Annotated in this window: 54 protein-coding genes and 1 riboswitch (1 of these 55 only partly in view); of the genes, 46 read left to right on the top strand and 8 right to left on the bottom strand. The window is 73.9% G+C overall.

Annotated elements, in window-relative coordinates; all coding sequences use genetic code 11:
- The 15 genes from ACIBBF_RS23565 to ACIBBF_RS23495 form a co-directional block, all read left to right on the top strand.
- On the top strand, positions 1-474 hold the 3' end of the coding sequence (locus ACIBBF_RS23565) for an AI-2E family transporter (protein ID WP_397418314.1). It extends 744 nt beyond the left edge of the window; the window shows 474 of its 1,218 coding nt (coding positions 745-1,218); its start codon lies beyond the left edge, outside the window; its stop codon occupies positions 472-474.
- Between the two features lie 4 nt (positions 475-478).
- Complete coding sequence (locus ACIBBF_RS23560) at positions 479-1,663, top strand: AI-2E family transporter (protein ID WP_397418312.1); 1,185 nt, start codon at positions 479-481, stop codon at positions 1,661-1,663.
- 12 nt (positions 1,664-1,675) lie between these two features.
- Positions 1,676-3,070: a replication-associated recombination protein A gene (locus ACIBBF_RS23555; RefSeq protein WP_397418342.1), complete on the top strand. Its 1,395-nt coding sequence runs from the start codon at positions 1,676-1,678 to the stop codon at positions 3,068-3,070.
- A gap of 230 nt (positions 3,071-3,300) precedes the next feature.
- A complete protein-coding gene (gene rpsD / locus ACIBBF_RS23550) occupies positions 3,301-3,927 on the top strand; it encodes a 30S ribosomal protein S4 (protein ID WP_119145706.1) in 627 nt (208 codons plus the stop codon).
- A gap of 260 nt (positions 3,928-4,187) precedes the next feature.
- Positions 4,188-4,604 (top strand): DUF948 domain-containing protein, encoded by a 417-nt coding sequence (locus tag ACIBBF_RS23545; protein WP_397418310.1) that lies wholly within the window; start codon positions 4,188-4,190, stop codon positions 4,602-4,604.
- Positions 4,601-4,855, top strand: a complete 255-nt coding sequence (locus tag ACIBBF_RS23540; protein WP_397418308.1) for a hypothetical protein — start codon at positions 4,601-4,603, stop codon at positions 4,853-4,855. Before ACIBBF_RS23545 ends, ACIBBF_RS23540 begins: the two co-directional genes overlap by 4 nt.
- A gap of 215 nt (positions 4,856-5,070) precedes the next feature.
- Entirely contained in the window at positions 5,071-7,764 is a 2,694-nt protein-coding gene (gene alaS / locus ACIBBF_RS23535) for an alanine--tRNA ligase (protein ID WP_397418306.1), read from the top strand.
- Positions 7,764-8,348 carry a Holliday junction resolvase RuvX gene (ruvX, locus tag ACIBBF_RS23530; RefSeq protein ID WP_397418304.1) on the top strand — a complete coding sequence of 195 codons (585 nt, stop codon included), beginning with the start codon at positions 7,764-7,766 and terminating at the stop codon, positions 8,346-8,348. The genes alaS and ruvX overlap by 1 nt, the downstream gene beginning before the upstream one ends.
- Before the next feature lie 153 nt (positions 8,349-8,501).
- Entirely contained in the window at positions 8,502-9,518 is a 1,017-nt protein-coding gene (mltG, locus tag ACIBBF_RS23525; protein WP_397418302.1) for an endolytic transglycosylase MltG, read from the top strand.
- A 198-nt stretch (positions 9,519-9,716) separates the two neighbouring features.
- Positions 9,717-10,886 (top strand): endolytic transglycosylase MltG, encoded by a 1,170-nt coding sequence (mltG, locus tag ACIBBF_RS23520; protein ID WP_397418300.1) that lies wholly within the window; start codon positions 9,717-9,719, stop codon positions 10,884-10,886.
- The gene (locus ACIBBF_RS23515) at positions 10,886-11,788 is read left to right on the top strand and encodes a shikimate dehydrogenase (RefSeq protein ID WP_397418298.1); all 903 of its coding nucleotides are present in this window, start codon (positions 10,886-10,888) and stop codon (positions 11,786-11,788) included. Before mltG (ACIBBF_RS23520) ends, ACIBBF_RS23515 begins: the two co-directional genes overlap by 1 nt.
- Before the next feature lie 315 nt (positions 11,789-12,103).
- Entirely contained in the window at positions 12,104-13,333 is a 1,230-nt protein-coding gene (aroC, locus tag ACIBBF_RS23510) for a chorismate synthase (RefSeq protein WP_397418296.1), read from the top strand.
- A gap of 32 nt (positions 13,334-13,365) precedes the next feature.
- Positions 13,366-13,941 (top strand): shikimate kinase, encoded by a 576-nt coding sequence (locus ACIBBF_RS23505; protein WP_397418340.1) that lies wholly within the window; start codon positions 13,366-13,368, stop codon positions 13,939-13,941.
- Positions 13,938-15,095, top strand: coding sequence for a 3-dehydroquinate synthase (aroB, locus tag ACIBBF_RS23500; protein ID WP_397418294.1), 1,158 nt, complete (start codon positions 13,938-13,940; stop codon positions 15,093-15,095). Before ACIBBF_RS23505 ends, aroB begins: the two co-directional genes overlap by 4 nt.
- 165 nt (positions 15,096-15,260) lie before the next feature.
- Positions 15,261-16,049: an excalibur calcium-binding domain-containing protein gene (locus ACIBBF_RS23495; RefSeq protein ID WP_397418292.1), complete on the top strand. Its 789-nt coding sequence runs from the start codon at positions 15,261-15,263 to the stop codon at positions 16,047-16,049.
- Between the two features lie 43 nt (positions 16,050-16,092).
- Here ACIBBF_RS23495 and ACIBBF_RS23490 read toward each other — a convergent pair whose 3' ends face one another.
- Positions 16,093-16,866, bottom strand: coding sequence for a glycerophosphodiester phosphodiesterase family protein (locus ACIBBF_RS23490; protein ID WP_397418290.1), 774 nt, complete (start codon positions 16,864-16,866; stop codon positions 16,093-16,095).
- 10 nt (positions 16,867-16,876) lie between these two features.
- A complete protein-coding gene (locus ACIBBF_RS23485) occupies positions 16,877-17,848 on the bottom strand; it encodes an alpha/beta hydrolase (protein ID WP_397418288.1) in 972 nt (323 codons plus the stop codon).
- 107 nt (positions 17,849-17,955) lie between these two features.
- On the opposite strand from ACIBBF_RS23485, the gene ACIBBF_RS23480 reads away from it, so the two are divergent.
- Positions 17,956-19,329, top strand: a complete 1,374-nt coding sequence (locus ACIBBF_RS23480) for an alpha-hydroxy-acid oxidizing protein (protein ID WP_397418286.1) — start codon at positions 17,956-17,958, stop codon at positions 19,327-19,329.
- A 117-nt stretch (positions 19,330-19,446) separates the two neighbouring features.
- A complete protein-coding gene (locus tag ACIBBF_RS23475) occupies positions 19,447-20,904 on the top strand; it encodes an MFS transporter (RefSeq protein WP_397418284.1) in 1,458 nt (485 codons plus the stop codon).
- 25 nt (positions 20,905-20,929) lie between these two features.
- Here ACIBBF_RS23475 and ACIBBF_RS23470 read toward each other — a convergent pair whose 3' ends face one another.
- From ACIBBF_RS23470 to ACIBBF_RS23455, 4 genes are all read right to left on the bottom strand, one after another.
- Positions 20,930-22,081 carry a sigma-70 family RNA polymerase sigma factor gene (locus tag ACIBBF_RS23470; protein WP_397418282.1) on the bottom strand — a complete coding sequence of 384 codons (1,152 nt, stop codon included), beginning with the start codon at positions 22,079-22,081 and terminating at the stop codon, positions 20,930-20,932.
- 79 nt (positions 22,082-22,160) lie between these two features.
- Entirely contained in the window at positions 22,161-22,517 is a 357-nt protein-coding gene (locus tag ACIBBF_RS23465) for an iron chaperone (RefSeq protein ID WP_397418279.1), read from the bottom strand.
- A gap of 71 nt (positions 22,518-22,588) precedes the next feature.
- A complete protein-coding gene (locus ACIBBF_RS23460) occupies positions 22,589-23,911 on the bottom strand; it encodes an MFS transporter (RefSeq protein ID WP_397418276.1) in 1,323 nt (440 codons plus the stop codon).
- The gene (locus tag ACIBBF_RS23455) at positions 23,908-24,951 is read right to left on the bottom strand and encodes an alcohol dehydrogenase catalytic domain-containing protein (protein ID WP_397418273.1); all 1,044 of its coding nucleotides are present in this window, start codon (positions 24,949-24,951) and stop codon (positions 23,908-23,910) included. The genes ACIBBF_RS23460 and ACIBBF_RS23455 overlap by 4 nt, the downstream gene beginning before the upstream one ends.
- A 120-nt stretch (positions 24,952-25,071) precedes the next feature.
- Between ACIBBF_RS23455 and soxR the strand changes: the two genes are divergently transcribed.
- The 22 genes from soxR to ACIBBF_RS23345 all read left to right on the top strand — a co-directional run bounded on the left by soxR (position 25,072) and on the right by ACIBBF_RS23345 (position 47,351).
- Positions 25,072-25,575 carry a redox-sensitive transcriptional activator SoxR gene (gene soxR / locus ACIBBF_RS23450; protein ID WP_397418270.1) on the top strand — a complete coding sequence of 168 codons (504 nt, stop codon included), beginning with the start codon at positions 25,072-25,074 and terminating at the stop codon, positions 25,573-25,575.
- A 144-nt stretch (positions 25,576-25,719) separates the two neighbouring features.
- Positions 25,720-26,307, top strand: coding sequence for a hypothetical protein (locus ACIBBF_RS23445; RefSeq protein WP_397418267.1), 588 nt, complete (start codon positions 25,720-25,722; stop codon positions 26,305-26,307).
- Between the two features lie 36 nt (positions 26,308-26,343).
- Positions 26,344-26,802 carry a type II 3-dehydroquinate dehydratase gene (locus tag ACIBBF_RS23440; RefSeq protein ID WP_397418265.1) on the top strand — a complete coding sequence of 153 codons (459 nt, stop codon included), beginning with the start codon at positions 26,344-26,346 and terminating at the stop codon, positions 26,800-26,802.
- A 77-nt stretch (positions 26,803-26,879) separates the two neighbouring features.
- Positions 26,880-27,623, top strand: a complete 744-nt coding sequence (locus ACIBBF_RS23435; protein WP_397418263.1) for a hypothetical protein — start codon at positions 26,880-26,882, stop codon at positions 27,621-27,623.
- Entirely contained in the window at positions 27,620-28,189 is a 570-nt protein-coding gene (locus tag ACIBBF_RS23430; RefSeq protein WP_397418261.1) for a hypothetical protein, read from the top strand. The genes ACIBBF_RS23435 and ACIBBF_RS23430 overlap by 4 nt, the downstream gene beginning before the upstream one ends.
- Positions 28,190-28,353: 164 nt before the next feature.
- Positions 28,354-28,917: an elongation factor P gene (gene efp, locus ACIBBF_RS23425; RefSeq protein WP_397418258.1), complete on the top strand. Its 564-nt coding sequence runs from the start codon at positions 28,354-28,356 to the stop codon at positions 28,915-28,917.
- 1 nt (position 28,918) lies between these two features.
- Positions 28,919-29,335 carry a transcription antitermination factor NusB gene (gene nusB / locus ACIBBF_RS23420; protein WP_397418255.1) on the top strand — a complete coding sequence of 139 codons (417 nt, stop codon included), beginning with the start codon at positions 28,919-28,921 and terminating at the stop codon, positions 29,333-29,335.
- 31 nt (positions 29,336-29,366) lie between these two features.
- Positions 29,367-30,569: an MFS transporter gene (locus ACIBBF_RS23415; protein WP_397418252.1), complete on the top strand. Its 1,203-nt coding sequence runs from the start codon at positions 29,367-29,369 to the stop codon at positions 30,567-30,569.
- 170 nt (positions 30,570-30,739) lie between these two features.
- Positions 30,740-31,411, top strand: a complete 672-nt coding sequence (gene pyrR / locus ACIBBF_RS23410) for a bifunctional pyr operon transcriptional regulator/uracil phosphoribosyltransferase PyrR (protein WP_397418338.1) — start codon at positions 30,740-30,742, stop codon at positions 31,409-31,411.
- Positions 31,408-32,421: an aspartate carbamoyltransferase catalytic subunit gene (locus tag ACIBBF_RS23405; protein WP_397418249.1), complete on the top strand. Its 1,014-nt coding sequence runs from the start codon at positions 31,408-31,410 to the stop codon at positions 32,419-32,421. The genes pyrR and ACIBBF_RS23405 overlap by 4 nt, the downstream gene beginning before the upstream one ends.
- On the top strand, positions 32,418-33,782 hold the full coding sequence (locus ACIBBF_RS23400; RefSeq protein WP_397418246.1) for a dihydroorotase: 1,365 nt from the start codon (positions 32,418-32,420) through the stop codon (positions 33,780-33,782). Before ACIBBF_RS23405 ends, ACIBBF_RS23400 begins: the two co-directional genes overlap by 4 nt.
- On the top strand, positions 33,779-34,405 hold the full coding sequence (locus ACIBBF_RS23395) for a hypothetical protein (protein WP_397418243.1): 627 nt from the start codon (positions 33,779-33,781) through the stop codon (positions 34,403-34,405). The genes ACIBBF_RS23400 and ACIBBF_RS23395 overlap by 4 nt, the downstream gene beginning before the upstream one ends.
- A complete protein-coding gene (carA, locus tag ACIBBF_RS23390) occupies positions 34,402-35,712 on the top strand; it encodes a glutamine-hydrolyzing carbamoyl-phosphate synthase small subunit (protein ID WP_397418240.1) in 1,311 nt (436 codons plus the stop codon). The genes ACIBBF_RS23395 and carA overlap by 4 nt, the downstream gene beginning before the upstream one ends.
- The gene (gene carB, locus ACIBBF_RS23385) at positions 35,712-39,101 is read left to right on the top strand and encodes a carbamoyl-phosphate synthase large subunit (RefSeq protein ID WP_397418237.1); all 3,390 of its coding nucleotides are present in this window, start codon (positions 35,712-35,714) and stop codon (positions 39,099-39,101) included. The genes carA and carB overlap by 1 nt, the downstream gene beginning before the upstream one ends.
- A complete protein-coding gene (gene pyrF, locus ACIBBF_RS23380; RefSeq protein ID WP_397418234.1) occupies positions 39,098-40,015 on the top strand; it encodes an orotidine-5'-phosphate decarboxylase in 918 nt (305 codons plus the stop codon). The genes carB and pyrF overlap by 4 nt, the downstream gene beginning before the upstream one ends.
- Before the next feature lie 367 nt (positions 40,016-40,382).
- Entirely contained in the window at positions 40,383-40,694 is a 312-nt protein-coding gene (gene mihF, locus ACIBBF_RS23375; protein WP_119145571.1) for an integration host factor, actinobacterial type, read from the top strand.
- A 31-nt stretch (positions 40,695-40,725) separates the two neighbouring features.
- Positions 40,726-41,295, top strand: a complete 570-nt coding sequence (gmk, locus tag ACIBBF_RS23370) for a guanylate kinase (protein WP_397418231.1) — start codon at positions 40,726-40,728, stop codon at positions 41,293-41,295.
- A 128-nt stretch (positions 41,296-41,423) separates the two neighbouring features.
- Entirely contained in the window at positions 41,424-41,759 is a 336-nt protein-coding gene (gene rpoZ, locus ACIBBF_RS23365; RefSeq protein WP_397418228.1) for a DNA-directed RNA polymerase subunit omega, read from the top strand.
- Positions 41,760-41,805: 46 nt separating this feature from the next.
- Positions 41,806-43,056 carry a bifunctional phosphopantothenoylcysteine decarboxylase/phosphopantothenate--cysteine ligase CoaBC gene (gene coaBC / locus ACIBBF_RS23360; protein WP_397418225.1) on the top strand — a complete coding sequence of 417 codons (1,251 nt, stop codon included), beginning with the start codon at positions 41,806-41,808 and terminating at the stop codon, positions 43,054-43,056.
- A gap of 108 nt (positions 43,057-43,164) precedes the next feature.
- The gene (gene metK, locus ACIBBF_RS23355) at positions 43,165-44,355 is read left to right on the top strand and encodes a methionine adenosyltransferase (protein WP_397418222.1); all 1,191 of its coding nucleotides are present in this window, start codon (positions 43,165-43,167) and stop codon (positions 44,353-44,355) included.
- Between the two features lie 99 nt (positions 44,356-44,454).
- On the top strand, positions 44,455-46,698 hold the full coding sequence (locus ACIBBF_RS23350) for a primosomal protein N' (protein WP_397418219.1): 2,244 nt from the start codon (positions 44,455-44,457) through the stop codon (positions 46,696-46,698).
- Complete coding sequence (locus ACIBBF_RS23345) at positions 46,695-47,351, top strand: HAD family hydrolase (RefSeq protein WP_397418216.1); 657 nt, start codon at positions 46,695-46,697, stop codon at positions 47,349-47,351. The genes ACIBBF_RS23350 and ACIBBF_RS23345 overlap by 4 nt, the downstream gene beginning before the upstream one ends.
- Before the next feature lie 6 nt (positions 47,352-47,357).
- On the opposite strand, the gene ACIBBF_RS23340 is transcribed toward ACIBBF_RS23345, so the two are convergent.
- On the bottom strand, positions 47,358-48,086 hold the full coding sequence (locus ACIBBF_RS23340; protein ID WP_397418213.1) for a hypothetical protein: 729 nt from the start codon (positions 48,084-48,086) through the stop codon (positions 47,358-47,360).
- Positions 48,087-48,328: 242 nt separating this feature from the next.
- On the opposite strand from ACIBBF_RS23340, the gene fmt reads away from it, so the two are divergent.
- Positions 48,329-49,342, top strand: coding sequence for a methionyl-tRNA formyltransferase (fmt, locus tag ACIBBF_RS23335; RefSeq protein ID WP_397418210.1), 1,014 nt, complete (start codon positions 48,329-48,331; stop codon positions 49,340-49,342).
- Entirely contained in the window at positions 49,339-50,916 is a 1,578-nt protein-coding gene (locus tag ACIBBF_RS23330; protein WP_397418207.1) for an RsmB/NOP family class I SAM-dependent RNA methyltransferase, read from the top strand. Before fmt ends, ACIBBF_RS23330 begins: the two co-directional genes overlap by 4 nt.
- A 47-nt stretch (positions 50,917-50,963) precedes the next feature.
- Here ACIBBF_RS23330 and ACIBBF_RS23325 read toward each other — a convergent pair whose 3' ends face one another.
- Entirely contained in the window at positions 50,964-51,392 is a 429-nt protein-coding gene (locus ACIBBF_RS23325; protein ID WP_397418204.1) for a DUF1761 domain-containing protein, read from the bottom strand.
- A 67-nt stretch (positions 51,393-51,459) separates the two neighbouring features.
- On the opposite strand from ACIBBF_RS23325, the gene rpe reads away from it, so the two are divergent.
- The 5 genes from rpe to ribH all read left to right on the top strand — a co-directional run bounded on the left by rpe (position 51,460) and on the right by ribH (position 56,295).
- On the top strand, positions 51,460-52,122 hold the full coding sequence (rpe, locus tag ACIBBF_RS23320) for a ribulose-phosphate 3-epimerase (protein ID WP_397418202.1): 663 nt from the start codon (positions 51,460-51,462) through the stop codon (positions 52,120-52,122).
- Between the two features lie 191 nt (positions 52,123-52,313).
- Positions 52,314-52,451, top strand: a riboswitch (FMN riboswitch).
- A 121-nt stretch (positions 52,452-52,572) separates the two neighbouring features.
- Positions 52,573-53,745 (top strand): bifunctional diaminohydroxyphosphoribosylaminopyrimidine deaminase/5-amino-6-(5-phosphoribosylamino)uracil reductase RibD, encoded by a 1,173-nt coding sequence (gene ribD, locus ACIBBF_RS23315; RefSeq protein WP_397418200.1) that lies wholly within the window; start codon positions 52,573-52,575, stop codon positions 53,743-53,745.
- Complete coding sequence (locus ACIBBF_RS23310) at positions 53,745-54,443, top strand: riboflavin synthase (protein WP_397418198.1); 699 nt, start codon at positions 53,745-53,747, stop codon at positions 54,441-54,443. Before ribD ends, ACIBBF_RS23310 begins: the two co-directional genes overlap by 1 nt.
- Entirely contained in the window at positions 54,440-55,816 is a 1,377-nt protein-coding gene (ribB, locus tag ACIBBF_RS23305; protein ID WP_397418196.1) for a 3,4-dihydroxy-2-butanone-4-phosphate synthase, read from the top strand. Before ACIBBF_RS23310 ends, ribB begins: the two co-directional genes overlap by 4 nt.
- On the top strand, positions 55,813-56,295 hold the full coding sequence (gene ribH, locus ACIBBF_RS23300) for a 6,7-dimethyl-8-ribityllumazine synthase (protein ID WP_397418194.1): 483 nt from the start codon (positions 55,813-55,815) through the stop codon (positions 56,293-56,295). The genes ribB and ribH overlap by 4 nt, the downstream gene beginning before the upstream one ends.
- The last annotated feature ends 321 nt before the right edge of the window (positions 56,296-56,616 follow it).

Genomic DNA, 56,616 nt, shown 5'->3' with positions numbered 1-56,616 from the left:
ATGTTCTTCGTCGCCCTTGCCGACGGCGTCATCGCCGGCATCTTCCTGTCCGTCGTGGGCGTGCCGCTGGCGCTGCCGCTGTCGGTCGTCGTGTTCCTCGGCGCCTTCGTGCCGATGATCGGCCCGGTCGCCGCCATCGTCGTCAGCGTGCTCGTCGCGCTGGCTGCCAAGGGCCCCGTGCTCGCGCTCGTGGTGCTCATCGGCATGGTCGTCGTCGCGCAGATCGACGCGAACGTGCTCCAGCCGCTGATCACCGGCAAGCAGGTGTCGCTGCACCCCGTCGTGATGGCTCTCGTCGTGGCCGCCGGGTCGGTCCTGGGCGGGCTGCTCGGTGCCGTCGTCGCCGTCCCGCTCACCGGCGTGGCCTGGGCGGTGTTCAGCACGCTCCGCGCGACCGCACCGGCGGCACCGGCGGCACCGGGCGAGGCCGCCGGGGCGGCACAGGGCGCGCCGTCCGCGGATGAGGCAGACTGACTCGGTGCCCGACCCTGCACCACGAACCGACGTCGCGCACCACGCGTCGCCGTACGACTCCGCACCGCCGCCCTGGCTGCGCACCGCCGCCGGGTGGTCGTGGCGCCTGATCCTGGTCGTCGCCGGGGTCGCCCTGGTGTTCTGGGCGGTCACGCAGGTGCTCATCGTCTTCGTGGCAGTGTTCCTGGCGCTGGTCTTCACCGCGGTGCTCAACCCGCTCACCGACCTCTACTCCCGGGTCATGCCTCGTGCCCTGGCGACCGCCGGCGCGATCCTGTCCGGCATCCTCGTCATCGGCGGGCTCCTGACCTACGTGGTCGTGTCGGTCGCAGGCCAGTGGGAACGGCTCGCGGGGGAGTTCAACACCGGCATCGACCAGATCGTCGACCTGATCGAGAACAACCCCTTCCCGGTCAACGTCGAGGTGGACACCCGCGACCAGTGGATCGACGACGCCGCCAACTGGATCCAGGAGAACTCCCAGACCCTCGTGAGCCGCGCCGCCGAGAGCGCCGGCTCGATCGTCGAGGGGGTCGCGGTGCTCGTGCTCGCGATCTTCTGCACCGTCTTCTTCCTGGCCTCGGGCGGCGCCATGTGGCGCTGGTTCGTCTCCCAGGTGCCCGCCCGCACCCGCACCCGGTGGCGCGACGCCGCGGGCGTCGGCTGGTACACCTTCTCCGGCTACACCCGCGGCACCGTGCTCGTGGCCATCAGCAACGGCATCCTCGCCGGCATCTTCCTGTCGATCCTCGGCGTGCCGCTCGCGGCACCCCTGGCCGTGCTCGTGTTCATCGGCACCTTCATCCCGCTGGTCGGCGCGCCGCTGGCGATGATCATCGCCGCCGTCGTGGCGCTCGCGGCGGACGGGCTGCTGACCGCGCTCATCGTCACGCTCGGCATCGCCGGGATCGGACAGCTCGAAGGGCACGTGCTGCAGCCGCTCATCATGGGCAAGCAGGTGTCCCTGCACCCCGTGGTGGTCGCCCTCGGCGTCACGAGCGGCACGGTCGTGGGCGGCATCCTCGGTGCGATCGTCGCCGTCCCGCTCATCGCGGTGGCCTGGGCGGTGTTCAGCACGCTGCGCAAGCCGCCGGACCCGATGCTCCCGGCGGACGAGGACGGCGCCGGCCCGGTGCAGGACGCCCCGCCCGGCGACCCCGAGCCACGGGATGTCGGTGGTCCTCCGTAGGCTGAGGGCATGGTGGATCTGTTCGACGCCGCGACGACCGACACCGCGGGCACCCCCGCGCCCCGGGCGTCGTCGCCCCTTGCCGTGCGGATGCGCCCGGCCTCGATCGACGAGATAGCCGGACAGGGGCACCTGCTGGAGCCGGGGTCGCCCCTGCGCAGGCTCATCGAACCCGGGGGGAACGGGCGCACGGCCCCGTCCTCGGTGATCCTCTGGGGGCCGCCCGGCACGGGCAAGACCACGCTGGCCTACCTCGTGGCCACCGTCTCGGGCCGCCGCTTCGTGGAGCTCAGCGCCGTCACTGCCGGCGTCAAGGACGTACGCCAGGTGGTCGAGGACGCGCGGCGCCGGCTGGCGACGGGCGGCGACGAGACGGTGCTGTTCGTCGACGAGGTGCACCGCTTCTCCAAGTCGCAGCAGGACGCGCTGCTGCCCAGCGTCGAGAACCGCTGGGTCACCCTCGTGGCGGCCACCACCGAGAACCCGAGCTTCTCCGTCAACTCGCCGCTGCTGTCCCGCTCCCTGCTGCTCACGCTCAAGCCGCTGGAGACCGAGCACGTCCGCGCGCTCGTCCGCCGCGCCGTGACCGACGAGCGCGGCCTGGGCGGGTCGGTCGAGCTCGACGACGAGGCCACCGAGCACCTCCTGCGCCTGGCCGGCGGCGACGCCCGCAAGGCGCTCACGATCCTGGAGGCGGCCGCCGGCGCCGTCCTGTCCGACGGCCCGGCGGACGGGGGTGCGCCCGGCGAGGGTGACGTCCCGCGCGTCGGCCTGGCCGACGTCGAGCGCGCCGTCGACGTGGCCGCCGTCCGCTACGACCGGGACGGCGACCAGCACTACGACGTCATCTCGGCCTTCATCAAGTCCATCCGCGGCTCGGACGTCGACGCCGCGCTGCACTACCTGGCCCGGATGGTCGCCGCAGGGGAGGACCCGCGGTTCATCGCCCGGCGCCTGGTCATCTCCGCCGCGGAGGACATCGGCATGGCCGACCCCTCCGCGCTGCAGACGGCGGTCGCCGCGGCCCAGGCCGTGCAGCTCATCGGCATGCCCGAGGGGCGCATCGTGCTCGCCGAGGCCGTGGTGCACCTGGCCACGGCGCCCAAGTCGAACGCCGCCTACCTCGGGGTCGACGCGGCGCTCGCGGACGTGCGCGCGGGCAAGGTGGGCACCGTGCCGCAGCACCTGCGCGACGCGCACTACGCCGGTGCCAAGAAGATGGGCCACGGCGAGGGCTACCGGTACGCCCACGACTGGCCGCACGGCGTGGCCCCGCAGCAGTACCTGCCGGACGTGCTGGCGGGCTCGCGCTACTACGACCCGAGCGACCGCGGCTACGAGCGGCAGGTGTCGGAGCGCCTCGAGCGGATCCGGGGGATCCTGGGCAGCGAGGACGAGCGGCGGTGACGACGCCCTCGGGACCAGCCCGGGGGACGGTGACGGGGCGCACGGCGGGCACAGGCGCTGACGTGCGGTAAGATTCTCGGGTTGCCTATGGCAGCCCCTGGGACCTCGGCCCCGTGATCGTGGCGTTCGCCGCGCTCCATCGGCTGGTCCCGCACCCGGTGCGGTTCCCCTGCGGGGGAGACCCGTGTCCGGGTGTGACCTCTTTCGTAACCCAAGGACAGGAAGACACAGTGACTTCTGTGACCCGTTCGCGCCGCCAGGTGCGACTGAGCCGCAAGCTGGGCCTCGCGCTCACGCCCAAGGCTGTCAAGCACTTCGAGAAGCGCCCCTACCCGCCGGGTGAGCACGGCCGTGCCCGTCGCCGCACCGAGTCGGACTACGCGGTGCGTCTGCGCGAGAAGCAGCGTCTGCGTGCGCAGTACATGCTCCGCGAGAAGCAGCTCCTCAAGGTGTACGAGAACGCCCGCAAGCAGGCCGGCCTGACCGGTGAGGTCATGGTCGAGGACCTGGAGACGCGTCTCGACTCGCTCGTGCTGCGCGCCGGTTTCGGCCGCACCATCCTGCAGGCCCGCCAGCACGTGACGCACCGTCACATCCTGGTGGACGGCAAGATCGTGGACCGCCCCTCGTTCCGCGTGAAGCCGGGCCAGACCATCCAGGTCAAGCCGAAGAGCCAGACCACGGTGCCGTTCCAGGTCGCCGCCGCCGGTGCCCACCGCGACGTGCTGCCGGCTCTGCCGGGCTACCTGGACGTGCAGCTCGAGAAGCTGTCGGCCACGCTGACCCGCCAGCCGAAGCGCGCCGAGGTCCCCGTGACCTGCGACGTGCAGATGGTCGTCGAGTACTACGCTCGCTGATCTCACCAGCACTCCCGGACGGCCCCGTCCGCGCCACGGCGCGGACGGGGCCGTCTGTTTTTCCGTGGCTGCCGCCCAACGTAGGGTCCGTCGGCCCATGGGCTCAGTGGGCGACGGGCCCTACGTTGGGCGGCAGCCGGCCCGGCACGCCGGGCTCAGGGGTGACGGGCGCGGGTGGGCGGGAGCGGGATAGGGTGATCGTCGACCCCCGGCAGACACCTGTGCCGGACATCTGCGGACCTTCAGGCAGGAGCTTGCGCATGACCCTCGGCGACCTCGGAGACGTGGCGGGACTGATCGCGGCGATCGCGTTCGTGCTCCTCGTGGGCTTCCTCGCCGTCCCGTTGTGGAAGCTGGGCAAGCTGCTGGACGAGGCGCGGGTGAGCGTCCGGGACGTCACGGAGCACTCGGTGCCGATCCTCGACGAGGCGGCGACCACCGTCGCGTCGGCCAACACCCAGCTCGTCCGCGTCGACACGATCACCACGTCGGCCGCCAACGTCAGCGAGAACGTGTCCGCGCTGACCGGCCTCTACGCGGCGACCCTGGGCAAGCCGCTGGTGAAGGTCGCCGCGTTCTCCTATGGCGTGCGCCAGGCGTTCGGCCGGGCCCGGGACCGGTCCGGGCGGCACACCGACGCGGGGCGGCCCGACGACGCGACCGGGGCGCGGGCATGATCCGCCGGCTGTTCTGGGTGGGCGTCGGCGTGGCGGTCACGGTGGTCGTCATCCGCAAGGGCCGCCAGGTCGTCGAGCGGTACACGCCCGCATCCGTCAGCGAGCGCGCCGCGGCCGCGGTGGACGACGCCGGCGCCCGCGTGACCACGATGGCCCGCACGTTCCGCTCGGAGTTCACCGCCGCCCGTGCCGAGCGGGAGGCCGAGCTGATGGCGTCCCTGCGGGGCGAGCTGCCGGACCAGGCCCGGTAACGAGCACGACAGGCCCTACAGGGCTGCGTGGCCAGGCATAACGACTCCACCAGCCGTGTTGTCCACAGGGCACGTCTTTCAGTTTCCGTCTGCCCCCCTCGCGGCGGCAGAATAGGAGTCACGCCCGGGCACCCCTGGTGACCGGCGCGCGCGGCAGCACACGCCGCAGCAGCACACCCCTCTCCGCACGACCGAGAAGAAGGACCACTGACCTCATGCGCACCGCCGAGATCCGCAAGCGTTGGCTCGACTACTTCGAAGCTCAGGGTCACGCGGTGGTGCCGTCGGCGTCGTTGATCTCCCCGGACCCGTCGACGCTGTTCACCATCGCGGGCATGGTGCCGTTCATCCCGTACATGACGGCCCAGCAGACCCCGCCGTGGACCCGCGCCACCAGCGTGCAGAAGTGCGTGCGCACCCTGGACATCGACGACGTGGGCAAGACGACGCGGCACGGCACGTTCTTCCAGATGAACGGCAACTTCTCGTTCGGCGACTACTTCAAGGCCGACGCCATCCGGTACGCCTGGGACTTCCTGACGGGCTCCCTGGAGGACGGCAAGCTGGGGATCGACCCCGACAAGCTGTGGGTCACCGTCTACCACGAGGACGACGAGGCCCGGCAGCTCTGGAAGGACATCGTCGGTCTGCCCGACGAGCGCATCCAGGGCCTCGGCAAGAAGGACAACTACTGGTCCACCGGCCAGCCCGGCCCGGCCGGCCCCTGCTCGGAGATCTTCTACGACCGGGGCGCCGCCTACGGCCCGGACGGCGGCCCGCTGGTCGACGAGGGGGGCGACCGCTTCGTCGAGATCTGGAACCTGGTGTTCATGCAGTACGCCATCGACGACGTGAAGTCCAAGGAGGACTTCCGCATCGTCGGTGAGCTCGCCAAGAAGAACATCGACACGGGCATGGGCCTGGAGCGTGTTGCCTTCCTGCTGCAGGGCAAGGACAACATGTACGAGATCGACGAGGTCTTCCCCGTCATCGAGGCCGCCGAGAAGCTGTCCGGCAAGAAGTACGGCGAGAACCACGACGACGACGTGCGGATGCGGGTCGTGGCCGACCACGTCCGCTCGGCCCTGATGATCATCGGCGACGGCGTGCGCCCCTCCAACGAGGGCCGCGGCTACGTGCTGCGTCGCCTGCTGCGCCGTTCCGTGCGCGCCATGCGCCTGCTGGGCGTGGACGGCGTCGCCCTGCCGTCGCTGCTGCCGGTGTCGAAGGACGCCATGGCTCCCTCCTACCCCGAGCTCCAGCAGAACTTCGAGCAGATCTCGGCCGTCGCCTACGCCGAGGAGGAGGCCTTCCGGCGCACGCTCGCCTCGGGCACCACCATCCTCGACAGCGCCGTGGCCGGCCTGAAGAAGCAGGGCGGCGACAACCTGGTCCTGCCCGGCGAGGCCGCCTTCCAGCTGCACGACACCTACGGGTTCCCGATCGACCTGACCCTGGAGATGGCCGCCGAGCAGGGCGTCCAGGTGGACGAGAAGGCCTTCCGCTCGCTCATGCAGGAGCAGCGCACCCGTGCCCGCGCCGACGCGCTGGCCAAGCGCACCGGTGGGGCCGACGTCGCCGCCTACGAGGCCCTGGAGAAGGAGCTCACCGCTCCCGTCGAGTTCCTCGGTTACACGCAGACCGACGCCACCGTGCGCGTCGTCGGCCTGCTCAGCGGTGGCGTGCCCGCCCCCGCCGTCACCGCCCCGGCCGAGATCGAGGTGGTCCTGGACCGCACGCCGTTCTACGCCGAGGCCGGTGGCCAGCTCGCCGACCACGGCACGATCGTGCTCGACAGCGGCGCCACCATCGAGGTGGACGACGTGCAGCGGCCCATCAAGGGCCTGAACGTGCACCGCGGCCGGCTGATCGAGGGCACGGCCGCCCTGGGCGACCCGGGTACGGCGCAGATCGACACGGCCCGCCGCAAGGCCATCAGCCGGGCCCACTCGGCCACGCACATGATCCACAAGGCGCTGCACGAGCTCGTGGGCCCGGACCGTACGCAGGCCGGCTCGGAGAACGCCCCGAGCCGCATCCGGTTCGACTTCCGCTCGCCGACCGCCGTCTCGGCCTCCGCCCTGACGGAGATCGAGGAGCGCGTCAACGTGCGCCTCGCCGACAACCTCGAGGTCACCGACGAGCTCATGCCGATCGCCAAGGCCCGCGAGGCCGGTGCGATGGCGCTGTTCGGCGAGAAGTACGGCGACGTCGTGCGCGTGGTCTCGATCGGTGGGGACTGGTCGCGCGAGCTGTGCGCCGGCACGCACGTCAAGCAGACCGGCCAGCTCGGCCGGGTCACCCTGCTGGGCGAGTCGTCCATCGGCTCCGGCGTCCGCCGCGTGGACGCCCTGGTGGGTGACGGCGCCTACGGCTTCCAGGCCAAGGAGCACGCCCTGGTGGGTCAGCTCAGCGGCCTGCTGAACACGCGCCCCGAGGACCTGCACGAGCGGGTCGGCTCGCTCGTGACGCGGCTCAAGGAAGCCGAGAAGGAGCTTGCCGCGCTGCGTCAGGGACAGCTCCTGGCCGTGGCCGGCAAGCTCGCCGCCGAGGCGCCGCGCGTGGGCGACGTGCGCGTCGTCACGCACGACGCCGGCGAGGCCCAGGCCGACGACCTCCGTGCCCTCGTGCTCGACGTGCGTGGCCGCCTCGGCGAGGCCGAGCCCGTCGTCGCTGCCGCCGGTGGTGTGTCGGGTGGCCGCCCGGTCGTGGTGGTCGTGACCAACGCCGCCGCCCGTGCGGCCGGTTACAAGGCCGGCGACCTGGTGCGCACCGCCGCCCAGACGCTGGGTGGCGGTGGCGGCGGCAAGCCGGACATGGCCCAGGGCGGCGGCACCGACCCGGCCAAGCTCGGCGAGGCCCTGGCCGGTATCGCCGAGGGCGTCCGTCTGGTCGCCGTCGGCGCCTGATGAGCGAGCAGGCAGGCTCCGAGCCCGGGCTCCCGCGCGGGGCCCGGCTCGGGGTCGACGTCGGCATGGCCCGGATCGGGCTGGCCGCCAGCGACCCCGACGGCCTGGTCGCCACCCCCGTGGAGACCGTGCCGCGGGTGCTGGCGGCACCCGGCAACGGGAGCGGCAAGGGCGGCGGCAAGGCACCGCGGAGCGCCGAGGGCACCACGGCGGACGTCGAGCGCATCGTGGCCGAGGCCGCCGAGCGCTTCGCTGCCGTCGTGTACGTGGGTCTGCCCCGGCACCTGTCCGGCAAGGAGGGCGCTGCGACGGCTGACGCCCGCGCCTTCGCGAAACGCCTGGTCACAGCCCTGGAGGCCGCGCACGAGCGGGCCGAGGTGCGTCTCGTGGACGAGCGGATGACCACGGTCTCCGCCCACCAGGCGCTCAGCGCGGCGGGCCGGAAAACCAAGCGGCACAGGTCCGTGATTGATCAGGCCGCAGCCGTTATCATTCTGCAATCCGCACTTGACGCGGAGCGGGCGAAGGGGGAGCGCGCCGGCGAGCTCGTCGAGGTGCGGACCGTGCACGACACGCACGACTGACCCCAGCACCCCCCGACGAAGGACAGTGAGCCTGAGGTGACGGACCTCTTCACGGCGCCCCCGCCGAGCCAGGCAGACCCCGCGTTCCCTGAACCGCGATCCGGCCGGCGTGCGCAGCGTCGGCGCAAGCGCCGGCGGGGACGTTCCGTCCTCGTGCTCCTCGTGGCCCTCGTGCTGGTGGGCGGGTCCGGCTACGCGGTGTGGACCAACCTCGACTCCTTGACGGGGCTGACCAGCCCGCTCGCCTCGAAGGACTTTCCGGGACCCGGCGGCGACCAGGTGGACGTCGAGATCCCCCAGGGGGCCACGGGTCAGGCGATGGGCGAGGCCCTGTACGAGGCCGGAGTGGTCGCGAGCGTGTCGGCCTTCTCGACGGCGTTCGAGGCCAACCCGGACTCGGTGCTGATCCGGCCCGGCACGCGGACGATGCTCGAGGAGATGTCGGCCGAGGACGCCGTGGCCCTCCTGGTCAAGAACGAGCTGGTGGACCTGCAGGTCACCATCCCCGAGGGGTACACGGTGGAGCAGGTCGTGGAGCGGGCCGTGCAGGTCACCGGGCTCCCGGCGGAGGACTTCGAGGCCGCGCTGGCCGACCCGGAGAAGATCGGGCTGCCGAAGCAGGCCCAGGGCAAGGCCGAGGGCTGGCTGTACCCGGACGCGTACATGGCCAAGCCGGACGCCACGGCCGCCGGGCTGCTGTCGCAGATGGTGGGCCGGACCGTGCGGATGCTCCAGGAGAAGAACGTCGACCGCAGCGACTGGCAGACGGTGCTGACGAAGGCGTCGCTGGTGGAGCGCGAGGGTCTGCTCGCCGAGGACAAGCCGAAGATCGCGCGGGCGATCGAGAACCGGCTCGCGGACGACATGGCGCTCCAGATCGACGCCTCGGTCGCGTACGGGGCGGGCAAGCCCGGCACCGAGCTGACCCGTGCTGACACGAACAACGCCAAGAACCGGTACAACACCTACCAGCACACGGGGCTGCCGCCCGGCCCCATCGCCAACCCCGGTGAGGTCGCGGTGGACGCCGTGCTGAACCCGGCCCCCGGCGACTGGAAGTTCTGGGTCACGGTCAACCTCGACACCGGCGAGACCAAGTTCGCCGAGGGTTTCGACGAGCACCAGCAGTACGTCGCCGAGCTGCGGGAGTGGGAGAAGGCCAACCAGTGACGTCGCAGGTCCGCCGGCATTCCGGGCGGACCGCGCGGGCGAATCCCGGGAGTTGGCCGGGAATGGTCCGCTCGGGGTAGCGTTCGCGGCACCCGGGCTGTGATGTGATCGTGACATCTTGTTGGCGTGTCATGGACCCCGATGGTGACCAGGCGCGGATCAACGAGTGATTCGCGCAGCACAGAGGACGGAGCGAGCGTGACCGAGGCCCTTCCCGGAGTGAGCTATGAGGGGCCACCGCGGCACGCCAGCGGCCAGCGTGGACGGCGCACCGAGCGTGACACCCGTCCGGGGGGCCGCGCGAGCCGGCGGGACCGGCGCCCGAAGCGGTCGCGCCGCTCGCTGATCATCGCCGTGGTGGCGGTGCTCGTGGTGCTCGGTGCCCTCGGCGCGTGGACCGTGAAGAACGACGGCTACCTCTTCGGCGTCCGCACGCCCCTGGCCGCCGCGGACTACGAGGGCACCGGCGGCGAACCGGTCGAGGTGGAGGTGCCCGAGGGGGCCAACGGGTACTCGATCGCGGCCGAGCTCGTCGAGCAGGACGTGGTGGCCAGCTCGGAGGCGTTCGTCCGGGCGTTCAACGCGAACCCGGACGCCGCGGCGATCCAGCCCGGCACGCACGAGCTGAAGCTGCACATGAGCGCGGAGTCCGCCGTCGCGCTGCTGGCGACGAACGCGGTGGTCCGGGGCGGCCTGACGGTCGTCGAGGGGCACACCGTGGCGCAGATCCGGGAGACGATGGTCGAGGCGGGCTGGCCCGAGCAGGACGTCAGGGCGGCACTGGACGACCCCCAGGCGCTGGGTCTGCCGGCCGAGGCCGGCGGGCACCTGGAGGGCTGGCTCGCGGCCAGCACCTACGACGCCAAGCCGGGTAGCGTGCCCGCCGCGGACGTGCTCAAGCAGATGGTGGCGCTCACCGTGAGCGAGCTCAAGGAGCTCGATGTGCCGCCTGCGCAATGGAACGACGTGATCATCAAGGCGTCGCTGGTGGAGCGCGAGGCGCCCGACGAGTACCGCGGCCAGGTCGCCCGCGTGATCGAGAACCGGCTCGCGGCGAACGAGCCGCTCGGCCTGGACGCCATCGACTCCTACGGGCGCAAGAAGCCGTCCCACCTGATCACCACCGAGGAGTTCCAGGACGAGTCGTTCCCGTACGCCTCGCGCGTGGTCCCGGGGCTGCCGCCGACGGCCATCGGTGCGCCGAGCAGGGCGTCGGTGGAAGCGGTGCTCCATCCGCCTGCCGGCCCGTGGCGCTGGTACGTCACCGTGAACCTGGACTCGCAGGAGACGAAGTTCACCGACGACTACGACGAGTTCCTGGAGTTCCGCGAGGAGTACCAGGCCTGGGCCGCGGAGAACGGGTACTGATGACGGACGACCTGACGGCCTCCGCCGGCGGGCGCCGCGCCGCCGTGCTCGGTCATCCCGTGGCGCACTCGCTGTCCCCGGTGCTGCACACCGCGGCCTACCGTGCGCTCGGCCTGGACGGCTGGGCGTACGGCCTCCACGACGTCACCGAGGAGGACCTGGCGGGCTTCCTCGACGGGCTCGACCAGGGCTGGGCCGGGCTGAGCCTGACCATGCCGCTCAAGCAGGTCGTGATCCCGCTGCTCGACCACGTGGAGCCGCTCGCGCAGGCCGTGGGCGCGGTCAACACGGTGCTCTTCTCGACCGTCCGCGGCACGGTGACCCGGACGGGCACCAACACGGACGTGCACGGCATCGTGGCGGCGCTGCGCGAGGGCCTCGGCGCGCGCCGCGTGGCGGACACCGTCGTCCTGGGCGGGGGAGCGACGGCCGCCTCCGCCGTCGCGGCACTGGCCGAGCTCGGCTGCGCCGCGCCGCAGGTGTTCGTGCGTTCCCTGGACCGGATCGGCCCGCTGCGCGAGGCCGTGGCCCGCATGGGCGTGGCGCCGTCGTTCGAGGTGTTCGACGACAAGACGACGACGTCCGCCCTGGCCGCCGCGGACGCCGTCGTCTCCACGACGCCGAAGTACGCGGCCGACACGTGGGCGCCCCTGCTCGCCGACCACGTCTCCGGCGCGGCGTCGGGCCCGTCCGCGGGCGGCCCCCGCGGTGTGCTGCTGGACGTGGTCTACGACCCGCGGCCCACCGTGCTCCAGACCGCGTGGACGGCGCTCGGCGCACCTGCGGTCGGGGGCGAGCGGATGCTGCTGCACCAGGCGGCCGAGCAGGTGCGCCTCATGACGGGCTGTCCGGCGCCGTTGGCAGCCATGGACGAGGCGCTCCGGGCGGCCCTCTCGCACTGACGGGTCCGTGCCGGCGTCTCGCCGATACCCACGGCCACGGCCACGGCCACGGCCACGGCCAGGGCAACGGCCACGGGCGATGGCAACCGGCGAGGCGAGGGCGTCGGGCATGATGCCCGGGGAGGCAGGCCGGCCGAGCCCAGTGGGCCCGCCCAGCCGTGTCACGCACCGTAGACGTTGTCTACTCTCCGTGACGCAGTTGCGCGGGCACCCTTTCCGCGGCGGCGACACGCCGGTGCCCGATCACGCCGGCCTCGGTGTGTCGCCCACCGGACCGGGGCGCCGGGTCCGTCATGCGCGTGAAACAATCCGACCATGCTGCGTTGGTTGACATCGGGTGAGTCGCACGGTCCGGCCCTGGTCGGGGTGATGGAGGGTCTGCCCGCGGGCGTGGAGCTGACCACGTCGGACATCCAGGGCGCCCTCGCGCGCCGCCGTCTCGGCTACGGCCGCGGTGCCCGGATGAAGTTCGAGCAGGACCAGGTGCGGGTGCTCGGCGGCCTGCGCCACGGGCTCACGCAGGGTGGTCCGCTCGCCATCGAGATCGCCAACACCGAGTGGCCCAAGTGGACCGACGTCATGTCGGCCGACCCGGTGCCCGCCGAGGCGCTCCTGGTCGACGCCGGCACCGGCGACGAGCGCGAGGTGGCCCGCAACCGCCCGCTGACCCGGCCGCGACCCGGGCACGCCGACCTGGTCGGCATGCGCAAGTACGGCTTCGAGGACGCGCGTCCGGTGCTGGAGCGCGCCTCCGCCCGCGAGACCGCGGCCCGGGTGGCGCTCGGCGTGGCCGCCGCGAAGTTCCTGGAGCAGGCGCTCGGCATCCGGCTCGTCTCGCACGTGGTCGCCATCGGCGAGGCCGAGGTGCCCGACGACGCCGCACTGCCGACCCCGGACGACGTCGCCGCGCTCGACGCCGACCCGGTGCGCTGCCTCGACGCGGCGTCCTCGAAGCTCATGGTCGAGGAGATCGACCTGGCGAAGAAGGACGGCGACACGCTCGGCGGCGTCGTCGAGGTGCTGGCCTACGGAGTGCCGTCGGGCCTCGGCACGTACGTGCAGGGCGACCGCCGTCTCGACGCGAAGCTGGCCGCCGCGCTCATGGGCATCCAGGCGATCAAGGGCGTCGAGGTCGGTGACGGCTTCCGCACCGCCCGCCGGCGGGGGAGCGCCGCCCACGACGAGATCGTGCGCGGCACGGCACCGGACGGGCAGCCGGGCATCCAGCGCACCACCAACCGCGCGGGCGGCATCGAGGGCGGCATGTCCAACGGCGAGATCGTCCGGGTGCGCGCCGCGATGAAACCCATCTCGACCGTGCCGCGCGCCCTGCCGACCGTCGACACCGCCACCGGCGAGCCCGTCACCGCCCACCACCAGCGGTCCGACGTGTGCGCGGTGCCGCCGGCCGCCGTCGTCGCTGAGGCCATGGTCGCGCTCACCCTGGCCGAGGCCGCCGTCGAGAAGTTCGGCGGCGACTCCGTGGCCGAGGTGCGCCGCAACCTCGACTCGTACGTGGCGGCCATCCCGGAGCTGCTGCGGTGAGCGGCGCGACCGGCACCAGGCCCGTCGTCGTCATGATCGGGCCGCCCGGTTCGGGCAAGTCGAAGGTGGGGCGCATCCTCGCGGCCGGCCTCGGCCTGACCGTGCGCGACACGGACGCCGACATCGAGGCCGGTGCGGGCAAGCCCGTCAGCGAGATTTTCGTCGACGACGGCGAACCCCGCTTCCGCGAGCTGGAGCGGGACGCCGTCCTGACCGCCCTCGCGGAGCACGACGGCGTGCTGTCCCTGGGCGGCGGCGCCGTGATGAACCCCGTGACCCAGGAGGCGCTGGTGGCGTACGCGGCCCAGGGTGGCCACGTCGTGTTCCTGGACGTGCCGCTGGCGATCGCCGCGCAACGAGTCGGCATGAACCAGGCCCGTCCGCTGCTGCTGGGCAACCCGCGCGCGCAGTGGCAGAAGCTGATGACCGAGCGACGGCCCACCTACGAGCGCCTCGCGACCCTGACGATCGTGTCGAGCGAGCGGCCCGGCGAGCACGTGGCGCGCGAGATCGTCGAGGCGCTGGGCCTGGACCTCGTCGACGGGGAGCTGTCCGACCCGAAGCACGGTCAGACCGAGAACAAGAGCACCGAGGAGAGCACCGCGTGAGCACCGACAGCGCTCCCGTACGGGTCACCGTGCAGGGAGACGCACCCTACGACGTCGTCATCGGACACCACCTGCTGGGCGAGCTGCCGGCGCTGGTCGGCAAGGCCGCGAAGGTCATGGTGATCCACCCGGCCGCGCTGTCCGCGACGGCCGACGCGATCTCGGAGGACCTCAAGGCCTCCGGCTACGAGGCGTTCGTGGCGGAGGTCCCGGACGCGGAGTCGGCCAAGACGCCGCAGGTCGCGGCCTTCCTCTGGGGTCTGCTCGGGCAGCTCGACTTCACGCGGTCGGACGCGATCGTGGGCGTCGGCGGGGGCGCCACGACGGACCTGGCCGGCTTCGTGGCGGCCACGTGGCTGCGCGGGATCCGGGTGGTGCAGGTGCCGACCACGCTGCTCGCGATGGTCGACGCCGCCGTGGGCGGCAAGACCGGCATCAACACCTCGGAGGGCAAGAACCTCGTGGGCGCGTTCCACCCGCCGGCCGGCGTGCTGTGCGACCTGGCGGCGCTCGGCTCCCTCGACAAGTGGGACCTCGTCGCGGGCCTGGCCGAGGTGGTCAAGACGGGCTTCATCGCGGACCCGGCGATCCTGGACCTGGTCGAGGCGCACGTCGACGAGCTGCGGAACTGGGCCGGCGCGGACGCCACCGAGGAGACCTGGGCCGTCGTGGCCGAGCTCGTGGAGCGCTCCGTCCGGGTCAAGGCCCGGGTGGTGGGCGAGGACCTCAAGGAGGCCGGCCTGCGCGAGATCCTGAACTACGGGCACACCCTGGGCCACGCCATCGAGCTCGCGGAGCGCTACCAGTGGCGGCACGGCGCGGCGGTCAGCGTGGGCATGGTCTTCGCGGCCGAGCTCGCCCGCATGGCCGGCAAGCTGCCCGACGACGTCGCCGACCGGCACCGGTCGATCCTGTCCGCGCTCGGGCTCCCGGTGCACTACCGCGGCGACCGGTGGGACCAGCTCCTGTCGGCCATGCGCCGTGACAAGAAGGCGCGCGGCGACCTGCTCCGCTTCGTCGTCCTGGACGACGTCGCCAAGCCGGTGCGCCTGGAGGGACCGGACCCGACGCTGCTGGCGGCCGCCTACGCGGAGGTCGCCAAGGAACCCCCGACGAAGGGCCCGGGCACCCCGGTCACCCTGACCCTGGGCTGACGCCTCGCCCGTGCGGGCCCGCTCGACCGGGTCCGCACCCGGGCGGGGGAACTCCGGGTGATCTTGCCCGACTTCGCGGGCATCGTCGCCGGTGGCAGGGCTAGCGTTCCCGATGCGGGGGCTGTCGCGCACGGGCGTGCGCGCCGACAGGAGGGAGCCCCCACCATGCGCAAGATCTACAACCTCCCGCCCGGCTGGCCGGCCCCGCCGGCGGGTTGGACGCCCGACGAGGACTGGCAGCCCAACCCGGAGTGGTCTGTCCCCGCCGGCTGGCAGCTCTGGGTCGAGGTACCCGACACGGCTCTGATCGGCACCGACGCCGTCGCTGTCGACGCCCCGGACGGTGAGGCGGGTGGGAGCCTGCGGCGTCGGCCGCTGCTGGTCGCCGCGGCCGTGGTCGCCCTCGTCCTGTCGTTCTTCGGCGGTGTCGGCGTCGGCGCTGGTCAGGACGGTGCCGCGGTCCAGGCCGCGGAAGAGTCCGCGTCCGCGGCGGTCGAGGACGCCGAGACCGACGTGGCTCGCATGCGGGCCGACGTCGAGGCGGAGGCCGCTGCCCTTGCCGAGGAGCGAGACGCGCTCGAGGCGGACCAGGCGAAGCTGGCCACGGGGCAGGACGACCTCGCGACCCGCGTGGCGGACGTGAAGGACAAGGAGGCCGCGCTCAAGGATCGCGAGGCTGCCGTCGAGACCGCGGAGACGCAGGTCGAGACCCGGGAGTCGGACGTCGCCGAACGGGAGGACGCGGTCGAAGCGGCGGAGGCCGCCGGGTTCGCGTCGGGCGGGGAGACCGCCACGACCGAGGAGGCCCCCGCCGAGGAGGACGACTCCGGCGGGTCGGTCTACTACGAGAACTGCGACGCCGCGCGGGCGGCGGGCGCGGCACCGGTGTATCGGGGCGATCCCGGGTACGCGTCGCACCTCGACCGCGACGGGGACGGCGTCGGCTGCGAGTGAGCCCGGGCGCGGGTCCCCCTCCGGACGGGCCCGGGCCTGCCGGTCAGCCCCACAGCCCCCGGCTCACCAGCACGTCCTTGAGCAGGTCCGCGCGGTCCGTGACGAGCCCGTCCACGCCCTCGTCGACGAGGCGGATCATCTCGGCGGTCTCGTTCACCGTCCAGACGTGGACCTTCTTGCCGAGCGCGTGCGCCGCCTCGATCGAGGCAAGGTCGACGACGGTCACCCGGCCCTCGCTGACGGGCACCTGGAGCGCGTCGACCTGGCGCAGGGCACGGCGCGCGAGCGGCCGGGCGCGGAGCCGGACGCCGGTGAGGAACGTCGCGATCTCCCTGCGGCCGGCCGACGTCGCCACGGGCCGGGACAGCTTGGCCAGCGTGGCGCGCCGTCGGGCCGGGTCGAAGGAGGTGACGCACACGCGGTCCCAGGACGCCGTGCGCTCCACGGCGCGAGCCACGGGCCCGACGCCGGAGGCGTGCTTGACGTCGATGTTGACCCGCAGGCCGGGCCAGCCGCCCAGCACGTCCTCCAGCAGGGGTACGGGTTCGACGCCGCCGATGCGCGCCTCGCTCACCTCCGACCACGGCAGCTCGGCGACCAGACCGGTGCCGTCCGTGGTGCGGTCCAGGGACTCGTCGTGCAGCGCCACGGCGACGCCGTCGACGGTGCCGTGGGCGTCCGTCTCGACGTAGCGGTAGCCCAGGTCGACGGCGGCACCGAAGGCGGCCAGCGAGTTCTCCAGGCCCTCGGTCCCGGCCGAGGCGTGCGCGAACCCGCGGTGGGCGAGGGCCTGGAACGGCCCCTCGAAGTAGGTCACTTGCTGCACCTCACGTGTCGGTCCTTCGGCTCTGCGCCCATTGGAGCATGCCGTCGAGGTAGGCCTCGCGCGGACCGCGTGCCGAGAGCGTGAGGTCGTGCACGCCGCCGGGGACCACGAGCTCGGTGACGTCCTCGCCCAGGCACGGCAGGAGGGCCGCCATCTGCTCGACGTCGAGCACGGTGTCCTGGGCGTCGAGCAGGGGGTTGTCGAGCGAGTCCGGGCCCGAGGAGTCGGAACGCGCCAGCAGCACCGGGCACGCGATCTCCAGGCCGGCCGCGACCCGCGCCTGTCCCCGCCGGACCGCGACGAACCAGCCGACGCGCCCGGGCACGCCCTCGGGCCGCTTGAGCGTGGTGTCGAACTGCCAGCGTCCCCCGTTGGCGGCCAGGAGGTGCTCCGCGTAGCGCGACGGGCCGTCGCTGATGACCGCGGTCGCCGCCAGACGACCCACGGTGTCCAGGAACCGGGTGCCCACCGTGCGCTGCCAGTACGGGGCGCGCAGGTCCAGGAACGGCGAGTCCAGCACCAGCAGGTCGGGTCCGGCGTCGGCGCCTGCGGCGTTGCGGTGCGCGTGCGCCCACAGGGCCGCGGTGAGCCCGCCGGTGGAGTGGGCGTGCACGACGAGCGGCAGTCCCGGTTCCAGCCCGCGCACGGTCCGCGCGGCGGTGGCGATGTCGGTCGCCTGCTCGCGCAGGTCCATCACGAAGTGCGGGATCTGGCCGGGCCGCAGCGACCGGCCCGCCGCCCGCAGGTCGACGGCGTAGAACGCGTAGCCTGCCGCGGCGAACACGCGCGCGAGGTGCTCCTGGAAGAAGTAGTCGTTGTAGCCGTGCACATGGAGGACGGCGGCGCGCGGTACCGGCAGGTCGGGCGGGTGGGGGTAGCGGACCAGGGTGGCCGGCCCGAGCGGGGCCTCCTGGAACGGTTCGCCGAGCAGGTGGTCGGTACGCCAGTCGAGCGTGTCGGGTGAACCAGGCACGTGCGGATCGTATGCCGCCGACGGCTGCCGGAGCGGGTCGCGACGCGCGGGTCAGCGGCGAGTCGCCGCCGGGGAGAGGCGGCGAACGCCGTGGCAAGATGTCCAACATGCCCAGAAATGGTGAGACCAACGTCGGTCGCACGGTGCAGTCCGCGATCTACCGAGACGGCGTCTACGGCCGCCGCCCCGTGGTGCCCACCCACCCTGAGGCCCTCGCCTCCGCCGCACGCCGCCGGATGACCCGCACCGGCTGGGCCTACGTCTCCGGTGGCGCCGGCGCGCAGCGTACCGTCGAGGCCAACCGCGAGGCCTTCGGCCGGTACCGCACCGTGCCGCGCCAGATGGTCGACGTCGGCGGGCGCTCCCTGGCCACCACCCTCCTCGGCCGTGAGCTGCCCGCACCCGTGCTGTTCGGGCCTGTCGGCGCGCTGGAGCTCGCCGTCCAGCACCAGCGCGGCCGCGGAGGGCGGGCCGCAGCACCGCGCAACGCGGAACCGGCTCTCGCCGCCGCTGCCCGGGGCCTGGGCCTGCCCGTCGTCATCTCGTCCCAGGCGTCCACCCCGATGGAGCACACCGCCGCCGTCCTGGGTGACAGCCCGCGCTGGTTCCAGCTCTACTGGTCGTCCGACGACACCGTGGTCGAGTCCTTCGTCGCCCGCGCCGAGGCCAGCGGCTGCGAGGCGATCGTCGTCACGCTCGACACCCATGTGCTCGGCTGGCGCACCCTCGACCTCGACCTCGGCTACCTCCCGTTCGCCCGCGCGGAAGGGATCGCGCAGTACCTCAGCGACCCCGCGTTCCGGCGTCTCGTCGAGGCCCGGGCCGCCGGGACCAGGCCGCCCGGCGTCGCGCCGACGGACGGCGCCCAGGACCCGGGCCGCCGGCTGCCCACCCCCTCCGCCGTCCGCTCCCTGCTGTCCATGGCCCGCCACCACCCCGGCCCCACCTGGCGCAACCTCACCCAGCCCTACCCGCGCGCCGCCGTCGAGACCTTCCTCGACGTCTTCTCCCGCTCCACCCTCACCTGGGCCGACCTCGCCTGGCTGCGCGCACGCACCACCCTGCCCGTCCTCGTCAAGGGCATCCAGCACCCCGACGACGCCCGTGCCGCCCTCGACCACGGCGCCGACGGCATCATCGTGTCCAACCACGGCGGCCGGCAGATCGACAACGCCGTCGCCTCGCTCGACATGCTCGCCCCCGTGGTCGACGCCGTCCGCGCCCACCAGGCACCCGGCAGCACCCCGGCCCCCGTCCTGTTCGACTCCGGCGTGCGCACCGGCGCCGACGTCTTCACCGCGCTGGCCCTCGGCGCCGATGCCGTGCTCCTCGGCCGCCCCTGGGTCTACGGCCTCGCGCTCGCCGGGGCCGAGGGCGTCCGCGCCGTCGCCGAGCACGTCCTCGCCGAGCTCGACCTGACGATGGCGCTCGCGGGTGTGTCGGCCGTCGACCAGATCGGGCGGCACAACCTCGCGCTCTGACCCTCTGACCCTCTGACCCGGCCGGACGCTCGGCCGCGGGCCAGGTCCGGGCCGGTCGGTATGAGATCGTGACCGGCCCAGCACCCGCCATTCACGCTGTCCGGGCAGACTGCGGCCATGACCGACGCCCCTCAGCGACCAGACAGCCCGGCCACCGGCCCCGGCGCCGCCGCCGTCCCGCTCCCGGCGACCGGCCTGGAGCTGCGGGAGGGGACGCGGATCCCGCGGCGGCAGGTGTTCTCCTGGGCGCTGTGGGACTGGGGTACCCAGCCGTTCAACACGGTGATCCTCACGTTCGTCTTCACGGCGCTGTACCTGACCACCGACTCGTTCCTGGACCCCGCCGTCGCGGCGCTGGGGGAGGACGACCCGGCCTACCAGCGCGGGCTGGCCGAGCTCACGAGCGGGCTGGGCACGTGGAACGCGCTGGCGGGCGTGGCGATCTTCGTCCTGGCACCGGTGCTGGGGCAGCGTGCCGACGCGACCGGCCGCCGCAAGGCCTGGCTCGCCGGTGCGACCGCCGGGATGGTGCTGTGCATGCTGGCGCTGTGGTTCGTCGAGGAGGACCCGGCCTACTTCGTGCTGGGCGCGGCCCTGATCGGCCTCGGCAGCGTGCTCAGCGAGATCGGCGGCGTGAACTACAACGCCATGCTGGTCTCGGTCGCCACGCCGCGCACGGTCGGCAAGGTGTCGGGGCTCGGCTGGGGCCTCGGCTACGTGGGCGGCATCCTCATGCTGGTGCTGGTCGTGGTCGCCAACGGCGCCGACTGGTGGGGCATGCCCACCGACAACGGGCTCGCCTTCCGCCTGATCGCCGTGGCCTGCGCGCTGTGGGCGCTGGCGTTCGCCTGGCCCGTCTTCGCCTTCGTGCCGGAGCGGCTGCCGACCGCGGGCCGGGAGAAGGTCGGCTTCTTCGCCAGCTACGCGGTGCTGTACCGCGACATCAAGGGGCTGTGGCACACCGCCCGGCAGACGTTCTGGTTCCTGCTGGCCAGCGCCGTGTTCCGGGACGGGCTCAGCGGCGTCTTCGCCTTCGGCGCCATCATCGGCAGCGTCAGCTTCGGCTTCTCGGCCGACGAGGTGATCGTGTTCGGCATCGCGGCCAACCTCGTGGCCGGGGTCAGCACGGTGCTCGTGGGCCGGGCCGACGACCGGTTCGGGGCCCGCTCGGTCATCCTGACCACGCTCGGCGTGATCGTCGCCGCGGGCCTGGCCGTCGTGTTCCTGCGCGACCTCGGCCCCGTCGTCTACTGGGTGGGCGGTCTGATCCTGTCCGCGTGCGTCGGGCCCGCGCAGGCGGCGTCCCGCTCCTACCTGGCCCGCGTGACGCCCGCCGGCCGGGAGTCGGAGATCTTCGGCCTGTACGCCACCACGGGCCGGGCCACCTCGTGGATGTCGAGCACGCTGTGGAGCATCACCATCGCCCTGACGGGCGCGACGATCTGGGGCACGCTCGGGATCATCGTGGTGGTGCTCGCCGGGCTGGTGCTGATGTGGTTCGTCAAGGAGGCGCCGGTCCCGGGCGTCTCGGGTGCCGGCGCGGGCACGTCCGGGGCGGTCGGGCAGGGGGCTTGAGCGGCGGGCGTCCGGTTCGCGCCGGCTACCGGGCGGTCCTGCGGCGCCCCTCGGTGCGCAGCCACTCGTGGAGCCGTGTCAGGTCGGCCAGCGGCCCCAGGTGACGTAGCTTCTCGGGGTTGATGACGCCGCGGATCGCCGCGAGCCGTGTGGTGGTGCCGGGAGCGCCCGGTGCGGCTGCCGCCTCCTCGGCCACCTCGAAGGACCAGGTCCCGACGAGGCCGCCGCCCAGCACGTCGTCCGCCACGATGAGCAGGCCGGGCTGCCCGCCCACCAGCGCACGCTCGAAGTGCAGGGGCGCACCGCGCCGCATGAAGCCGGCCAGCACCCGCGCGACCGGCACCTGGCCCACGACGGATCGTGCGATCGACATGCCCGGGGGCACGTTGCCGCCGCTGTCGCCCGTGAGCACCACGTCCTGCGCGAGCAGCTCCAGGAACGAGTCCACGGCGCCGTCCTCGCACGCCGCGAGGAACCGGGTCACGAGCTGCTCGGCATGCGTCTCCGTGGTCCTGCGGGCACCCGGTGCCCCGGACCCGTGCTGCGCCCCGGAAGCCTGCTGCGCTCCGGCACCGTGCCGTGCCACCGCGTCGTGCCCGGACCCGGGCTCCGTCGACCCTGCACCCGGTGCCGCGGCCTCGCGCCGGTTCGCGATCCGGCGCCGGGCGCGGGAGGCGAGCTGCCGTGCGGCCACCTCGCTCGTCCCGATGACGTCGGCGGCCTCGCTGTGCGGGAACCCGAGCACGTCGTGCAGCAGGAACGCCGCACGCTCGGTCGGGGTCAGCGTCTCCAGCAGCACGAGGAAGGCCGTCGAGAGGTCGTCGGCCAGCTCGGCGTGCCCGGCGGCGTCGGGCGGCGGCGTGGCCATGGCCACCGGCAGGTGGGCATCCACGGGACCGACCAGCGGTTCGGGCAGCCACTCGCCCACGTACGACTCGCGCCGCACGCGGGCCGAGCGCAGCACGTCGATGGCGATCCGCGTCGTCACGGTCGTCACGAACGCGTCGGGGTTGCGCACGCCGTCCGCCTGGGACAGCCGTGTCAGCGCCTCCTGCACCACGTCCTCGGCCTCCGCGACGCTCCCGAGCATCCGGTACGCCACCGAGAAGGCCAGGGGCCGCAGCCGGGCCAGGGCGGCGTCGTCGAGGTGCGCACCGGAGGCGTCGGGGGTCGTCATGGGGACATGCTCTCGCGTCATGCCCCGACGACGAGACACGTCCGCGGAACGTGACGGACCCGGCTGCCGGGTGCGGACGTCAGCGCGACCGCATGGCGTCGATCTCGTCGCGCCGGAACAGGACGAGGCGGTCCAGGACGTCGTCCGGCAGCGGACGGTCCGGGGTGAACCGCACGGTGCCCTTCGACGTCGAGAAACCGGCCAGGTCCGGAGCGAGGGCCTCGATCGCCGGCGGGCTGAACGGGTACAGGCCGATGTGGTTGGCGGTGGCGCGCGCCGAGATCAGCGGGCTGCCGCGGTAGCGCAGCGCGGCCATGCCGTAGCTGGTGCCCTCCTCGGCGTCCGGCACGAGCTCCAGCGCACGCGCCCGTACGTGCTCGACGGCGTCCCGGGCCGGTCCGTCGAGGCTCGCGATGTACTGCGTGAAGTCGTCCATGGGAACAGCCTGGGCCGGGCGGGCGCGCCCCGCCAGGCCGGACGGCCGGCCGGGCCGGGCGGCCCGGCCGGTCAGGAGGCCGCGGGTTCCGCCGCCACGTCGGCCGGGACGGTGGTGCGCCTGGCCAGCAGCACCGCACCAGCCGCCAGCAGGCCGGTGAGACCGAGCACCGCCGCATACGCCGGCAGCCCCGTCACGTCGTACAGCGCCCACAGGAGGGTGCCGGTCGCGGACGACGCCACCGCCGCGGCGACGGCGTCGGCCACCTGCAGCGCCGACGACGCGGAGCCCTGCTCGTGCGGGGGAGCGAGCTCCAGGGTGAGCACCGACAACGTGGGGTAGACCAGTCCCATGCCGCTGCCGGACAGCACCCAGAACGCCATCCCGACCCCGGCCGGCACGCCCGGGAGGACGAGCACCGCGGCACCCACCATCCCGAGCGCGAGCAGGCCGGCGCCGAGCCGGACGTAGCCGGTGTGGCTCAGGTGCAGCAGGTCGCGCCCGCGCACCCAGGACGCCGCGGACCAGCCGAGCGCGCCGACCGTCAGGATCAGCCCCGCCCCGCCCGGGCTGAGGTGCCGCTCGTGCACCAGGAGCAGCGGGAGCAGCACCTCCGCCCCGGTGAACGCCGCCGACACCAGTGCCCGCACCGCAACGACGGCGGGCAGCCCGCGACCGGCGCGCAGCACCGACGCGGCGAGGCGCAGGGCTGCCCGCAGCGGGCGCTCGGACGGCGTGGGGACGGCCTCTGCGTCCCCGTCGGGCATGTCGTCCTGGCCCGGGGCGTCGCCCCGCGCCGCCGTCAGCCCGGGGCGCATCAGGATCGCCGCCGGAACGGTGAGGACCGCGGCGCCGAGGAACACCCAGCGCCAGCCCACGTGCTCCACGACGAGGCCGGCCAGCCCGGGCCCGACGATCGCCGGCACCACCCAGGCGGCCGCGAACGCCGAGAAGACGGCGGGCCGGCGTTCAGGGGCGAAGACCCGGGCCACCAGGACGTACAGAGCCACGCCGAACAGCCCGCTCCCGACACCCTGGACGGCACGCCCGGCGATCAGCACACCCATCCCGGTCGCCGTCCCCGCGACCACCAGGCCGACGACGAACAGCGCCACGCCGGTCCACATCGCCGGCGACGGGCCGGTGCGGTCGCACCAGCGCCCGGCGGTGAGCATGCCGACCACGCTCGTGGCGAAGACGACCGCGAACGCGAACGTGTAGTGCCGCAGACCGTCCAGGTCCACGGCGATGGTCGGCATCGCGGTGGCCACGGCCAGCGCCTCGAAGGCGCCGAGCGAGCACAGCGCGACCATCCCGACCAGGACGAGGCGCTGCGCGCCGGGGCTCAGGGCACCGGGCGCGACGGCGCTCGTGGATGAGGGTGCGGCGGTCACACCAGCACCACCTTTCCGGTGGTGCGGCGCTCCTCGAGCTCGCGGTGGGCGCGCGCGGCCTGCGCGAACGGCACGCGGTGCGTGACCACGCGCCACCTGCCCGACGCCGCGTGGGCCAGGGCCCGCTCCTGGTACGGCCGCTGGTCGCCCATCGGGGGAGCGTCCGGCCCGACGGCGTAGCGCACCTCGAGCGCCGACTCGATCCGCTCGTCGTCCGGTGCCCACGCGGTGTACCGGTTGGCGGAGCCGGAGGCCCAGCCGTAGGCGACGAGGCGCCCGGCGCCGGCGGCGTCAGCCCCCTCCGCGCCGCTCAGCAGGGACGTGGCGGCCGTGCCGAGCGGGCCGCCCACGCCGTCGAGCACCAGCGTGGCGGGGGTCGCGCCGAGCGCGGTGCGCGCGGCGTCCGGCCAGTCCGGGGCGGAGTAGTCGACCAGCGCGAGACGCCCCGGGTCGCTCACCAGGTCCCGCAGCACGGCCAGCTTCGCCGGGCCGCCCGCGAGGGCGACCACGCGGGCGCCGTCGTGCAGCGCCTCCTGGACGAACAGCGTGCCGAGCCCGCCGGCGGCGCCCGTGACGACCACGACGTCGTCCGGCGTGACCGCCGCGACGTCCAGAGTGTAGGCGGCCATGCGGCCGGTCCCGATCATGGCGATCGCCGCAGCGGGGTCGAGCGGCGTGCCGTCGGGCGTCTCCGGCAGCGCGTGCAGCCGGTCCGCGCCGACGACGACGCGCCGCGCGTACCCGCCGCCGTCCGGCACCGGTCCCAGGTGCGCGGCGACCGGCCGTCCGGCCCACGCGGGGTCGACACCGTCGCCGAGCACGGACACCGTGCCCGCGATCTCCCTGCCCGGGACGGTCGGGAGGGTCGGCAGCGGCAGCGGCGGTCCCGCCTCGCCGCGCCGGATGCTGGTGTCGAGCAGGTGCACGCCGTGTGCCACCGCGTCGACGAGCACCTCACCGGGACCGGGTACGGGATCGGGGACCTGCTCGAGCACGAGGACCTCGGGCGGGCCGAACGAATGGTGTCTGATGGCGTCCATGCCATGATCCTCTAACCTGAACCATAGTTGAGGTCAACTGCGACCTCGGGCCGACGGCGACGACCACGGACGCCGCGGCAGGAACGCACCGCCACCGCTCGGACCGCAGGAGGTCACCTGATGGAAGCATCCCACCCCGCAGTGCCCTGGGACCGCGACGAGCTGACGGTCGGCGACCTCGCCGCCCGCAGCGGCGTGACCGTGTCGGCGCTGCACTTCTACGAGCGCAAGGGGCTGATCACCAGCCGCCGGACGTCGGGCAACCAGCGTCGCTACCGGCGCGAGACCCTGCGCCGGGTGGCGTTCATCCGGGTGTCCCAGCGGGTGGGGATCCCGCTCGCGGACATCGGCGCGGCGCTGGCGACCCTCCCCGGTGACCGCACGCCCACCGCGAAGGACTGGCGCCGCATCTCGCAGGCGTGGCACGACGACCTGGACGCCCGCATCGAGCAGCTCTCCCGGCTGCGTGACCATCTCACCGACTGCATCGGCTGCGGCTGCCTCTCGCTGCGACGCTGCGCCCTGACCAACCCGCACGACGAGCTCGCCGAGTCGGGCCCCGGGCCGCGGACGCTCCTGGTGGAGGGGCTGGAACCGGACGCCGATGTCGGTGGTCGCCGCTAGCGTGGGTGGCCGGCGGCGCAGGGTGCCGCCGGGGCGCCGCCGGCGCCGGGCCGGATCGACGCCGATCGACATCGAAATCGACATTGAAATCGACACCGAAATCGACACCGAAATCGACACCGAAATCGACACCGAAGGAGAGCCGTGGGCACGTACTACCAGTGGGTCGCCGACCTGGACGCGACCGAGGCCCACGCCCCGCTGCTGGGGCAGCGGGTCGTGGCCGACCTCGTCGCGCGCGGGGTGCTGCTGCCGGACCGGTCACCGAACGCAGCGCTCGGCGCCGACGGGTACCCGGCGGGCCCCGCGTGGGGACAGGCGGTGGTGGCCTCCGCCTCGGGGGAGCAGCCGTGGGGCCTCGAGGTTCGCGAGGGTCGCGCACTGCACGACGGGAGCCAGTTCTCCGTGGACGCCGTGACCTGCCCACGGTGCTCGGCCGTGCGGTCGTTCTACGGGCACCCGGACGTCGTCGGCCCGACGGGCATGGACGAGGACGGGCTGGACCAGTTCCACGAGGCGGCGAACGAGTGGGTCGAGGGCGGCGCGGCCGACCTGGAGTGCCGGGAGTGCGGCGCGGCGGAGCCGGTCGAGCGCTGGGGCGCCGACGGTGCGGCCCTCGCGTGCCTGGCGTTCGTCTTCTGGGAGTGGGACGAGCTCCGGCCCGAGACGCTGGGCTGGATCGCCGAGGCCACGGGCGGGCACCGGATCGTGACCGGGCCCGGCAAGGTGTGACGCCGTCCGGCCCCGTGGCGCACTAGGCTCGCGCGCATGGTCTCCGCACTTCCCCGTGTCCTTGTGCTCAACGGCCCGAATCTCGGCCGGCTCGGCGTCCGCGAGCCCGAGATCTACGGCCACGCGTCGATGTCCGACCTGAAGGTCGCCGCTGCGCAGTGGGGTGAGGACCTCGGGCTGGACGTCGAGGTGCGGCAGACGGACGGGGAGTCGGAGATCGTCGGCTGGCTCCACGAGGCGGTCGACGCGGGCGCGCACGTCGTGCTCAACCCGGCGGCGTTCACGCACTACTCCTACGCCCTGCGGGACGCCGCGGCCCAGGTCACGACGGCCGGCCTGCTGCTGGTCGAGGTGCACCTGTCCAACCCGGCCACACGCGAGTCGTTCCGGCACTACTCGGTGGTGGCCGGGATCGCCACGGGGACCGTGGCGGGGTTCGGGTTCGACTCGTACCGGCTGGCCCTGTCGGCGATCGCGAAGCGACTCGCCAACTAGTCAAGGCCTCAGCCTTGAGGGGTGATCATCAAGGCTGAGACCTTGATGAGAAGCAGTTGCGTCACTATCCTTGACCCGTGATCGTTCTGACCGTGGACCAGCGTGGCTCGACCCACGCGGAGGATCGCGTGCCCCAGGTGCTCGACGACCTGGCGCAGTGGTCCGAGGGCGGAGCCGGACTGGTCGTCCCGTTCAGCCGCACCGTCGGCGACGAGGTCCAGGGTGTCCTGGTCGGCTCCGACGACGGTGCGCGGCTCGCCGTCGACCTGACGCTCGGCCTCCTGCGGGACCAGGGCTGGAGCATCGGCATCGGCGTCGGTCCGGTGGAGCTGCCGCTGCCCGCGGAGTCCCGCAACGGGCGAGGCCCGGCGTTCTACCGGGCCCGCGACGCGGTGGAGCGTGCCAAGACGCGCACGCGGGGCACGTCGGTGGCCGTCGAGGGGCCGGACGACCCTACTGGTGCGAACCGGGCAAACGAGATTGAATCTCTCCTGCGTCTGCTGGGCGCCGTGCGGGCCCGGCGGACACCACAGGGCTGGGAGGCGGTCGACGTCCTCGCCGGGCTGGACGACCGGCCCGGACGGCAGAAGGCCGCCGCACAGGCGCTCGCGGTCAGCGAGCAGGCGGTGAGCCAGCGCGTCCGGACGGCGCTCTGGCAGGAGGAGGAGGCCGTGCGTCCCCTGGCGGCGCGGCTCCTGGCGGAGCTGGCCGGGCTGAGCGGCCCGGACATCGGTCCGGTCGGGAAGCCGGCGGAGGCGCGAGGCAGTGGCACGACGAACGACGACGTGCGCGACGAGCTGAGGGGAACCGGGACACCGTGACCTGGGAGATGATGGACGGCATCGACGGGTGGCGCTGGGCAGCGGCCGCCGCGGTCTGGCTGGTGACGCTCGCGCTGAGCGTCGTCGTGGGCTCGTGGGTGGTGCCCTGGGTGCTGCGCCGGGCGAGCCGCGGCGACCTCCCGTGGGCGAGGTACGAGCCGCCCGTGGTCCCCCAGGCGCTGGAGCCTGGCACGGCGGGGGAGCCCGGGGAGGGCGAGGAGGCCGAAGGTACCGCCGGTGCCGAGGGGGACACCGGCAAGGACGAGGCGTCCGCCGCCGAGGAAGCGGCGCCGACCGGCACCATGCACCCGGACGCGGTCGCGATCCTGCGTGGCGGTGCGTGGCTGGGTGTCCTGGAGCGCCTGGCGATCACCGGGTCCATCCTGGCTGGCTACCCGTACGGCATCGCGATCGTCGTGGCGATCAAGGGCCTCGGCCGGTACGCGGAGCTGCGCGACCAGCCCGTCGCGTCCGAGCGGTTCGTGGTGGGCACGCTCGCGTCCCTGATCTGGTCGGTAGCGACCGGCCTGCTGGGCCTCGCCGCGATCAACACGTTCGTGATCTGACGGCCTGGTCCGATGACCCGCCGGATCTGATGGTCCGTTAGACTTGACCGCTGCTGCTTGACACCCTTGATCGCACGGCTGGATCACCCGGCCCGGTCACCCCAGTCGCCGGCTCCCCGTCGGCATGCCCTGGGCAACCCTTTCCCCGACACAGGAAGACGAACGTGGCTACCTCCAACGACATCAAGAACGGCACCGTGCTCCGGATCGACGGAAACCTCTGGACGGTCATCGAGTTCCAGCACGTCAAGCCGGGCAAGGGTGGCGCGTTCGTCCGCACCAAGATGAAGAACGTGCTGTCCGGCAAGGTCGTCGACAAGACGTTCAACGCGGGCATCAAGGTCGAGACCGCGAACGTGGACCGCCGCGACTTCCAGTACCTGTACATGGACGGCGACGACTTCGTCTTCATGGACAACGACACGTACGACCAGATCAACGTGTCGGCCGCGACGGTCGGTGACGCGAAGGACTACATGCTCGAGGGCATGAACGTCATGCTGGCGTCCAACGACGGCACCCCGCTGTACATCGAGCTGCCGGCGTCGGTCGTCCTGGAGATCACCTACACCGAGCCGGGCCTGCAGGGCGACCGGTCCACGGGCGGCACCAAGCCGGCGACGCTGGAGACGGGTGCCGAGATCCAGGTCCCGCTGTTCCTCGAGCAGGGCGTCAAGGTCAAGGTCGACACGCGGACCGGCGACTACCTCGGCCGCGTCACCGACTGACGTGGGCGCACGCACCAAGGCGCGCAAGCGCGCCGCCGACATCCTCTTCGAGGCGGAGCAGCGGGGCATCGACCCGCTGAAGCTCCTCGCCGACCGCGTGGCGGTGCCCCGCACGGAGGCGGCCGTGCCGCAGTACACGGTCGAGATCGTGGAGGGCGTGGTCGCCCACCGCGAGCGCATCGACGAGGTGCTGGAGACGTACTCGCAGGGCTGGACCCTCGCACGCATGCCGGCCGTGGACCGTGCGCTGCTGCGGATCGGCTCGTGGGAGGTCCTCTTCAACGACGACGTGCCGGACGCCGTGGCGCTCGACGAGGCCGTCGACCTCGCCGGTGACCTGTCCACGGACGAGTCGCCGGCCTTCGTCAACGGCCTGCTCGGCCGGGTCAAGGACCTGAAGCCGACCCTGCTGGCGTGACGTCCGCGACGCGCACGACCGTGCGACACGCGTGAGTACCGGTCCCGGTACCGGACGGTTCGACGAGCGACGCCTGCTCGTCGCGCTGTTCGGTGCCGGGACCGCTGCGTTCGCCCAGCTCTACGCCCCGCAGTCCGTCCTGCCCGACGCCGCGCGCGAGCTCGCGACGTCGGCGTCGGCCACCGCGCTGCTCGTCTCCGCGGCGACGCTCGGCCTGGCGGTGGGGGTGCTGCCCTGGGCGGCGGTAGCGGACCGGGTCGGCCGGGTGCGCGCGATGACCGTCGCCATGCTGGGCGCGACGGTGGTCGGGCTCGCCGTCCCCTTCGCCCCGTCGTTCGGCCTGATCGTCGCGGGACGCTTCGTCGAGGGACTGCTGGTCGCTGGCGTCCCCGCGGTGGCCATAGTGTACCTGACCGAGATGCTCCCCGGCGCGGTGGTGCCCCGGGCCGCCGGGACCTACGTCGCGGGCACGTCGATGGGCGGTCTGCTGGGACGGCTGGTCTCCGGTGGCGTCGCCGAGCTCTTCGGCTGGCGCGCCGGGGTGGCCGCCGTCGCGGTGGCGTGCCTGGTCGCGACGGGTGTGTTCGTCTGGCTCGCGCCGCGTGACCGCGGCCCGCGGGCGCGGGGGAGCGGCGGGCCCGACGCCGCCGTCCCGGGGCACCCGGCGCCGGAGGCCGGACGGCTCCGCGCCCTGCTGAGCCCGCGCCTGCTCGTCCTGGACGCTCAGGGCCTGCTGCTGATGGGCGGGTTCGTCGCCGTCTACAACTACCTGGGCTTCCGGCTGGCCGCCGCGCCGTTCGGCCTGTCGCCCGGCGTGGTCAGCCTCGTGTTCCTCGCCTACCTGGCGGGAACGTGGTCCTCGGCACGGACCGGGCGGCTGGTGCTGCGGTACGGCCGCCGCCGTGTCCTCGTGGTCGCGGCCGGTGTGATGGCGCTCGGGGTGGTGGCCACGCTGTCGGGCCGGCTGCCGGTGGTCCTGACGGGGCTGGTCGTGCTCACCGCCGGGTTCTTCGGCGCGCACGCGGTGGCCAGCGGGTGGACCCCGGTCGCCGCCCCGCAGGCGCGCACCCAGGCGGCCGCCGTCTACAACCTGGCGTACTACGCGGGGTCGAGCCTGTTCGGCTGGCTGGGCGGGGTCGCCTTCGCGCTGGCGGGCTGGCCCGGCACGGTGGCCATGGTGCTGGTACTGGTCGCTCTCGCGGCGGGCCTGGCGGTGACGGTGCTCCGCGACTGACCCGCTCGCCGGCCGGCCGGCTCGCCGGGGTGTGAGCAACGCCCCTCCGGTCGGCCGGTGACCCGGCGTCCGGCGCCTGTCCGGCGGGTTAAGGTGGTGGCTGTCAGACTCCCTTTAAACCCGTCCCGTGAGGCGGAGAAGGAGGTCGCCAGATGAGCCCTGGCAGCCGCATGCCCGCATCCAGCGCAACCCCGAGCCCGACGACGGGCCCCGGCGTGGATCCCGGAACCACCAGCCCCGGCGCCGCCCCGGCGGACACCTCCACCGCGGCACGCACCGTGCTCGGCGAGGCCGACATCGCCCGCGCGCTGACCCGCATCGCCCACGAGATCGTGGAGCGCAACAAGGGCGCCGCCGATCTTCTGCTCCTCGGCATCCCGACGCGCGGCGTGCAGCTCGCGCGCCGCCTCGCGGAGCGACTGGCGCAGATCGAGCCGAGCTTCGACGGCGACCACGGCACCCTCGACGTGACGATGTACCGCGACGACCTGCGCCGCCAGCCCACGCGTGCCGTCGGGCAGACGGTGCTGCCGGGCCGGCTGGGCGGCACGATCGACGACAAGGTGGTGGTCCTGGTCGACGACGTGCTGTTCTCCGGCCGCACCATCCGCGCCGCGCTCGACGCCCTGAACGACCTGGGCCGCCCCCGTGTGGTGCAGCTAGCCGCCCTGGTGGACCGCGGCCACCGCGAGCTCCCGATCCGCGCGGACTACGTGGGCAAGAACCTGCCCACCTCCCGCAGCGAGCGGGTGCGGGTGCGCCTGTCCGACGTCGACGGCGGCACGGACTCGGTGCTGATCAGCCCGGCGGACGACACCACCGAGAACGGGGGCGCGCGGTGAAGCACCTGCTGACCACCCAGGGCCTGGCCAAGGACGACGCGATCCTGCTCCTGGACACCTCCGCGCAGATGGCGGCCACGCAGTCGCGCGAGAACAAGAAGCTGCCCACGCTGCGCGGGCGCACCGTGGTCAACCTGTTCTACGAGGACTCCACGCGCACGCGGATCTCGTTCGAGACGGCGGCCAAGCGCCTGTCGGCGGACGTCATCAACTTCTCGGCCAAGGGCTCCAGCGTGTCCAAGGGCGAGTCGCTCAAGGACACCGCGCTGACGCTGCACGCCATGGGCGCCGACGCCGTGGTGGTGCGCCACTCGGCCTCGGGCGCGGCGCACCAGCTCGCCCACGCGGGCTGGCTCGACGCCGGGGTGCTCAACGCAGGCGACGGCATGCACCAGCACCCCACGCAGGCGCTGCTGGACGCGTTCACGATCCGCCGTCACCTGGTGGGCAACGTGGGGCCCGACGGGCGCGGCACCGACACCTCGGTGGGCGCGGACCTGGCCGGCCTGCGCGTCGCGATCGTCGGCGACGTGCTGCACTCGCGCGTGGCCCGCTCGAACGTGTACCTGCTGCACACGCTCGGCGCCGAGGTCACCCTGGTGGCGCCGCCCACGCTCGTGCCGGTGGGCGTGGAGACCTGGCCGTGCCGGGTCTCGTACCACCTGGACGAGACGCTCGAGCAGTGGCAGCCGGATGCGGTCATGATGCTGCGGGTGCAGCGTGAGCGGATGTCCGGCGGGTCGGGGTCGTTCTTCCCGAGCCCCATGGAGTACAGCCGCAAGTTCGGGTTCGACGCCCGGCGGCTCGCCGTCCTGCCGGACCACGCGATCGTGATGCACCCCGGGCCGATGAACCGCGGCCTGGAGATCTCGGCGGCCGCCGCCGACCACCCCCGCTCCGTGATCGTGGAGCAGGTGGCCAACGGCGTCGCCGTGCGGATGGCGGCCCTGTACCTGCTGCTGTCCGGCAGCGACCCAGCTTCCAGCACCGACGAGAGGAACGCCCTGTGAGCACCCCTTCAACCACGACCTACGTCCTGCGTGGGGTGCGTCCCTACGGCACGGACCCGGTCGACGTCGTGCTCGCGGACGGCGTGGTCGCCGCGCTGGGTGCGCCGGGAACGGTCGAGGTGCCCGAGGGCGCGCACGAGGTCGCCGCTCAGGACCAGGTGCTCCTGCCCGGCCTCGTCGACCTGCACACCCACCTGCGCGAACCGGGCCGGGAGGACGCCGAGACGGTGTTCTCCGGTACCCGGGCCGCCGCGGCGGGCGGGTTCACCGCGGTGCACGCCATGGCCAACACGACCCCCACGCAGGACACCGCGGGCGTGGTCGAGCAGGTCTACCGGCTCGGCCAGGAGGCCGGCTGGGTGGACGTGCACCCCGTGGGTGCGGTCACGGTCGGCCTGGGCGGCGAGAAGCTGGCCGAGCTGGGCGCGATGGCCGACTCCGCGGCCCGCGTGCGGGTCTTCTCGGACGACGGCAAGTGCGTGCACGACCCGGTCCTCATGCGCCGCGCGCTGGAGTACGTCAAGGCGTTCGACGGCGTCGTGGCCCAGCACGCGCAGGAGCCGCGCCTGACCGAGGGCGCGCAGATGAACGAGGGTGTCGTCTCCGCGCAGATCGGCCTGACGGGCTGGCCCGCCGTGGCCGAGGAGTCGATCATCGCCCGCGACGTGCTGCTGGCCGAGCATGTGGGCTCGCGCCTGCACGTCTGCCACCTGTCGACGGCCGGCTCGGTCGAGATCGTCCGCTGGGCCAAGGGCCGCGGCATCGACGTCACCGCCGAGGTGACGCCGCACCACCTGGTGCTGACCGACGAGCTCGCCCGCGAGTACGACCCGGTGTACAAGGTCAACCCGCCGCTGCGCACGGCCGCCGACGTCGAGGCGGTGCGCCAGGGCCTGGCCGACGGCACGATCGACATCGTCGCCACCGACCACGCCCCGCACCCGGTCGAGGACAAGGACTGCGAGTGGGCCTCGGCGGCCTTCGGGATGACCGGCCTGGAGACCGCGCTGTCCGTGGTCCAGCAGACCATGGTCGACACCGGCCGGATGACCTGGGCCGACGTCGCCCGCGTGCTCTCGGAGAACCCGGCTCGCATCGGCCGGGTCGACGCGACGCAGGGCCGCCGGATCGCCGTCGGCGAGCCCGCCAACCTGACCGTCGTCGACCCTGACGCGACGCGGGTGATCGACGGCCACGCCCAGGTCACCGCCAGCAGCAACACCCCGTTCGCCGGGTCCGAGCTGCCGGGTCGCGTGGTCGCGACGTTCCTGCGGGGCCGCGCGACCGTCCTGGACGGCGCGGTCGTCGACCAGCCGGCCACGGGTGGCGCCGCCCAGACCCTCGAAGGAGCCACCCGATGAAGATCCTGGCCGTCCTCCTCCTGGTCGCCCTGGCGATCTTCCTGGTCCTGTACGTGACCCTGATCGGCCGACGACGGCTCGCGCAGCGCACCACCGCCGTCGTCCCGGTGCCGCCGCCGGTGCCCGGCGCGGACGGCGCCACCGGCCCGGGCGTGGGACCCGTGCGCCTCGGTCCGCTGGAGGCGGTCTACGTCTCCACGACGCTGCACGGCGACTGGCTCGCACGGGTGGGCGCGCACGGCCTGGGCGACCGCTCGAACGCCCTGGTGTCGGTGCACGACGGCGGCATCCTCATCGAGCGCGACGGGGCCCGCGACCTCTGGGTCCCCGTGAACGCGATCCGCAGCGCGACCCTGGCGCCCGGCATGGCGGGCAAGTACGTCGGCGCGGACGGCCTGGTCGTGGTGACCTGGGCGGTCCCCGAGGCGGACGGCGTCGCGCCGGCCCTGGTCGACACCGGCCTGCGCACGCGCCGCGCCACCGACCGCGGCGGCCTCGTGGACGCCGTCCGGCACCTGCTCGCGGCCCAGCAGCCGCCGGCCCAGCAGCCCACGGGCCAGCACGCCCAGCAGAACCAGACCCAGCACTCTCAGCACGACCCGTACCAGCAGGAGGCCCGGTGACCACCCCGACGACACCCGCAGCTCAGCACGCAGCCACCTCGGCAGCGCTCGTTCTCGAGGACGGCACGACCTACCGCGGCCGTGCGTACGGCGCCACCGGCACCACCTTCGGCGAGATCGTGTTCTCCACCGGCATGACCGGTTATCAGGAGACGCTCACCGACCCGTCCTACCACCGGCAGATCGTCGTCATGACCGCGCCCCACGTCGGGAACACCGGCGTGAACGACGAGGACCCGGAGTCGCACCGTGTCTGGGTCTCCGGCTACGTCGTGCGCGACCCTGCGCGCCGCGTCTCGAGCTGGCGCGCCCAGCGGTCCCTCGGCGACGAGCTCGCCGGGCAGGGCGTGGTCGGCATCTCTGACGTCGACACGCGCGCCCTGACGCGCCGCCTGCGCGAGGAGGGCGTGATGCGCGCCGGGATCTTCTCGGGCGAGGACCTGGTCCGGGGCGGGTACCCGCGCCCCGTCGAGGAGCTCGTCGCCGAGGTGCGGTCCGCCCCGCAGATGGCGGGCGCCGACCTGGCCCGGGAGGTCTCCACCACCCAGGCCTACACGGTGGAGCCCCGCGGGGTGCACGCCGGGCAGACGCCGCTGGCCACCGTCGTGGCCGTCGACCTCGGCATCAAGACGATGACGCCGGTGCGGCTGGCCGAGCGCGGCGTGCGCGTCGTCGTCGTGCCGCAGTCGGTGACCATCGCCGACATCGAGGCCGTCCTCGCCGACCTGCCCGACGGCGCGCCCCGCGGCGTCTTCTTCTCCAACGGTCCCGGGGACCCGGGTGCCGCCGGCCACGAGGTCGAGCTGCTGCGCGCGGTGCTGGACCGCCGCATCCCGTTCTTCGGCATCTGCTTCGGCAACCAGATCCTGGGCCGCGCCCTGGGCTACGGCACCTACAAGCTCGGCTACGGCCATCGCGGCATCAACCAGCCGGTGCTGGACCGCACCACCGCCAAGGTGGAGGTCACCGCGCACAACCACGGGTTCGCCGTCGACGCACCCGTGCTCGACGAGTCCGGCGCCCCCGCCGTCTCGCAGGCACCGTACGACGACAGCAGGACGGACGGCGGCCGCTACGGCCGCGTCGTCGTCTCCCACGTCGGGCTGAACGACCAGGTCGTGGAGGGGCTGACCTGCCTCGACCTGCCGGCCTTCTCCGTGCAGTACCACCCCGAGGCCGCCGCGGGTCCGCACGACGCCGCCTACCTGTTCGACCGCTTCGTCGGCCTGATGACGGACCCCTCCGCCTGGCCGCCCGCCCTCACGACCACCACCGCCACCGCGCACGACACCGAGGAGAACCACTGATGCCTCGCCGTAACGACATCTCCTCGGTCCTGGTGATCGGGTCCGGCCCCATCGTCATCGGCCAGGCCTGCGAGTTCGACTACTCCGGCACCCAGGCCTGCCGCGTGCTGAAGGAGGAGGGCCTGCGGGTCATCCTGGTCAACTCCAACCCGGCCACGATCATGACCGACCCGGAGTTCGCGGACGCCACCTACGTGGAGCCCATCACCACCGAGGTCCTCACCACGATCATCGCCAAGGAGCGCCCTGACGCGCTGCTGCCCACCCTCGGCGGGCAGACGGCGCTCAACGCGGCCATCGCCCTGGACGAGGCCGGCGTGCTCGCCAAGTACGACGTCGAGCTCATCGGCGCCAACATCCCCGCCATCCAGAAGGGTGAGGACCGCCAGCAGTTCAAGGACGTCGTCGAGAAGTGCGGCGGCGAGTCCGCCCGCTCCGAGATCGTGCACACGATCGACGAGGCCCTGGCGGCCGCCGGCGTGCTCGGCTACCCGATGGTCGTGCGCCCCTCCTTCACCATGGGCGGCCTCGGCTCCGGTCTCGCCTACGACGAGGAGGACCTGCGCCGCATCGTGGGCCAGGGCCTGCACTACTCGCCGACCACCGAGGTGCTCCTGGAGGAGTCCATCCTCGGCTGGAAGGAGTACGAGCTGGAGCTCATGCGCGACAAGGACGACAACGTCGTGGTCGTCTGCTCCATCGAGAACGTCGACCCCGTCGGCGTGCACACCGGTGACTCCGTCACCGTCGCCCCCGCGATGACGCTCACCGACCGCGAGTACCAGAAGCTGCGCGACATCGGCATCGCCGTCATCCGCGAGGTCGGCGTCGACACCGGCGGCTGCAACATCCAGTTCGCCGTCGACCCGGCCACCGGGCGCGTCATCGTCATCGAGATGAACCCGCGCGTCTCGCGCTCCTCGGCGCTGGCCTCCAAGGCGACCGGCTTCCCGATCGCCAAGATCGCCGCGAAGCTCGCCGTCGGCTACACGCTCGACGAGATCCCGAACGACATCACCAAGGTGACCCCCGCGAGCTTCGAGCCCACGCTCGACTACGTCGTGGTCAAGGTGCCGCGCTTCGCGTTCGAGAAGTTCCCCGCCGCCGACGACACCCTGACCACCACCATGAAGTCGGTGGGCGAGGCCATGGCGCTGGGCCGCAACTTCACTGAGGCCCTCGGCAAGGCGCTGCGCTCCATCGACAAGGGCGGCGTGACCTTCCACTGGGACGGCGACGCCCCCACGGGCGACGAGCTCGCCACGCTGCTGACGGAGATCGAGCGGCCCACGGAGCAGCGCATGGTCCAGGTGCAGCAGGCGCTGCGCTCGGTCGGGCAGCCCGGCGGCACCACGCTGGAGGCCGTGTTCGAGGCGACCAAGATCGACCCCTGGTTCCTCGACCAGATCCAGCTCATGAACGAGGTCGCGGCCGAGGTCGCGGCGTCTCCCACTCTGACCGAGGACGTGCTGCGGCTCGCCAAGCGGCACGGGCTGTCCGACGCCCAGGTCGCACGCCTGCGCGGCATGGGACCCGCCGGTGAGGCCACGGTCCGCGAGATCCGTCACGCGCTCGGCGTGCGTCCCGTCTACAAGACGGTCGACACCTGCGCCGCGGAGTTCGCCGCCAAGACCCCGTACCACTACTCCAGCTACGACTCGGAGACCGAGGTCGCCCCGCGCGAGCGCGAGGCCGTGATCATCCTCGGTTCCGGGCCCAACCGCATCGGCCAGGGCATCGAGTTCGACTACTCCTGCGTGCACGCCACCCTCGCGCTCGCGGAGAAGTACGAGACCGTCATGGTCAACTGCAACCCGGAGACGGTCTCCACGGACTACGACACGTCCGACCGCCTGTACTTCGAGCCGCTGACCTTCGAGGACGTCCTGGAGGTCTACCAGGCCGAGCTCGCCGCCGGACCGGTCAAGGGCATCATCGTGCAGCTCGGCGGCCAGACGCCGCTGGGCCTGGCCCGCCGCCTGGCGGAGGCCGGCCTGCCGATCCTCGGCACCAGCCCGGAGGCGATCGACGCCGCGGAGGACCGCGGCATCTTCGGCCAGGTCCTGCTGGACGCCGGCCTGCCGGCTCCCGCGTTCGGCACCGCCCGCTCGCTGGGACAGGCCCGCGAGGTCGCCGACAGCATCGGCTACCCGGTGCTCGTGCGCCCCTCCTACGTGCTGGGCGGCCGCGGCATGGAGATCGTGTACAGCGAGGAGCAGCTCACCGGGTACGTCGAGCGCGCGCTCGAGGCCGCGGCGGCCACGCACGCGGACTCCGGGGCGACCGGCACCCTGGCAGCGCCGCTGCTCATCGACCGCTTCCTCGACGACGCGATGGAGATCGACGTCGACGCGCTGTTCGACGGCGAGGAGATGTTCCTCGGCGGCGTCATGGAGCACATCGAGGAGGCCGGCATCCACTCCGGTGACTCGGCGTGCGTGCTGCCCCCGGTGTCGCTGAGCGAGACCGAGATCGCGCGCATCCGCCGCTCCACCGAGGCCATCGCGCGCGGCGTGGGCGTCAAGGGTCTGCTCAACGTCCAGTACGCGCTGGTGAGCGACGTGCTGTACGTGCTGGAGGCCAACCCCCGCGCGTCGCGCACGGTGCCGTTCGTGTCCAAGGCCACGGGCACCCCGCTGGCCAAGGCGGCCGCACGCGTCATGGTGGGGGAGTCCATCGCCGACCTGCGCGCCGAGGGCCTGCTCCCGGAGCACGACGGCGCCACCCTCGACCTGGGTGCGCCGCTCGCGGTCAAGGAGGCCGTGCTGCCGTTCAAGCGGTTCCGTACGCGCGAGGGTCTGGTCGTGGACTCCGTGCTCGGCCCGGAGATGCGCTCCACGGGCGAGGTCATGGGCTTCGACAAGGACTTCCCGCACGCGTTCGCCAAGTCGCAGGCCGCGGCGTTCGGCGGCCTGCCGACGTCGGGCACCGTGTTCGTGTCGGTGGCCGACAGCGACAAGCGGCACGTGGTCTTCCCGGTCAAGCGCCTGGTGGAGCTCGGCTTCAAGGTGCTGGCCACGGAGGGCACGGCCACCGTGCTGCGCCGCAACGGCATCGAGGCCACGGTGGTGCGCAAGCACACCGAGGGCCGCGGGCCGGACGGCGAGCTGACCGTCGTGGGACTGATCACCGAGGGGCAGATCGACCTCGTCGTGAACTCGCCGTCGGGCCAGGGCGCCCGGGCGGACGGCTACGAGATCCGGGCGGCCACGACGGCGGCCGACAAGCCGATCGCCACCACGGTGGACCAGCTCGCCGCGGCGGTGCAGGGCATCGAGGCGGTGCTCGCGGGCCCGTTCGAGGTGGCCAGCCTCCAGGAGCACACGGCGGCGACGGCGGCCCGGCTCGCGGGCGCTGCCGGCGCGGAGCGCGTGGCGGTGGGCGCGTGACGGCGACCGCGGTGGTGCCGTTCGGCGCCCGGCTCGCCGCGGCCATGGACGACCACGGGCCCCTGTGCGTCGGCATCGACCCCCACGCGTCGCTCCTGCGCGCGTGGGGCCTGCCGGACGACGTGACGGGCCTGCGGGAGTTCTCGCTGCGGGTCGTGGACGCGCTCGGCGGACGGGTCGCGGCGTTCAAGCCGCAGGCCGCGTTCTTCGAGCGGCACGGGTCGCGCGGGGTCGCGGTCCTGGAGGAGGTGATCGCCGCGGCGCGTGCGGCGGGCCCCGGTGCCGGCACGCTGACGATCGTGGACGCGAAGCGGGGCGACATCGGCTCTACCATGAGCGCGTACGCCGAGGCGTTCCTCGCGGACGGCTCACCCCTGGCCGGCGACGCCCTGACGGTGTCGCCCTACCTCGGGTTCGGCTCGCTCGACCCGGCCGTCGAGCTGGCGGCCGCGACGGGCCGCGGGCTGTTCGTCCTGTGCCTCACCTCCAACAAGGAGGGCTTCGAGGTCCAGCACGCGCGCACGTCGGTCTCTCCCGGCGCCGACGGCGGGTCGGGCGGCACGGACGGTTCCCCGCAGGGCGCCACGGTCGCGTCCCTGATGGCGGCGCGGGCGGCCGTGCTCAACGCGGGTGCCGAGCCGCTGGGGTCGGTGGGGCTCGTGGTGGGCGCCACGATCGGCGACGCCGTGGCGGCCACCGGCACCGACCTGGTGGCGGTCAACGGCCCGCTGCTGGCGCCCGGGGTGGGTGCGCAGGGCGCGGGGGAGCGTGAGCTCGCCACGACGTTCGGCGCCGCCCGGCGTGCCGTGCTCGCGTCGTCCTCGCGTGCGGTGCTCGCCGCGGGGCCGGACCCGGACGCCCTGGTGGCCGCCGCGGCGGCGGCGGCCGGTGAGGCCCGGGCCGCGCTGCGGTAGCAGCGCCTCCGGCGCCGAGGTGACACGCGTCGCGGCGTCCCCGAGGTACCGGAGGCGCTGGTGAGGGGTCCGCGAGACGTCGTGACGGTGGTTCACGCACCGCATTCGACCGCAGGACAAAACGCCCTCGATCCATCTGGATCGAGGGCGTTTTCACGTGGAATGTACTAATTGCCGCAAAGCCGGGGTGCATGAGTTTTCACGAAGTGCCGTTCTGCGATTGCCGACCACTGAGGCGGTGGCTACTTTCGATGCAGCAGTTCACACCAGACCGGTTGCGGACCAGGTCACGGACTTGGGCATCCGGCCCGAGCGAGGACCGGCGTCCGAGCCAGGAGACCGGTCGAGACACGAGTAGGTGACTTGCGTGGCACTACCTCCCCTCACACCCGAGCAGCGTGCGGCAGCACTCGAGAAGGCCGCCGAGGCGCGACGCGCACGGGCCGAGATCAAGAACAAGCTCAAGTACTCGCAGGGCTCCCTCAAGGAGGTCATCGAGCAGGGCCGGCAGGACGACGTCGTGGGCAAGCTCAAGGTCGTCTCGTTGCTCGAGTCGCTCCCCGGGGTCGGTAAGGTTAAGGCCAGGGCGATCATGGAAGAGATCGGGATCGCCGAGACCCGCCGCGTCCGAGGTCTCGGACCGCACCAGACGGCGGCGCTCATCGAGAGGTTTGGCTGAGATCAGTACGACACAACCCGCACGGCTGACCGTGCTCGCAGGTCCCACCGCGGTGGGCAAGGGCACGGTCTCCGCCGACGTGCGGGACCGCTATCCGCAGGTCTGGCTCTCCGTGTCGGCGACCACCCGGTCGCCGCGCCCGGGCGAGGTGGACGGAGTGCACTACCTGTTCGTGTCGCCGGAGGAGTTCGACCGCATGGTCGAGGCCGGCGAGATGCTCGAGTGGGCCGTGGTGCACGGTCGTAACCGGTACGGGACGCCGCGCAGGCCGGTCGAGCAGAAGCTCGCGGCCGGGGTCCCCGTCCTCCTGGAGATCGACCTCCAGGGCGCGCGCCAGGTGCGTGACGCGGTGACGGCCTCGGGCCTTCAGGCCCGGTTCGTCTTCCTCGCCCCGCCGAGCTTCGACGAGCTGGTCCGCCGGCTCGTGGGCCGGGGCACGGAGGACTCCGAGGAGCGGGAACGCCGGCTCGCCACGGCGCGCGTCGAGCTCGCCGCCGAGAAGGAGTTCGACGTCACGATCGTCAACGACGACGTGCACCGGGCCACGGACGCGCTGGTGTCCGTGATGGGTGTGGGGTCCACCACACCGGTCGCCGGGTAGCGGCGGGCGAGCGTACCCGGCGCGGCGGAGGAGCCCCCTGAGCGGCGCCTTCGTGCACGGGAGCGGGTAGACTCTCTCTTCGGACTTCTTCTGTCACCACCCACCACTGAGACTTCTGGAGCTTCATCATGGCCGGAACCGTCGCCACGCCCGAGGGCATCACCGACCCGCCGATCGACGAGCTGCTCGAGCGCATCGACTCGAAGTACGGCCTGGTGCTGTACGCCTCCATGCGCGCCCGTCAGATCAACGCGTACTACTCGCAGCTCAACGAGGGCCTCCTGGAGAACGTGGGCCCGCTCGTCGAGACCCGCAACCAGGAGAAGCCCCTCTCCATCGCCATGCGCGAGATCAACCAGGGCCTCCTCACGATCGAGGAGGTCGACCCGGCCGAGGTGCAGGCACAGGCCGACGCGGCCGCCGCGGCCAAGGCCGAGCAGGCCCTGCCCGAGTTCCCGGCCTGACCGGCCACGTCGCACGGTCGTCCGGCCCCGCGATGGATGTGTCCCGATGAGGATCCTGCTCGGTGTGTCCGGGGGGATCGCGGCCTACAAGGCCGTCCTGCTGCTGCGCCTGCTGCGTGAGCAGGGGCACGCCGTGCGCGTGATTCCCACCCGCGCCGCCCTGGAGTTCGTCGGCGCGCCCACCTTCGAGGCGCTGTCAGGCGAGCCCGTCAGCACCGAGGTGTTCGACGACGTGCCCGGCGTGCAGCACGTGGCGCTGGGCAAGAGCGCCGACCTGGTGATCGTGGCCCCCGCGACCGCCGACTTCATGGCACGTGCCGCGACCGGGCGGGCCGACGACCTGCTGACCACGACGCTGCTCGCCGCGAGCTGCCCGGTGGTCCTCGCTCCGGCGATGCACACCGAGATGTGGGAGCACCCCGCCACGCGGGCGAACGTGGCCACGCTCCGGGAGCGTGGCGTGCACGTGATCGAGCCCGCCTCCGGCCGGCTGACCGGCGTGGACACCGGTCCCGGCCGGCTGCCCGAGCCAGAGGACATCGCGCGGGAGGCGCTCTCCCTCGTGGAGACGGGCGCCGCGCGGACGGGCCCGCAGGACCTGTCCGGTCGCCGGGTCGTCGTCTCGGCGGGTGGTACCCGCGAGCCCATCGATCCCGTGCGGTTCATCGGCAACCGGTCGAGCGGTCGCCAGGGCGTCGCCCTCGCGCAGGCGGCCTTGGACCGGGGTGCCACGGTCACGCTCGTGGCCGCCAACCTCGCGCAGGACGTGACCGACCAGGTGTCGGCCGGGCAGGCCGGGTCCGGTCCGGCCTCCTGCTCGGTGGTGCGGGTCGAGTCGACCGCCGAGCTGCGTGACGCGGTGCGGGCCGCCGGCGCGGACGCCGACGTCGTGGTGATGGCCGCCGCCGTGGCAGATTTCCGGCCCGCGACCGCGCCCGACGCGAAGATCAAGAAGGTGCCGGGCCAGGGGCCCGCGCCGATCGAGCTGGTGGAGAACCCCGACATCCTCGCGGAGATCGCGCACCAGCGGCTGCGTCCCGGTCAGGTGGTCGTGGGCTTCGCCGCGGAGACCGGCGACGCCTCCGGCAGCGTCCTGGACCACGGCCGCACCAAGGCCCGGCGCAAGGGCGCCGACCTGATCGCGGTGAACGCCGTGGGTTCCGGCCGTGGGTTCGGCACCGACGGCAACGAGGTGACCATCCTGGACGGCGCCGGCGACGTCGTCGGGCAGGCCTCCGGGACCAAGCGCGAGGTGGCCGACGCCCTGTGGGACGCCGTCGCCAAGCTGCTGCCATGAGCACGAACCGTGTGGATCCGGCGTTCCTGAAGGTCAAGCGGCTGCCGTGACCGCCGTCTCACCTTTCAGGATCGACTGTTCGCTGTGCGAGACCGTAGGCTGGTGCCCATGAGCGAGCTGCGCCTTTTCACGTCCGAGTCCGTGACCGAGGGTCATCCGGACAAGGTCTGTGATCAGATCAGCGACGCGATCCTGGACGCGCTGCTGGAGCAGGACCCGACCTCCCGCGTCGCGGTCGAGACCATGGTCACCACGGGGCTGGTGCACGTCGCGGGTGAGGTCACCACCGAGGCCTACGTCGAGATCCCGCAGATCGTGCGGGACGTGGTGCGGGGCATCGGGTACACGTCGTCCGCCATCGGGTTCGACGGCGACTCCTGCGGCGTCTCGGTGTCGATCGGGCAGCAGTCGCCCGACATCGCCCAGGGCGTGGACAAGGCGCTGGAGCTGCGGGACGACTCCGGCGACCTCGACCCGCTGGACGCGCAGGGCGCGGGCGACCAGGGCCTGATGTTCGGGTACGCGTCGGACGAGACGCCGTCGCTGATGCCGGTGGCGGGCTGGCTGGCGCACCGGCTGTCCGAGCGGCTGGCCGCGGTCCGCAAGTCGGGCGAGCTGCTGGGCCTGCGCCCGGACGGCAAGACGCAGGTGACCGTCGGCTACGACGGCGACCGCCCCGTGGTGGTGGACACCGTGGTGCTCTCCACGCAGCACGACGCGGACGTGCTCCAGGAGAAGCTGCACGTCGAGGTCGCCGAGGCCGTGATCGCACCCGTGCTGGACGCCGCGGGCCTGGAGTGGTCGGGTGCCAAGCAGTTCGTGAACCCGACCGGCAAGTTCGTGATCGGCGGGCCGCAGGGCGACGCGGGCCTGACGGGGCGCAAGATCATCGTCGACACCTACGGCGGCATGGCACGGCACGGCGGGGGCGCGTTCTCCGGCAAGGACCCGTCGAAGGTGGACCGGTCGGGTGCGTACGCCATGCGCTGGGTGGCCAAGAACGTGGTCGCCGCGGGCCTCGCGCGACGCTGCGAGGTGCAGGTGGCCTACGCGATCGGCAAGGCGCACCCGGTGGGGCTGTACGTCGAGACGTTCGGCACGGAGACGGTGCCCGTGGGCCGGATCACGGCCGCGATCGCCGAGGTGTTCGACCTGCGCCCGGCCGCGATCGTCCGCGACCTGGACCTGCTGCGCCCCATCTACCGGGCCACCTCCACCTACGGGCACTTCGGCCGCGAGCTGCCGGACTTCACGTGGGAGCGCACCGACCGCGTGGCCGACCTGCAGAGCCTGTTCTGAGCCCTGCCGCACTCGCCGCCCCCGTGGCCCCGTGCCCACCGGTCCCAGCAGTCCGGCCGGGCGAGGCGGAGTGTGGGTGGCGCGTGATGGGATAGGGGCGTGAACGGGGCAACGAGCCAGGCCGGGAGGGTCGCGGCGCAGCAGGAGGCGCTGCTCGGGCTCGACGAGGTCGGGGGCGAGGACGCCGGGCCTGGCGTGCCGCGGGCCAGGGACCCGCTGGGCAACGCCGAGACCAACGGCATCCCGATCGCCGCGACGCTCCCGGTGGCACGGGTGGTGCTCGACCTGCAGCCGGCGCACCTCGACCAGCCGTACGACTACCTGGTCCCGGCCACCATGGACCAGGACGCGCAGCCCGGTGTCCGGATCAAGGCCCGGTTCGGGCGGCAGGAGGTCGCCGGGTACGTCGTGGCGCGCCTGGCCACGTCCGATCACGACGGGCGGCTCGTGCCCCTGCGCAAGGTGGTGTCCGGCGAGCGGGTGCTGACGCCCCAGGTGCTGGAGCTCTGCCGTGTGGTCGCGGACCGCTACGCGGGCACCCTGGCCGACGTGCTCCGGCTGGCGGTGCCGCCGCGCCACGCGCGCGTCGAGAAGGAGGCGGCGGCCGAGGAACCGTCCGGTCCGGTGCCCGGCCGCCAGGAACCCCCGCACGGCGACGGCGGGCGTCCGGTCTCCGCGTGGGCCCCCTACCGCGGCGGGGAGGCGTACCTCCGCCGGATCCTGGCGGGCGAGGCACCGCGAGCGGTGTGGTCGGCGCTGCCCGGCGTGGGCACGGACACCGATGACGCGGCGACCCCGCACTGGGCGGCCGCCGTCGCGCAGGCGGTCCGCGCGTGCGTGGCGGGCGGGCGAGGGGCCCTCGTCGTGGTGCCGGACGCGCGGGACGCGGCGCGCGTGGGCGCGGCGCTGGAGGGCGCGGGCCTAGCCGAGGACGACGTCGTGCGGCTGCTGGCGGACGACGGGCCCGCACCGCGGTACCGCGCGTTCCTGCGGTCGCTGCGCGGCGCCGCACGGGTGGTGGTGGGCACGCGCGCCACGATGTTCGCGCCGGTCGCCGATCTCGGCCTCGTGGTCCTGTGGGGCGACGGCGAGGAGACCCTGGCCGAGCCCCACGCACCGTACCCGCACGCGCGCGACGTGCTGGCGCTGCGCGCGGAGCGGGAGGGGGCCGCGTTCCTGCTGGGCTCCCCGGGGCGGACGGCACAGGCGCAGGCGCTGCTCGTGTCCGGCTGGGCGCGCGAGCTCGCCGCGGCCCGCGACGTCGTGCGCGCCAGGGCTCCGCGCGTCCGGGCGCTGACGTCCGTGGAGCTGGCCCGGGACGGCGCCGCGGCCGCCGCCCGCCTGCCGTCCGTGGCGTGGCGGGCCGCGCGGGACGCCCTGGAGAACGGCCCCGTGCTGGTCCAGGTGCCGCGGTCGGGATACCTGCCCGTCGTCGCGTGCTCGCGGTGCCGGGTCGCGGCCCGCTGCGCCCACTGCCACGGCCCGCTGGGCCTGCCGCACGCCGACGGCGCGCCCCAGTGCACGTGGTGCGGGCGCCTGGCGGGCGGCTGGCGCTGCGCGGAGTGCGGGTGGACGGGTCTGCGGTCGGTCCGGGTGGGCTCGGCCCGCACCGCCGAGGAGCTCGGCCGGGCGTTCACGGGGGTGCCGGTCCGGCTGTCGTCGGCGTCCGCCCCGGGCGGGGTGATCGACTCCGTGCCCGCCACGCCCGCGCTCGTCGTGGCGACCCCGGGCGCCGAGCCGGTCGCGGCGACCGGGTACGCGACCGCGCTCCTGCTGGATGCCGCCGTGATGACCGGCGGCACGGGGCTCGCCGCGGGTACGGAGGCGCTGCACCGCTGGCTGGCCGCCGCGTCGCTGGTCCGCCCGGGACCGCACGGGCAGGTGCTGCTCGTGGGCGACGGCGCGCCCGGTCCCACGCAGGCCCTGGTGCGCTGGGACCCGGCGGGCTTCGCGGCGCGCGAGCTCGACGAGCGGGCCGAGCTGCACCTGCCGCCGGCCGTGCGGGTCGCCGCGGTGACGGGGGACCGCGCGGCGGTGGACGCGGTCGTGGCCCGGGTGGGTCTCCGCGAGGACCTGGGCTCGGGGTCGGGCGTGCTGGGTCCGGTCGAGATCGACCCCGACGGCGGTCGTGGCCCCGGCGGGCGGGGCGGCGCGGCGCCGTCGGGCGGCTCACGCGGGGGCGGGGTGCAGGCGCTCGACCTGCCCGTCCGCACCGTGCTGCGGGTGCCTCTGGCCCAGGGCGACGAGCTGGCCCGTAGGCTCAGGACGAGCCTCGCGGTCCGTTCCGCGCGACGCGAGGGCGGTACCGTCCGCGTCCAGCTCGACCCGAAGGAGATGCTGTGAGCACGAGCTCCGAGACCCACCCCGTGACCTACCCTGCCGTCGACACGGCTATCGACACCGTCGTCTACGACTTCGGGAACGTGCTGGTCGGCTGGGACCCGTTCGGGCCGTACGAGGGCCGGCCGCGGAGCGAGATCGAGGCGTTCTTCGAGGCCGTGGACTTCGGGGCGATCAACCACGCCGCCGACGCCGGCACGCCGTACGCGGTGCTGCTCGAACGCGTCGCCCGGACCCACCCGGACCTGGTGGAGGATCTGCGCCGGTACGTCGAGCACTACGAGCTCTCCCTGACCGGGCCGATCGACGGGTCGGCGGAGCTGGTCTCCGAGCTGAAGCAGCTCGGGCTCCGGCTCTACGGGCTGACCAACTGGCAGGCCGAGACGTTCCACAGCGCCGAGCCCGCGGCGCCGGCCATCGGGCTGATGGACGACGTGATCGTGTCCGGCCGCGAGGGCATGGCCAAGCCCGACCGGCGCATCTTCGAGCTGGTCGTCGAGCGATTCGGCGTCGACCCGGCGCGTGCGGTCTTCGTGGACGACAAGGTGGTCAACGTGGACGCCGCCCGCGGCGTCGGGTTCCACGGGATCGTGTTCACGCACACGGGCGCCCTGCGGCGGGACCTGCGTGCCCTCGGGCTCCCGGTGGCCGGCTAGGGCGGATCAGCTCCCGGAGAGGTCGACGACGAGGTCCGACGGCGCCGCGGCCCGCAGGTCCTCGAGAGAGGCCACATCGGCCTCAGGGCGGGAGTCACCCGGTCCGGCAGCCGCGATGGCGTCCGCGACCGGCCAGGTCAGCGTGCCGTCGTCGTGCACGTCGCCCAGGAACGCGTCGTCGAACACGATGACCCACTCCGGTGGCGGCCACGGCTCCGGGCCGACGTGCGTCAGGAACAGCACCACGTCGCCGAGCGCGACCAGCTCCCCGGCCACCCGCTCGACGTCGGCCCGGCCGTCCACGTCCACGTGCACGGTGACGGCCCGGCCCTCCAGCCCCAGGTCACCCAGCGAGTCGACGACCTCGTCCACCTCGAACCGCAGGTCGATCATCGCCCGGCTCGGGTCCTCCGGCGTGCCCTGTGCCCAGTCCGTGAACCGGCCCACCGCCGCCAGCTCGGAGGCGTGCGCCTCGCCCGCGTCGAGGTACCGGACCGACGGGAGGGCGGCCGTGACCGACTCCGGGTACCAGGCGTAGTCGGCCGTCGGTGCGGGCAGGGCGAGCACCTCGGCGAAGCCCGCTCCGCCGATGTCCTGGCCCGGCGGCGCCGGGGCGTCCGCCCCGCAGCCCGCCGGCAGGACGGCGCAGAGCGCCACCAGGGGCACGACGAGCAGCGCGCGGTACCCGGCCCGGGCAGCAGCCCGGCGACCGGTCGGATCCTCGTGACGGCGCATGCGGGCCCTCCTGTGACCGGGAACGTGGTACCCGACTGTGTCGCGGCAGGGACCGTCCTTGCGCGCACCGGTGTCGCGACGGGCGAATCACCCGCACCCGCCGCACCGCGCCGGCCGCACCGCACCCGCCGCACCGCACCCGCCGCACCGCACCGGCCGGACCCACGCCGCGACCGGGCACGGACACCCAGGCCCGTGCCGCCCGCGCCGCGCCGGTCACCCCGCACACCTAGACTGGCCCGGTGCGTCTTCTCTTCGCCGGAACCCCCGAACCCGCAGTCGCCTCGCTCGACGCCCTCCTGCGCTCCCGCCACGAGGTGGTCGCCGTCCTGACCCGCGCCGACGCGCCGTCGGGCCGCGGGCGCAAGCTCACCCCGAGCCCCGTGCGCGCCCGGGCCGAGGAGGCCGGGATCCCGGTCATCACCGACACCCCCCGCGGCGACGAGTTCGTCGCCCGCCTGCGCGACCTGGACATCGACGCCGCGCCCGTGGTCGCCTACGGCCACATCCTGCGCCCCGCCGTCCTGGCAGTACCCCGCCTCGGCTGGGTCAACCTGCACTTCTCCGTGCTGCCCGCCTGGCGCGGCGCTGCCCCCGTGCAGCGCGCCGTCATCGCCGGCGACGAGATCACCGGAGCCACCACCTTCCTGCTCGACGAGGGCATGGACACCGGCCCCGTGCTCGGCACCACCACCGAGACCATCCGGCCCACCGACACCTCCGGCGACCTCCTCGCCCGCCTGGCCGTCTCCGGCGCCGAGCTCCTCGTGGCCAGCCTCGACGCCCTCGAGGACGGCACCCTCCAGCCGCAGCCCCAGCCCGCCGACGGCATCACCGTCGCGCCCAAGCTCACCACGGAGGACGCCCGGGTGACCTGGACCGACCCGGCGCTCGCGGTCGACCGGCTCGTGCGCGGCTGCACGCCCGCACCCGGCGCGTGGACCCTCCTGCCCGACGGCTCGCGCCTCGGGATCGGACCGGTCTCGCCGCGGCCCGACGTCGTGGACCTGCGTGCCGGCGAGGTGCGCGCGCTCAAGCGCGAGGTGCTGGTGGGCACGGCCACGCACGCGGTCGCGCTGGGCGAGGTGCGGCCCGTGGGCAAGAAGGCCATGCCGGCACCCGACTGGGCGCGCGGCGGGGGACGGGCGCTCGTCGAGGCGGGCCTCGTGCTGGACGCACGGGCGGAGCACGCGGCGCCGAGCGGGACGCCCGGCGCGCAGGGCGCCGCGGCGGGTGCCACGGACGTGGTCGCATGAGCGGGTACGACGGCGGCCGCGGCTCCCGGGGCGGGTCGCACGGCGGTTCGCACGGCGGTTCGCGCGACGGCGGCCGCGCGGCCGGTGACGAGCGGCGCAACGCGTCGGGGCGGCAGCGCTCCGCGGCACGGTTCCGCGGCGACGACCGGTCACGGACCTCCCAGGCGCCCTCCGAACGGCGCAAGCGCACCGACCCCGCCCGGACGGCGGCGTTCGACGTGCTGCGCGAGGTCGACGAGTCCGACGCGTACGCCAACCTGGTGCTGCCGCCGCTCCTGCGCGAGCGGCGCATCCGCGGCCGCGACGCCGGGTTCGCCACCGAGCTGACCTACGGCACGCTACGGCTGCGCGGGCGGTACGACGCGATCCTGGCCACCTGCGTGGACCGACCGCTGCCGGGCCTGGACCCGGCGCTGCTCGACGTGCTGCGGCTCGGGACGCACCAGCTCCTCGGCATGCGCGTGCCCGTGCACGCCGCCGTCTCGGAGACCGTGGGGCTCGCCCGCAACCGGGTCGGCGCCGGCCCGGCGCAGATGGTCAACGCGGTGCTGCGCCGGGTCTCGGAACGCACGCCGGACGAGTGGCTGTCGGTGCTCGAGAAGGAGGCGCCCGACGCCCTCGCGGGCCTCGCCGCCACCCAGTCCCACCCGCTGTGGGTCGTCCGGGCGCTGCGCGAGGCGCTGGCCGGCAACGGCCGCGCGGCGGACGAGATCGGCGACCTCCTCGCCGCCGACAACGCCGCACCCCGGGTCACCCTGGTGGCGCGGCCCGGTCTGGTGGACGCCGCCGACGAGGACGCCTGGGGCGACGTCGACCTCGTCGCCGGCCGTTGGGCGCCCACCGCGCTGCGGCTGGAGGGTTCCGACCCGTCCGGCGTCCCGGCGGTCCGCGAGGGTCTGGCGGGCGTGCAGGACGAAGGGTCCCAGCTCGTCGCCCTGGCCCTGGCCGCGGCCCCTCTGGAGGGCTCGGACGCGCGCTGGCTGGACCTGTGCGCCGGCCCGGGCGGCAAGGCGGCTCTCCTGGCGGCCCTGGCCGCGCAGCGCGGTGCCCGGCTCGTGGCCAACGAGGTGGCCCCGCACCGCGCCCGCCTGGTCGCCGGCGCGCTGGCCGCCCTGCCGGACGGCGCCGTCGAGGAGGTGCGCACCGGCGACGGCCGCGAGGTCGGCGTCGACGAGCCCGGTGCCTACGACCGGGTCCTGGTCGACGCGCCCTGCACGGGCCTGGGCGCGTTGCGCCGTCGGCCGGAGAGCCGGTGGCGCCGCACGCCGTCGGACCTCGCCGCCCTGACGGGGCTGCAGCGCGAGCTGCTGACGAGCGCCCTGGACGCCGTCCGGCCCGGGGGAGTGGTGGCGTACGTGACGTGCTCGCCGCACCTGGCCGAGACGCAGCTCGTCGTGGCGGACGTGCTGCGCCGCCGGGACGACGTCGAACGCCTGGACGCGCCCGCCGTGGTGCGGTCGGTGGTGCGCCCGGACGCCGAGATCCCGCTGGGCGGCCGGGACGACGTGCAGCTGTGGCCGCACGTGCACGGTACGGACGCGATGCACCTGACGCTGCTGCGCCGGACCGCGTGACGGCCGGGGCGGTCCCGCCCGCCCCGGCCGTGGCCAGGCGGTCGTGGTCAGACGCCCGCCGGCGGCCACACCCCGATGATCACGGCCATGACCAGCACCGTGACCAGCTCGTGCGCGAGGTTCAGGGTGGTCAGGGCCGGCGGGCGGCCCTCGAAGGCGTCGTGCGTGATCATCCGCGCCGCCGTGAACCCGATCCAGAGCAGCACGCCGGTCACCACGGCCGCGGAGAGGAAGCCGCCCTGGTAGAACTCCCACGAGATGTAGACCGCACCGGCCAGCACCCAGGCGGTCAGGAAGCTGACCAGCACCGTCACGACGATGGGCCAGATGCCCGCGGCCTGCGCCGCCTTCGGGTCGACCCGGGCGAGCCGCATCCAGCGGGTGCCGAACACCTTCGGCGTGTACCAGACCGAGCCCACGACCAGCGTGGACAGGGTGGCCGCCACAACAGCCCAGTAGTTCACCTCGGGGATCATCGTCGCTCCCGGTCCGTCGGTGGCGCGCGGCGCGTGGCAGCGGGGTGCGCGCCCTAGGCTTGGCATCATGGCAGCCCTCATCGCCCCCAGCATCCTGTCCGCCGACTTCGCGAACCTGGAGCGCGACCTCGGCCGGATCGCCGACGCCGACTACGCCCACGTCGACGTCATGGACAACCACTTCGTGCCCAACCTGACGCTGGGGCTGCCGGTCTTCGAGCGGCTCGCGAAGGTGTCGCCGGTGCCGCTCGACGCCCACCTCATGATCGAGAACCCCGACCGGTGGGCGCCGGCGTTCGCCGAGGCGGGGGCGGCGTCGGTCACGTTCCACGCGGAGGCCGCGCAGGCGCCCGTGCGCCTGGCGCGCGAGCTGCGGCGGCTGGGGTCGCGCGCGGGCGTCGCGCTGCGGCCGGCCACCCCGGTGGAGCCGTTCCTGGACCTGCTGGCCGAGATCGACATGATCCTGGTGATGACCGTGGAGCCCGGCTTCGGCGGCCAGTCGTTCATCGAGGGCACCCTGCCCAAGATCCGGCGGGCACGCGAGGCCGTGAGCGAGTCCGGGCTGGACGTGTGGATCCAGGTGGACGGGGGAGTGTCGCGCGACACGATCGAGCGCGCGGCCGACGCCGGCGCGAACGTCTTCGTGGCGGGCTCGGCGGTGTACGGGGCCCAGGACATCCCGGCGGAGATCGCGACGCTGCGCGAGCTCGCGAGCAAGCACGTCCACTGACGCGTGACGAGGCTGGCACGCGCCGTCGTGCCTGACCGTGAAAATAGTGTGCCAAGCGCGTCGTGCCCACCCCGACGGCCGGGCGAGCCCAGGGGAGAGGCCCCGGTGACGAGGGGACCGGCGTCCCTGTGACGCAGGCCATGGTCGCGTGCCGCGCGAGGTGTGGCATGCTGGCGATCAGCAGTACGCACACACGTGCTCCGGGGTCGGTGAAATTCCGAGCCGGCGGTGACAGTCCGCGACCCGGGTCCTTCCTTCGGGAGGGATCCGGTTGACCTGGTGGAACTCCAGGACCGACGGTGAAAGTCCGGATGGGAGGAAGCACGTGCGGCGTCGGCCGTCCTGCGGACGTGCGGCGCCGTGACGCCGTACGCGCGGGCGGGACCGGTCCGGTCCTCGTCCGCGTACCCGTCGTCCGACCCCGGAGCGCCGACGCTCGGGAAGGACGGCATGACCCAGTCGCAGAACAGCTCGACCGCGCCCACCGGCCCACGTGCCGCGCCGCCCGTGGCCTCCGCACCGGACCGGGGCCCGGCTGGGCCGGACGCCCGCATCCTGGAAGCCGCGATGCGCCGGGCCCTCGACCTCGCCGCGCAGGGCCCCGCCCACGGCCCCAACCCGCGCGTCGGCTGCGTGCTCCTGGACGCCGCAGGCCGCACCGTCGCCGAGGGCTTCCACCGCGGAGCCGGGACGCCCCACGCCGAGGCCGCCGCGCTGGCGGCCGCCCGGGCGGGCGGCGTCGACCCCCGGGGCACGACGGCGGTCGTGACGCTGGAACCCTGCGCCCACCACGGCCGCACCGGACCCTGCGCGGACGCCCTGATCGAGGCCGGCGTGGCCGCCGTGCACGTGGCGGTCGAGGACCCCAACCCCGTGGCCACGGGCGGCGCCGGGCGCCTGCGGGCCGCGGGCATCCCGGTCGCCACGGGCCTGCTCGCCGCGGCGGGGGAGGAGCTGCTGCGTCCGTGGCTGCGCGCCGTGCGCACGGGGCGGCCGTACGTGACGCTCAAGCTCGCGACGTCGCTCGACGGACGCGTCGCCGCGGCCGACGGCACCAGCCGCTGGATCACCGGGGCGGCTGCCCGCACCCACGCGCACGCGGTCCGCGCCCAGGTGGACGCGATCGCCGTCGGCACGGGGACGGTGGCGGTCGACGACCCGGCTCTCACGGCCCGCACCGTGGACGGGAGCCTCTTCGAGCACCAGCCTCTCCGGGTCGTCGTCGGCCACCGCACGGTGCCCGACGGAGCCCGCCTGCGCGGTCCGGGCGGCCCCCTGCTGCACCTGGCGACCCACGACCTCGACGCCGCGCTCCGGGAGCTGGGCGGGCGCGAGGTGCGGCACCTGCTCGTGGAGGGCGGCCCCGCCCTGGCGACCGCCCTCCTGGCCGCGGACGCCGTCGACGAGCTGCACGCGTACGTGGCCCCTGTGCTGCTCGGTGCGGGTTCCCCGGCCGTCAACGACCTGGGGGTCACCACGATCGGCGAGGCCGCACGCTTCACCACCCACGACGTCACGCGGCTGGGCGACGACATGCTGCTCGTCGCCCGTCGTACCGACCCCGCAGGGGCCCGGCCCGGTACAGCCGGCCGCCCCGGCGGGCACACCGAGGAGGAGATCTGATGTTCACCGGAATCGTCGAGGAGCTCGGCTCCGTCGTCTCGCTGGTCCGGCCCGACGGCGACCCCGGCGGCGGGCCGGCGCCGGACGCCGTCCTGACCGTCGCCGGCCCGCTCGCCACGTCGGACGCCCGCCCGGGTGACTCGATCGCCGTCGACGGCGTGTGCCTGACCGTCACGTCGGTGGCCGACGGCGCTTTCGTGGCCGAGGTGATGCCCGAGACGCTGCGCCGTACGTCCCTCGGCGCCCTCGCCCCCGGGGACCGGGTGAACCTGGAGCGGGCCCTGCTGGCCCACGGCCGCCTGGGTGGTCACGTGGTCCAGGGCCATGTGGACGGCGTGGCGACGCTCGCCCGGCGCACGCCCGGGCCGCGCTGGGACGACCTGGCGTTCACCGCGCCGGCGGCGCTGACCCGCTACGTCGCCGAGAAGGGCTCGATCGCCCTGTCCGGGGTCTCGCTGACGGTCACGTGGGTGTCCGACGAGGGCTTCGGGGTGTCGCTCATCCCCACCACGCTCGCCGCGACCACGCTCGGCGGGCTGGCCCCGGGCGACGTCGTGAACGTGGAGGTCGACGTGCTCGCCAAGTACGTGGAGCGGCTCCTGGCGGCTGGTGCGGTCGGCGGTGTCCCGGGTGGGGCGGCGGACGTGGCCGCCGGGACCGGGACGCCGGCCGGTGCGACGACCGGAGCCGGGCGATGAGCGGGGCGCTGCGGCCCACGGCAGGGGCGGTGGACGTCGCACGGGGGCCGGTGGAGCAGGCTCTCGCCGAGCTGGCCGCGGGCCGCCCGGTGCTGGTGGCTGACGACGCCGGGCGGGAGAACGAGGTCGACGTGGTGCTCGCTGCGAGCACGGCCACGCCCGAGTGGGTGGCCTGGACGGTGCGGCACTCGTCCGGCTACCTGTGCGCCCCGATGCCCGCGGACCGGGCGGACGCGCTGGGTCTGCCGCTGATGGTCGAGCGCAGCGAGGACCCGAGGACGACGGCGTACACGGTGTCGGTGGACGCCGCGACGGGCGTGACCACGGGGATCTCCGCCGCGGACCGCGCGCGGACCCTGCGGGTGCTGGGCGACCCCGCCACCGGCCCCCGGGACCTGATCCGGCCCGGTCACGTGCTGCCGTTGCGGGCGCGGCCCGGCGGCGTGCTGGAGCGTACGGGGCACACGGAGGCCGCCGTGGACCTGGTGCGGCTCGCCGGCGGACCGCAGGCGAGCCTCGGCGAGGTGGGCGCGATCGCCGAGCTCGTCCGGGACGACGGCGCGGTGATGCGTCTGCCCGAGGCCGAGGAGCTCGCCCGGCAGACGGGCCTCGTGGTGCTCACGGTGGCGGACCTGGTCGCGTGGCGTCTGGCCCACGACCCCGCCGCCGACGTCGCCCCGTCGTCTCCGCCTGCGCCGGCCGGCCGGGTCCGGCGGGTCGCGCAGGCAGCGCTGCCCACGCGGTTCGGGGACTTCCGGGTCGTGGCCTACCACGACCTGCACTCGGGCGCGGAGCACCTGGCCCTGACGCCGGCCCGCCTGCCCGGCCCGGCGACGACGGGCACGACGCCCGGCACGCACGGGCGCCTGGTGCGCGTGCACTCCGAGTGCCTGACCGGCGACGGGCTGGGATCGCTGCGGTGCGACTGCGGCCCGCAGCTGGAGGCGTCGCTGGCGGCGGTGGCCGCCGAGGGCGGTGCCGTGGTGTACCTGCGGGGCCACGAGGGCCGGGGGATCGGCCTGGCCGCGAAGATCCAGGCCTACGCCCTCCAGGACACCGGCCGGGACACCGTGGAGGCCAACGTGGACCTGGGGCTGCCGGTCGATGCACGCGAGTACGGAGCGGCGTCGGCGATCCTGGCCGACCTCGGGCTCGACGACGTGACCCTGCTGACGAACAACCCGGAGAAGGTGACCGGGCTGCGCGCCGCGGGCACGACCGTGGCCGGGCGCCGCAGCCTGGTGGTCGGCCGGGGCGTGCACAACCACCGGTACCTGGAGACCAAGCGGACGGTGCTGGGCCACCGCATCGACCGCCTGGACCAGAACCAGTACGACGAGATCGACAACCAGGACGAAGGAGCATGCGCATGAGCGGCGTCGGAGCACCGAGCGTGACAGTTGACGGAACGGGCCTGCGGGTCGTGGTGGTGGCGGCGAGCTGGCACGAGCAGGTCATGGACGGGCTGCTGGCCGGGGCCCGCCGGGCACTGGTCGCAGCGGGCGCGGACTGGACCGAGGTGCGGGTACCGGGTTCGTTCGAGCTGCCGGTGGCGGCGTCCCGTGCGGCGGCCGGGGGAGCGGACGCGGTGGTCGCGCTCGGTGTGGTGATCCGCGGTGGCACGCCGCACTTCGAGTACGTCTGCTCGGCCGCGACGTCGGGCTTGACGGACGTGAGCGTCCGCACGGGGGTCCCGGTGGGCTTCGGTGTGCTGACGTGCGACGACGAGGCCCAGGCGCTGGACCGGGCAGGCCTCGAGGGCTCGCACGAGGACAAGGGTGCGGAGGCGGCGGAGGCGGCGCTCGCCACGGCGGTCGTGCTGCGGGGCCTGGGTCGTGTCGCGCACTCCTGAGTAAATAGTGTGCCAAGCGTCTCAACAACCAACCCCAGGTCCTGAGAAAGACATCACGACCAGCAAAGAACGGGGAGCTCGCCACACATACGGGACATGAGAATCTCGGGCGGGCCGCCTGTTGCGGCTCACACGGTGCGGACGGTTCCACGACCTCGGCGGACGGCGACGGTCGCAACCGTTGCGCTCGTGCTGGTCACGACCGGTGGACTGGCCGGCGGCGCCGCGGCGCCGCCCGCCGGGGGGGCGCCGCCCCCGGCCGCGCCGGCGAGCGCGGCCGGGGGGGGCGCCGGGCGGCCCCGGTCCCGCCCCGCGCCGCCC

It is taken from the genome of Promicromonospora sp. NPDC050880 (genome assembly GCF_044456525.1).
Lineage (GTDB): Bacteria > Actinomycetota > Actinomycetes > Actinomycetales > Cellulomonadaceae > Promicromonospora.
Note: the sequence above shows the minus strand (reverse complement) of the source record. Positions and strands in the feature narration are given on the sequence as shown.

Excerpts from the sequence above, each read along its gene's own strand:
- ACIBBF_RS23545 (WP_397418310.1), top strand. The coding sequence starts at position 4,188 with ATGACCCTCGGCGACCTCGGAGACGTGGCGGGACTGATCGCGGCGATC.
- ACIBBF_RS23540 (WP_397418308.1), top strand. The coding sequence starts at position 4,601 with ATGATCCGCCGGCTGTTCTGGGTGGGCGTCGGCGTGGCGGTCACGGTG.
- alaS (WP_397418306.1), top strand. The coding sequence starts at position 5,071 with ATGCGCACCGCCGAGATCCGCAAGCGTTGGCTCGACTACTTCGAAGCT.
- ruvX (WP_397418304.1), top strand. The coding sequence starts at position 7,764 with ATGAGCGAGCAGGCAGGCTCCGAGCCCGGGCTCCCGCGCGGGGCCCGG.
- ACIBBF_RS23515 (WP_397418298.1), top strand. The coding sequence starts at position 10,886 with ATGACGGACGACCTGACGGCCTCCGCCGGCGGGCGCCGCGCCGCCGTG.
- aroC (WP_397418296.1), top strand. The coding sequence starts at position 12,104 with ATGCTGCGTTGGTTGACATCGGGTGAGTCGCACGGTCCGGCCCTGGTC.
- ACIBBF_RS23505 (WP_397418340.1), top strand. The coding sequence starts at position 13,366 with ATGATCGGGCCGCCCGGTTCGGGCAAGTCGAAGGTGGGGCGCATCCTC.
- ACIBBF_RS23495 (WP_397418292.1), top strand. The coding sequence starts at position 15,261 with ATGCGCAAGATCTACAACCTCCCGCCCGGCTGGCCGGCCCCGCCGGCG.
- ACIBBF_RS23480 (WP_397418286.1), top strand. The coding sequence starts at position 17,956 with ATGCCCAGAAATGGTGAGACCAACGTCGGTCGCACGGTGCAGTCCGCG.
- ACIBBF_RS23475 (WP_397418284.1), top strand. The coding sequence starts at position 19,447 with ATGACCGACGCCCCTCAGCGACCAGACAGCCCGGCCACCGGCCCCGGC.
- ACIBBF_RS23470 (WP_397418282.1), bottom strand. The coding sequence starts at position 22,081 with ATGACGACCCCCGACGCCTCCGGTGCGCACCTCGACGACGCCGCCCTG.
- ACIBBF_RS23465 (WP_397418279.1), bottom strand. The coding sequence starts at position 22,517 with ATGGACGACTTCACGCAGTACATCGCGAGCCTCGACGGACCGGCCCGG.
- ACIBBF_RS23455 (WP_397418273.1), bottom strand. The coding sequence starts at position 24,951 with ATGGACGCCATCAGACACCATTCGTTCGGCCCGCCCGAGGTCCTCGTG.
- soxR (WP_397418270.1), top strand. The coding sequence starts at position 25,072 with ATGGAAGCATCCCACCCCGCAGTGCCCTGGGACCGCGACGAGCTGACG.
- ACIBBF_RS23440 (WP_397418265.1), top strand. The coding sequence starts at position 26,344 with ATGGTCTCCGCACTTCCCCGTGTCCTTGTGCTCAACGGCCCGAATCTC.
- pyrR (WP_397418338.1), top strand. The coding sequence starts at position 30,740 with ATGCCCGCATCCAGCGCAACCCCGAGCCCGACGACGGGCCCCGGCGTG.
- ACIBBF_RS23395 (WP_397418243.1), top strand. The coding sequence starts at position 33,779 with ATGAAGATCCTGGCCGTCCTCCTCCTGGTCGCCCTGGCGATCTTCCTG.
- carB (WP_397418237.1), top strand. The coding sequence starts at position 35,712 with ATGCCTCGCCGTAACGACATCTCCTCGGTCCTGGTGATCGGGTCCGGC.
- rpoZ (WP_397418228.1), top strand. The coding sequence starts at position 41,424 with ATGGCCGGAACCGTCGCCACGCCCGAGGGCATCACCGACCCGCCGATC.
- coaBC (WP_397418225.1), top strand. The coding sequence starts at position 41,806 with ATGAGGATCCTGCTCGGTGTGTCCGGGGGGATCGCGGCCTACAAGGCC.
- metK (WP_397418222.1), top strand. The coding sequence starts at position 43,165 with ATGAGCGAGCTGCGCCTTTTCACGTCCGAGTCCGTGACCGAGGGTCAT.
- ACIBBF_RS23340 (WP_397418213.1), bottom strand. The coding sequence starts at position 48,086 with ATGCGCCGTCACGAGGATCCGACCGGTCGCCGGGCTGCTGCCCGGGCC.
- ACIBBF_RS23330 (WP_397418207.1), top strand. The coding sequence starts at position 49,339 with ATGAGCGGGTACGACGGCGGCCGCGGCTCCCGGGGCGGGTCGCACGGC.
- ACIBBF_RS23325 (WP_397418204.1), bottom strand. The coding sequence starts at position 51,392 with ATGATCCCCGAGGTGAACTACTGGGCTGTTGTGGCGGCCACCCTGTCC.
- rpe (WP_397418202.1), top strand. The coding sequence starts at position 51,460 with ATGGCAGCCCTCATCGCCCCCAGCATCCTGTCCGCCGACTTCGCGAAC.
- ribD (WP_397418200.1), top strand. The coding sequence starts at position 52,573 with ATGACCCAGTCGCAGAACAGCTCGACCGCGCCCACCGGCCCACGTGCC.
- ACIBBF_RS23310 (WP_397418198.1), top strand. The coding sequence starts at position 53,745 with ATGTTCACCGGAATCGTCGAGGAGCTCGGCTCCGTCGTCTCGCTGGTC.
- ribB (WP_397418196.1), top strand. The coding sequence starts at position 54,440 with ATGAGCGGGGCGCTGCGGCCCACGGCAGGGGCGGTGGACGTCGCACGG.
- ribH (WP_397418194.1), top strand. The coding sequence starts at position 55,813 with ATGAGCGGCGTCGGAGCACCGAGCGTGACAGTTGACGGAACGGGCCTG.